Source organism: Aquibacillus kalidii, assembly GCF_014280935.1.
Taxonomy (GTDB): domain Bacteria; phylum Bacillota; class Bacilli; order Bacillales; family Amphibacillaceae; genus Aquibacillus_D; species Aquibacillus_D kalidii.
On the sequence record NZ_JACLZI010000030.1, the window covers coordinates 1 to 57,671 of the forward strand.

At 35.5% G+C, this 57,671-nt stretch carries 62 protein-coding genes and 1 riboswitch (1 of these 63 running past the window's edge); of the genes, 25 read left to right on the top strand and 37 right to left on the bottom strand.

Annotated features, from left to right (window positions below; translation table 11 throughout):
- Positions 1–413 precede the first annotated feature (413 nt).
- Complete coding sequence (locus tag H7K77_RS05350; protein ID WP_186576698.1) at positions 414–1,283, bottom strand: nucleotidyltransferase-like protein; 870 nt, start codon at positions 1,281–1,283, stop codon at positions 414–416.
- Between the two features lie 195 nt (positions 1,284–1,478).
- Between H7K77_RS05350 and H7K77_RS05355 the strand changes: the two genes are divergently transcribed.
- Positions 1,479–1,850, top strand: coding sequence for a YgzB family protein (locus H7K77_RS05355; RefSeq protein WP_186576699.1), 372 nt, complete (start codon positions 1,479–1,481; stop codon positions 1,848–1,850).
- A gap of 149 nt (positions 1,851–1,999) precedes the next feature.
- Here H7K77_RS05355 and perR read toward each other — a convergent pair whose 3' ends face one another.
- The 5 genes from perR to H7K77_RS05380 all read right to left on the bottom strand — a co-directional run bounded on the left by perR (position 2,000) and on the right by H7K77_RS05380 (position 5,700).
- Positions 2,000–2,449, bottom strand: a complete 450-nt coding sequence (gene perR / locus H7K77_RS05360; RefSeq protein ID WP_186576700.1) for a peroxide-responsive transcriptional repressor PerR — start codon at positions 2,447–2,449, stop codon at positions 2,000–2,002.
- Between the two features lie 158 nt (positions 2,450–2,607).
- A complete protein-coding gene (locus H7K77_RS05365; protein ID WP_186576701.1) occupies positions 2,608–3,168 on the bottom strand; it encodes a cob(I)yrinic acid a,c-diamide adenosyltransferase in 561 nt (186 codons plus the stop codon).
- Positions 3,169–3,463: 295 nt separating this feature from the next.
- Positions 3,464–4,573 (bottom strand): aminopeptidase, encoded by a 1,110-nt coding sequence (locus H7K77_RS05370; RefSeq protein ID WP_186576702.1) that lies wholly within the window; start codon positions 4,571–4,573, stop codon positions 3,464–3,466.
- A 167-nt stretch (positions 4,574–4,740) separates the two neighbouring features.
- Positions 4,741–5,211 carry a thioredoxin-dependent thiol peroxidase gene (bcp, locus tag H7K77_RS05375; RefSeq protein ID WP_186576703.1) on the bottom strand — a complete coding sequence of 157 codons (471 nt, stop codon included), beginning with the start codon at positions 5,209–5,211 and terminating at the stop codon, positions 4,741–4,743.
- A 66-nt stretch (positions 5,212–5,277) separates the two neighbouring features.
- Positions 5,278–5,700 carry a potassium channel family protein gene (locus H7K77_RS05380; RefSeq protein WP_186576791.1) on the bottom strand — a complete coding sequence of 141 codons (423 nt, stop codon included), beginning with the start codon at positions 5,698–5,700 and terminating at the stop codon, positions 5,278–5,280.
- A gap of 222 nt (positions 5,701–5,922) precedes the next feature.
- Here H7K77_RS05380 and H7K77_RS05385 point away from each other — a divergent pair, with 222 nt between their 5' ends.
- From H7K77_RS05385 to H7K77_RS05395, 3 genes are all read left to right on the top strand, one after another.
- Positions 5,923–7,218 carry a glutamate-1-semialdehyde 2,1-aminomutase gene (locus H7K77_RS05385; protein WP_222599235.1) on the top strand — a complete coding sequence of 432 codons (1,296 nt, stop codon included), beginning with the start codon at positions 5,923–5,925 and terminating at the stop codon, positions 7,216–7,218.
- 460 nt (positions 7,219–7,678) lie between these two features.
- Positions 7,679–8,761 (top strand): FUSC family protein, encoded by a 1,083-nt coding sequence (locus H7K77_RS05390; RefSeq protein WP_328701042.1) that lies wholly within the window; start codon positions 7,679–7,681, stop codon positions 8,759–8,761.
- A 526-nt stretch (positions 8,762–9,287) separates the two neighbouring features.
- Positions 9,288–9,761, top strand: a complete 474-nt coding sequence (locus H7K77_RS05395; RefSeq protein ID WP_186576705.1) for a DUF4825 domain-containing protein — start codon at positions 9,288–9,290, stop codon at positions 9,759–9,761.
- Between the two features lie 202 nt (positions 9,762–9,963).
- On the opposite strand, the gene H7K77_RS05400 is transcribed toward H7K77_RS05395, so the two are convergent.
- The 3 genes from H7K77_RS05400 to H7K77_RS05410 form a co-directional block, all read right to left on the bottom strand.
- A complete protein-coding gene (locus tag H7K77_RS05400) occupies positions 9,964–11,745 on the bottom strand; it encodes an ABC transporter ATP-binding protein (RefSeq protein ID WP_186576706.1) in 1,782 nt (593 codons plus the stop codon).
- Between the two features lie 102 nt (positions 11,746–11,847).
- The gene (gene ntdP / locus H7K77_RS05405; protein WP_186576707.1) at positions 11,848–12,375 is read right to left on the bottom strand and encodes a nucleoside tri-diphosphate phosphatase; all 528 of its coding nucleotides are present in this window, start codon (positions 12,373–12,375) and stop codon (positions 11,848–11,850) included.
- A 177-nt stretch (positions 12,376–12,552) separates the two neighbouring features.
- Positions 12,553–12,729, bottom strand: coding sequence for a gamma-type small acid-soluble spore protein (locus tag H7K77_RS05410; protein WP_186576708.1), 177 nt, complete (start codon positions 12,727–12,729; stop codon positions 12,553–12,555).
- 163 nt (positions 12,730–12,892) lie between these two features.
- Between H7K77_RS05410 and H7K77_RS05415 the strand changes: the two genes are divergently transcribed.
- Positions 12,893–13,072: a hypothetical protein gene (locus H7K77_RS05415; protein WP_186576709.1), complete on the top strand. Its 180-nt coding sequence runs from the start codon at positions 12,893–12,895 to the stop codon at positions 13,070–13,072.
- Between the two features lie 21 nt (positions 13,073–13,093).
- On the opposite strand, the gene mutY is transcribed toward H7K77_RS05415, so the two are convergent.
- Positions 13,094–14,182, bottom strand: a complete 1,089-nt coding sequence (gene mutY, locus H7K77_RS05420) for an A/G-specific adenine glycosylase (protein WP_186576710.1) — start codon at positions 14,180–14,182, stop codon at positions 13,094–13,096.
- Positions 14,183–14,246: 64 nt separating this feature from the next.
- Between mutY and H7K77_RS05425 the strand changes: the two genes are divergently transcribed.
- Complete coding sequence (locus H7K77_RS05425) at positions 14,247–15,236, top strand: metal-dependent hydrolase (RefSeq protein ID WP_186576711.1); 990 nt, start codon at positions 14,247–14,249, stop codon at positions 15,234–15,236.
- A gap of 193 nt (positions 15,237–15,429) precedes the next feature.
- Here the strand turns inward: H7K77_RS05425 and H7K77_RS05430 are convergent, their stop codons facing one another.
- Entirely contained in the window at positions 15,430–15,696 is a 267-nt protein-coding gene (locus tag H7K77_RS05430; protein ID WP_186576712.1) for a YfhJ family protein, read from the bottom strand.
- 141 nt (positions 15,697–15,837) lie between these two features.
- Here H7K77_RS05430 and sspK point away from each other — a divergent pair, with 141 nt between their 5' ends.
- The gene (sspK, locus tag H7K77_RS05435) at positions 15,838–15,984 is read left to right on the top strand and encodes a small, acid-soluble spore protein K (RefSeq protein ID WP_186576713.1); all 147 of its coding nucleotides are present in this window, start codon (positions 15,838–15,840) and stop codon (positions 15,982–15,984) included.
- Between the two features lie 19 nt (positions 15,985–16,003).
- Entirely contained in the window at positions 16,004–16,162 is a 159-nt protein-coding gene (locus tag H7K77_RS05440; protein WP_186576714.1) for a YpzG family protein, read from the top strand.
- A 40-nt stretch (positions 16,163–16,202) separates the two neighbouring features.
- On the opposite strand, the gene H7K77_RS05445 is transcribed toward H7K77_RS05440, so the two are convergent.
- Positions 16,203–16,532 carry a YfhH family protein gene (locus H7K77_RS05445; RefSeq protein ID WP_186576715.1) on the bottom strand — a complete coding sequence of 110 codons (330 nt, stop codon included), beginning with the start codon at positions 16,530–16,532 and terminating at the stop codon, positions 16,203–16,205.
- A 109-nt stretch (positions 16,533–16,641) separates the two neighbouring features.
- Here H7K77_RS05445 and H7K77_RS05450 point away from each other — a divergent pair, with 109 nt between their 5' ends.
- Positions 16,642–17,448: an HAD family hydrolase gene (locus tag H7K77_RS05450; RefSeq protein WP_186576716.1), complete on the top strand. Its 807-nt coding sequence runs from the start codon at positions 16,642–16,644 to the stop codon at positions 17,446–17,448.
- 28 nt (positions 17,449–17,476) lie between these two features.
- On the opposite strand, the gene recX is transcribed toward H7K77_RS05450, so the two are convergent.
- Entirely contained in the window at positions 17,477–18,292 is an 816-nt protein-coding gene (gene recX / locus H7K77_RS05455) for a recombination regulator RecX (RefSeq protein WP_186576717.1), read from the bottom strand.
- A 77-nt stretch (positions 18,293–18,369) separates the two neighbouring features.
- Between recX and H7K77_RS05460 the strand changes: the two genes are divergently transcribed.
- The 3 genes from H7K77_RS05460 (at position 18,370) to H7K77_RS05470 (ending at position 20,389) form a co-directional block, all read left to right on the top strand.
- Positions 18,370–19,266, top strand: a complete 897-nt coding sequence (locus H7K77_RS05460; RefSeq protein ID WP_186576718.1) for a TIGR01777 family oxidoreductase — start codon at positions 18,370–18,372, stop codon at positions 19,264–19,266.
- 366 nt (positions 19,267–19,632) lie between these two features.
- Positions 19,633–20,187 (top strand): GNAT family N-acetyltransferase, encoded by a 555-nt coding sequence (locus H7K77_RS05465; RefSeq protein WP_186576719.1) that lies wholly within the window; start codon positions 19,633–19,635, stop codon positions 20,185–20,187.
- Positions 20,188–20,263: 76 nt separating this feature from the next.
- Positions 20,264–20,389, top strand: coding sequence for a YfhE family protein (locus tag H7K77_RS05470; RefSeq protein ID WP_186576720.1), 126 nt, complete (start codon positions 20,264–20,266; stop codon positions 20,387–20,389).
- Between the two features lie 367 nt (positions 20,390–20,756).
- Here H7K77_RS05470 and H7K77_RS21475 read toward each other — a convergent pair whose 3' ends face one another.
- Positions 20,757–21,263 carry a spore coat protein gene (locus H7K77_RS21475; protein ID WP_186576721.1) on the bottom strand — a complete coding sequence of 169 codons (507 nt, stop codon included), beginning with the start codon at positions 21,261–21,263 and terminating at the stop codon, positions 20,757–20,759.
- A gap of 910 nt (positions 21,264–22,173) precedes the next feature.
- Positions 22,174–22,824 (bottom strand): helix-turn-helix transcriptional regulator, encoded by a 651-nt coding sequence (locus H7K77_RS05480; RefSeq protein ID WP_186576722.1) that lies wholly within the window; start codon positions 22,822–22,824, stop codon positions 22,174–22,176.
- Positions 22,825–22,999: 175 nt separating this feature from the next.
- On the opposite strand from H7K77_RS05480, the gene H7K77_RS05485 reads away from it, so the two are divergent.
- Positions 23,000–23,245, top strand: a complete 246-nt coding sequence (locus H7K77_RS05485; protein ID WP_186576793.1) for a DUF1450 domain-containing protein — start codon at positions 23,000–23,002, stop codon at positions 23,243–23,245.
- 65 nt (positions 23,246–23,310) lie between these two features.
- On the opposite strand, the gene H7K77_RS05490 is transcribed toward H7K77_RS05485, so the two are convergent.
- Positions 23,311–24,756 carry a sensor histidine kinase gene (locus H7K77_RS05490; protein WP_186576723.1) on the bottom strand — a complete coding sequence of 482 codons (1,446 nt, stop codon included), beginning with the start codon at positions 24,754–24,756 and terminating at the stop codon, positions 23,311–23,313.
- A 402-nt stretch (positions 24,757–25,158) separates the two neighbouring features.
- Positions 25,159–25,240: riboswitch (cyclic di-GMP riboswitch) on the top strand.
- Between the two features lie 171 nt (positions 25,241–25,411).
- Here H7K77_RS05490 and H7K77_RS21685 point away from each other — a divergent pair.
- Positions 25,412–27,184: a methyl-accepting chemotaxis protein gene (locus H7K77_RS21685; RefSeq protein WP_328701043.1), complete on the top strand. Its 1,773-nt coding sequence runs from the start codon at positions 25,412–25,414 to the stop codon at positions 27,182–27,184.
- 134 nt (positions 27,185–27,318) lie between these two features.
- On the top strand, positions 27,319–28,578 hold the full coding sequence (locus H7K77_RS05500; RefSeq protein WP_186576795.1) for a glycosyltransferase family A protein: 1,260 nt from the start codon (positions 27,319–27,321) through the stop codon (positions 28,576–28,578).
- A gap of 147 nt (positions 28,579–28,725) precedes the next feature.
- Here H7K77_RS05500 and H7K77_RS05505 read toward each other — a convergent pair whose 3' ends face one another.
- The 6 genes from H7K77_RS05505 to H7K77_RS05530 all read right to left on the bottom strand — a co-directional run bounded on the left by H7K77_RS05505 (position 28,726) and on the right by H7K77_RS05530 (position 36,023).
- Complete coding sequence (locus H7K77_RS05505) at positions 28,726–29,832, bottom strand: DegT/DnrJ/EryC1/StrS family aminotransferase (protein ID WP_328701047.1); 1,107 nt, start codon at positions 29,830–29,832, stop codon at positions 28,726–28,728.
- A gap of 39 nt (positions 29,833–29,871) precedes the next feature.
- Complete coding sequence (locus tag H7K77_RS05510) at positions 29,872–31,176, bottom strand: nucleotide sugar dehydrogenase (RefSeq protein WP_186576725.1); 1,305 nt, start codon at positions 31,174–31,176, stop codon at positions 29,872–29,874.
- Between the two features lie 123 nt (positions 31,177–31,299).
- Positions 31,300–32,304 carry a glycosyltransferase family 4 protein gene (locus H7K77_RS05515; protein WP_186576726.1) on the bottom strand — a complete coding sequence of 335 codons (1,005 nt, stop codon included), beginning with the start codon at positions 32,302–32,304 and terminating at the stop codon, positions 31,300–31,302.
- 26 nt (positions 32,305–32,330) lie between these two features.
- Positions 32,331–33,536 carry a glycosyltransferase gene (locus H7K77_RS05520; RefSeq protein ID WP_186576727.1) on the bottom strand — a complete coding sequence of 402 codons (1,206 nt, stop codon included), beginning with the start codon at positions 33,534–33,536 and terminating at the stop codon, positions 32,331–32,333.
- Positions 33,537–33,569: 33 nt separating this feature from the next.
- Positions 33,570–34,760: a glycosyltransferase gene (locus H7K77_RS05525; protein WP_186576728.1), complete on the bottom strand. Its 1,191-nt coding sequence runs from the start codon at positions 34,758–34,760 to the stop codon at positions 33,570–33,572.
- A gap of 27 nt (positions 34,761–34,787) precedes the next feature.
- Complete coding sequence (locus H7K77_RS05530; RefSeq protein WP_186576729.1) at positions 34,788–36,023, bottom strand: glycosyltransferase; 1,236 nt, start codon at positions 36,021–36,023, stop codon at positions 34,788–34,790.
- A gap of 173 nt (positions 36,024–36,196) precedes the next feature.
- On the opposite strand from H7K77_RS05530, the gene wecB reads away from it, so the two are divergent.
- A complete protein-coding gene (wecB, locus tag H7K77_RS05535) occupies positions 36,197–37,270 on the top strand; it encodes a non-hydrolyzing UDP-N-acetylglucosamine 2-epimerase (RefSeq protein WP_186576730.1) in 1,074 nt (357 codons plus the stop codon).
- Positions 37,271–37,347: 77 nt separating this feature from the next.
- Here the strand turns inward: wecB and H7K77_RS05540 are convergent, their stop codons facing one another.
- From H7K77_RS05540 to H7K77_RS21690, 3 genes are read right to left on the bottom strand one after another with little or no spacing between them, the layout of a single operon-like run.
- Positions 37,348–38,373 (bottom strand): D-glucuronyl C5-epimerase family protein, encoded by a 1,026-nt coding sequence (locus H7K77_RS05540; protein WP_186576731.1) that lies wholly within the window; start codon positions 38,371–38,373, stop codon positions 37,348–37,350.
- 50 nt (positions 38,374–38,423) lie between these two features.
- Entirely contained in the window at positions 38,424–39,107 is a 684-nt protein-coding gene (locus tag H7K77_RS05545; RefSeq protein WP_186576732.1) for an acyltransferase, read from the bottom strand.
- A 15-nt stretch (positions 39,108–39,122) separates the two neighbouring features.
- Positions 39,123–40,043: a glycosyltransferase gene (locus H7K77_RS21690; protein WP_186576733.1), complete on the bottom strand. Its 921-nt coding sequence runs from the start codon at positions 40,041–40,043 to the stop codon at positions 39,123–39,125.
- 146 nt (positions 40,044–40,189) lie between these two features.
- Here H7K77_RS21690 and H7K77_RS05555 point away from each other — a divergent pair, with 146 nt between their 5' ends.
- A complete protein-coding gene (locus H7K77_RS05555; protein ID WP_186576734.1) occupies positions 40,190–41,104 on the top strand; it encodes a Gfo/Idh/MocA family protein in 915 nt (304 codons plus the stop codon).
- Between the two features lie 374 nt (positions 41,105–41,478).
- Here the strand turns inward: H7K77_RS05555 and H7K77_RS05560 are convergent, their stop codons facing one another.
- Both H7K77_RS05560 and H7K77_RS05565 read right to left on the bottom strand, forming a co-directional pair.
- Positions 41,479–41,691, bottom strand: coding sequence for a hypothetical protein (locus tag H7K77_RS05560; RefSeq protein WP_186576735.1), 213 nt, complete (start codon positions 41,689–41,691; stop codon positions 41,479–41,481).
- A 15-nt stretch (positions 41,692–41,706) separates the two neighbouring features.
- The gene (locus H7K77_RS05565) at positions 41,707–42,078 is read right to left on the bottom strand and encodes a DUF2642 domain-containing protein (RefSeq protein WP_186576736.1); all 372 of its coding nucleotides are present in this window, start codon (positions 42,076–42,078) and stop codon (positions 41,707–41,709) included.
- Positions 42,079–42,410: 332 nt separating this feature from the next.
- On the opposite strand from H7K77_RS05565, the gene H7K77_RS05570 reads away from it, so the two are divergent.
- The 3 genes from H7K77_RS05570 (at position 42,411) to H7K77_RS05580 (ending at position 44,793) form a co-directional block, all read left to right on the top strand.
- On the top strand, positions 42,411–42,596 hold the full coding sequence (locus H7K77_RS05570) for a hypothetical protein (RefSeq protein WP_186576737.1): 186 nt from the start codon (positions 42,411–42,413) through the stop codon (positions 42,594–42,596).
- Between the two features lie 424 nt (positions 42,597–43,020).
- Entirely contained in the window at positions 43,021–43,530 is a 510-nt protein-coding gene (locus tag H7K77_RS05575) for a spore coat protein (protein ID WP_407926417.1), read from the top strand.
- A gap of 978 nt (positions 43,531–44,508) precedes the next feature.
- Positions 44,509–44,793, top strand: a complete 285-nt coding sequence (locus H7K77_RS05580) for a hypothetical protein (RefSeq protein WP_186576738.1) — start codon at positions 44,509–44,511, stop codon at positions 44,791–44,793.
- A 462-nt stretch (positions 44,794–45,255) separates the two neighbouring features.
- Here the strand turns inward: H7K77_RS05580 and H7K77_RS05585 are convergent, their stop codons facing one another.
- Genes H7K77_RS05585 through H7K77_RS05595 form a run of 3 tightly spaced genes read right to left on the bottom strand, consistent with a single transcriptional unit; the run spans position 45,256 to position 46,364 of the window.
- Positions 45,256–45,492: a hypothetical protein gene (locus H7K77_RS05585; protein WP_186576739.1), complete on the bottom strand. Its 237-nt coding sequence runs from the start codon at positions 45,490–45,492 to the stop codon at positions 45,256–45,258.
- Positions 45,485–46,003 carry an RNA polymerase sigma factor gene (locus H7K77_RS05590; protein ID WP_186576740.1) on the bottom strand — a complete coding sequence of 173 codons (519 nt, stop codon included), beginning with the start codon at positions 46,001–46,003 and terminating at the stop codon, positions 45,485–45,487. Before H7K77_RS05590 ends, H7K77_RS05585 begins: the two co-directional genes overlap by 8 nt.
- The gene (locus tag H7K77_RS05595) at positions 45,990–46,364 is read right to left on the bottom strand and encodes a hypothetical protein (RefSeq protein ID WP_186576741.1); all 375 of its coding nucleotides are present in this window, start codon (positions 46,362–46,364) and stop codon (positions 45,990–45,992) included. Before H7K77_RS05595 ends, H7K77_RS05590 begins: the two co-directional genes overlap by 14 nt.
- Positions 46,365–46,532: 168 nt before the next feature.
- On the opposite strand from H7K77_RS05595, the gene H7K77_RS05600 reads away from it, so the two are divergent.
- Positions 46,533–46,673, top strand: a complete 141-nt coding sequence (locus H7K77_RS05600) for a hypothetical protein (RefSeq protein WP_222599241.1) — start codon at positions 46,533–46,535, stop codon at positions 46,671–46,673.
- A 63-nt stretch (positions 46,674–46,736) separates the two neighbouring features.
- Here H7K77_RS05600 and H7K77_RS05605 read toward each other — a convergent pair whose 3' ends face one another.
- Positions 46,737–47,492 (bottom strand): class I SAM-dependent methyltransferase, encoded by a 756-nt coding sequence (locus tag H7K77_RS05605; protein ID WP_186576743.1) that lies wholly within the window; start codon positions 47,490–47,492, stop codon positions 46,737–46,739.
- Positions 47,493–47,652: 160 nt separating this feature from the next.
- Here H7K77_RS05605 and H7K77_RS05610 point away from each other — a divergent pair, with 160 nt between their 5' ends.
- The 3 genes from H7K77_RS05610 to H7K77_RS05620 all read left to right on the top strand — a co-directional run bounded on the left by H7K77_RS05610 (position 47,653) and on the right by H7K77_RS05620 (position 49,125).
- On the top strand, positions 47,653–48,417 hold the full coding sequence (locus tag H7K77_RS05610) for a nucleotidyltransferase domain-containing protein (RefSeq protein WP_186576744.1): 765 nt from the start codon (positions 47,653–47,655) through the stop codon (positions 48,415–48,417).
- 132 nt (positions 48,418–48,549) lie between these two features.
- Positions 48,550–48,720, top strand: coding sequence for a YjfB family protein (locus tag H7K77_RS05615; RefSeq protein WP_186576745.1), 171 nt, complete (start codon positions 48,550–48,552; stop codon positions 48,718–48,720).
- A gap of 24 nt (positions 48,721–48,744) precedes the next feature.
- The gene (locus H7K77_RS05620; RefSeq protein ID WP_186576746.1) at positions 48,745–49,125 is read left to right on the top strand and encodes a phospholipase D family protein; all 381 of its coding nucleotides are present in this window, start codon (positions 48,745–48,747) and stop codon (positions 49,123–49,125) included.
- A 51-nt stretch (positions 49,126–49,176) separates the two neighbouring features.
- Here the strand turns inward: H7K77_RS05620 and H7K77_RS05625 are convergent, their stop codons facing one another.
- The gene (locus H7K77_RS05625; protein ID WP_186576747.1) at positions 49,177–50,274 is read right to left on the bottom strand and encodes a PRK06851 family protein; all 1,098 of its coding nucleotides are present in this window, start codon (positions 50,272–50,274) and stop codon (positions 49,177–49,179) included.
- 175 nt (positions 50,275–50,449) lie between these two features.
- Here H7K77_RS05625 and H7K77_RS05630 point away from each other — a divergent pair, with 175 nt between their 5' ends.
- A complete protein-coding gene (locus H7K77_RS05630; RefSeq protein WP_186576748.1) occupies positions 50,450–51,169 on the top strand; it encodes a DUF6270 domain-containing protein in 720 nt (239 codons plus the stop codon).
- 563 nt (positions 51,170–51,732) lie between these two features.
- Here H7K77_RS05630 and H7K77_RS05635 read toward each other — a convergent pair.
- The 5 genes from H7K77_RS05635 to H7K77_RS05655 form a co-directional block, all read right to left on the bottom strand.
- Positions 51,733–52,443 carry a LutC/YkgG family protein gene (locus H7K77_RS05635; protein WP_186576749.1) on the bottom strand — a complete coding sequence of 237 codons (711 nt, stop codon included), beginning with the start codon at positions 52,441–52,443 and terminating at the stop codon, positions 51,733–51,735.
- Positions 52,415–53,869 (bottom strand): LutB/LldF family L-lactate oxidation iron-sulfur protein, encoded by a 1,455-nt coding sequence (locus H7K77_RS05640; protein ID WP_186576750.1) that lies wholly within the window; start codon positions 53,867–53,869, stop codon positions 52,415–52,417. Before H7K77_RS05640 ends, H7K77_RS05635 begins: the two co-directional genes overlap by 29 nt.
- Positions 53,869–54,594 carry a (Fe-S)-binding protein gene (locus tag H7K77_RS05645; RefSeq protein ID WP_186576751.1) on the bottom strand — a complete coding sequence of 242 codons (726 nt, stop codon included), beginning with the start codon at positions 54,592–54,594 and terminating at the stop codon, positions 53,869–53,871. The genes H7K77_RS05640 and H7K77_RS05645 overlap by 1 nt, the downstream gene beginning before the upstream one ends.
- Before the next feature lie 357 nt (positions 54,595–54,951).
- Positions 54,952–55,713 carry a DeoR/GlpR family DNA-binding transcription regulator gene (locus H7K77_RS05650; RefSeq protein WP_186576752.1) on the bottom strand — a complete coding sequence of 254 codons (762 nt, stop codon included), beginning with the start codon at positions 55,711–55,713 and terminating at the stop codon, positions 54,952–54,954.
- A gap of 156 nt (positions 55,714–55,869) precedes the next feature.
- A protein-coding gene (locus H7K77_RS05655; protein ID WP_235988839.1) for a bifunctional aldolase/short-chain dehydrogenase crosses the window boundary here: on the bottom strand, positions 55,870–57,671 show its 3' portion. It continues 262 nt past the right edge of the window; only the last 1,802 of its 2,064 coding nucleotides appear in the window; the start codon falls outside the window, past its right edge; the stop codon is at positions 55,870–55,872.

Here is a 57,671-nt window from a genome sequence, read left to right on the forward strand (position 1 = left end):
AAACTCTCCATAAAGTGTTTGCTTGCTCTAAAACTTGACTAGCTTGTTTCTTACTTGACATACTGATTGTTTTGTTCAGTTTTCAAAGATCAATAATTTCTTAGGCTGTTTTTCGACAGCTTCCAAATTATATCAAGTTGTTATGTTAAAGTCAACAACTTTTTGTTTATCTATGGTTGTTAGCGCTTAAAAGCGACCAACTCAATATACCATACAATCAATTTTCCTGTCAACAAGTTTTTAACTGTTGTTTAAAATGACTGTTGTCGTTTTTGCGACGTTAATTAATATATCACGGTGGTAAATCATAGTCAACTCTTTTTTCGAAAAACCTTACTAGCCTTCTAAACTCACCTTTCTTATATAGAAGACTAGTCAGTAATGCTCACTAATAATTACACTTACACAGCATCTTATTCCTTTACTTTATACTTACGATGATAAATACTTCTCCCTTTTGTTTCTTCTAATACTACTTCAAGAATATGCTTTTCCGTTAAGTATTCTACCATTGTGCTTAAGTCCAGTGCATAAGAACTTACTTCAGGGTGTACTTTCAAATCCCCAAAACCCCACGGTTCACTATTTTGATTCATTATATCTATTAGATGCTCCGCACAAGCTTTTGCACGAGTACTTAAGGCAAATTCAACTGCAAGTAACATTAACTCCACACGTTTACTCGTTTCTTCATCACTTTTAATTAACTCTTCATATAACTTATATACTTCAGGATCTATTCGTTTAACTTGGCTCCATACTAAAACTTCAGGATGGTAACCTTTCTCAATAATAGCCAATCTTCCTAAATAGTGTAAGGAACGCAAAACACGGCTATAAGCATCCAAAGCATGACCAGAATCTAATAAATCTTTAGATTCACTATAGCTTCTAGTTAATTTCGCAAATTCAATTGCCATTTTCAATTTTCTTTTTTCATGAGGAAAGACCCTTAGTTCTTCTTTTAAATTCTCAACATACTCATTACGGTCAAAAATAGCCTTACCATTTATAATCCATTCAACTGCTCGACGATATGTGCTTGTATCAATCCAATTTTTAAGTAAATTCTCATGAACAATGTGCATTGCTGCTGATTTCCCATTAAACTCGTAATGCTTTACAAGCCAATTTTGTTCAGCTTTCGAGACAATAATCAAAAGAATCACATCAAAGTCATCTGTTTCAGGGCTAATTGGTTTTGTCTTCTCAATTAACAAAATCCCCAAAGTATGAGGGTTACTAGCTCTCTCTTGGTAGATGGGCCTTAACAAGTCTTCCATTTGCTTTCCTCCAATAAATAGGTTAAACACTTATTTCGATAAACAACAATAAAATCCTTTTTATAAAGAACATTTCAAGTAAATTCAAATTTTCCATTATTCTAAGAGTAGCTACTCAAGTCCGATTTTCGCATATCTAAGAGTAACGCCTTTTTATCCAAATATGCTATACTACCTGGTGTGGAGGGATATAAATTGGCTTCTTTAAATTATTCAAATAAAATCAATAAAATTCGTACTTTCGCTCTTAGTTTAATTTTCATTGGTTTCGGAGTTATGTATGTTGGAATTCTAGTTAAACAAATTGGCTGGTTAATGGCAACACTTTTTTTACTAGGTCTTTTATGTATTGTATTTAGTACTGTTGTGTACTTTTGGATTGGTCTGTTATCTACACGTGCCGTACAAATAATATGTCCTTCTTGTGAAAAACCAACAAAAATGCTTGGACGAGTTGACGCATGCATGCACTGCAGACAACCACTTACGATGGACAGGTCTTTAGAAGGAAAAGAATTTGATGAAAAGTATAACTCAAAGAAACAAAGTAAAAGAGAAAACAACTAAAGAGATAAAAATAAATCCGCCCAATCAAGGCGGATTTTTCATCTCTTTAGACAATTACGGATGTTAAAGTCCAAGTATTCTCTGCAGAAATAACAAACTCATTTCCTAACTAAAAAATCCCTTTTTATTCAAAAAGGGATTTGCTGTATTTAAACTAATGCTTTCTTTTGTTCCTTACATTTGTTACAAGTACCATAGATCTCCATACGGTGGTGACTAACGTCAAAACCTGTTACTTGTTCGGCTAATGATTCCACTTCATCGAGACTTGGATAATGAAAATCAACGATCTTTCCACAGCTTTCACAAATAATGTGATAATGTTTCGAAGTATTACAGTCAAAACGACTGGATGAGTCCCCGTACGTGAGTTCCCTAACTAGACCAATCTCGCGAAAAACCCTTAAATTGTTATAAACGGTCGCCACACTCATGTTAGGAAATTTTCCTTCTAAAGCTTTGTAAATATCATCAGCGGTAGGGTGGATTTCAGCATTCAACAAAAATTCAAGTACCGCATGACGTTGTGGTGTGATTCTAACCCCAGATTCTTTCAACCTATGAACAGCTTCTTGAAGTCTTACTTCAGACACCGCCATGCACCTCACTTTCAATGATAATATAAAAATCCCCTATAGTAATAGACTACAATTTTTAGTGTATAATTACAATTATTATTTTATAATTCTTATAATTAGTGTAACTGCATTATAAACATTCTGTCAATAAAAGTATATTAATTAAACCAAAAATTATACTAATGATTGATATTCAACGTACGCTCCTCACCATTGGACTTCAAATTAATAAACCGCGCTGCCACAAATAAAAAGTCCGATAAACGATTTAAATAAGAAAATACTAATGTATCAGGTAACTCCTCTTTCAATCCTACTATCATCCGCTCTGCACGCCTGACAATAGTTCTTGCACTATGAAGCGCAGCAGATGCCGAACTTCCAGAAGGTAAGATGAAGTTCCTTAATTCAGGTAAATGAGTTTGCCAGTTATCTATCTGTTCTTCCAACTCATCAATGTGGACTTGCTTTAACTTCCAAACAACCTCTTTGTCTTCGGGTGTAGCCAATTCTGATCCGACATGAAATAAGACTGTTTGGACACGATGCATCATTTCGATAAATGTTTGTTTCTCATCCCAATCCACTTCCTTTTCAACGAAACTCAAAGCTAGTCCTATCATCGAATTTGCTTCATCACAAGTTCCATAGGCCTCTACTCGTAAATGATTCTTCGGAACTCTTTGGCCATATATTAAAGAAGTTGTCCCTTTGTCTCCGGACCTTGTATAAATGCGCAAAAGTAATACCTCCTATTTCTATTTTTTATTGTAACCAAACATAGATCATTTTACTTTTTACTAATTTTATATTTTGATTATGTACATTTTTAGAAGAGCAATCCACACCTTTCAATAGACAACCACATCAGGTTACTATGGAGTAGTCCGCTTCCTAGTAGCGGTATAAATAAAAAAAAGCACAAGGAAGTTATACCTTGTGCCGACATAAAATATATCTTAAAAAAGGGGAGGTTTCAGGGTTCTAGATACTATATGTACCTTGAGATGCACTTGTATAGATGCTTTACCTAATTTACAACAAGTTTTCAGGATTTAGGCCCTTTAACTCCTCTAAAACAAACAAACCATCTTTCCTAACTAGAACATCATCAAAATATATATCACCACCACCATACTCTGGTCGCTGAATTAACACCATATCCCAGTGAACCGCTGACTCATTACCATTAGGAGCTTCATCATACGCTTCTCCTGGTGTAAAGTGTAGACTTCCTGTTATCTTTTCATCAAACAAAATATCTCCCATCGGCTCTTTTATCATCGGGTTTACTCCAATCGCAAACTCTCCGATATAACGTGCACCATCATCTGTATCAAGTATTTTGTTAATTTCCTCTGTTTTATCAGCCGTAGCTTTGACAATTTTCCCATTTTCAAATGTTAAAGAGACATTATTAAAGGTAATGCCTTGATAAGGACAAGGCGTATTATAAGTAATGGTCCCATTAACACTATCTTTAACCGGTGCTGTAAAAACTTCACCATCTGGAACATTATTATCGCCATAGCACATTACACTTGGAATGTCCTTGATTGAAAAGGTTAAATCGGTCCCCTCAGCAGTAATTCTAACTTTATCAGTACGATCCATTAGTTCTTTTAACGGCTTTTGTGCTTCTTCCATCTTCTTATAGTCAACAGTGGAAACGTCCAATACATAATCATAAAAACTATCAAAGCTCATCGATGCTTTTTGTGCCGCTCCAAGCGTTGGATAATTCAATAGTACCCATTTTTTGTTATCAATTAAGTAATCATTGGATGGCTTCATAATCCTGCCTGCTTGTTGGAATTTCTCAGCTGGCACTTCCCCAAATTCTGCATCGTTTTCTTCACCGATAATTTGAACGAATGCATCAATATCTTTATATCTTTCCATATTCCATTTGTTGGCCAATTCATACTTTTCATCGGGAGCACCTAATATTTCAAGACGTTTTAATTCATCATCCATTAAATCAACATAAGGAATAGCCTTGTAGCTATATGCCTTTTTAATTAATTCCTTTAATAGTGGTTTAGAATTAGTTGTTCCGGATAGTAAAACCTTCTCGTTTTCTTTTATTTTTAATGAGTGTGTTAAGAGTAAATCTGCTAATTGCTCTAATCTAGGATCTTTCATCTAACCCCTCCTTTTTTTCGTTTATAAGTTAATTCTCTCTATTTGCCGGATTTCCTCCAGCCATTTTAAAAATCAAGCGTGAGATGGACCGACTCTCCACCTTAAGACCTAGTTGTTTAATTGAACATAAAAAGCCGTCGCTCTTATTAGAACAACGGCCCTTATTCTTAGCTTAAATTTTCACGAATAAAATTTAACGCATCTTCCACGTGTCCATCTACTTTCACACTTCTGAATTCCTTTTGAAGTATGCCTTCTTTGTCAATAATGAAAGTAGATCGTTCAATCCCCATATATTCTTTTCCAAACTTTTTCTTTAGCTTCCAAACGCCGTATTCTTCAGCAAGTTTGTGGTCCTCATCAACTAAAAGTTGAAATGGCAATTCATGTTTATCTACGAACTTCTTATGACTTTCCTCTGAATCAGGGCTAACTCCTAGAATAACCGCATCTAAATCAGCAAAACTTTCATGGTTGTCACGAAAATCGCAGGCTTCTGTTGTACAACCAGGCGTATTATCTTTCGGGTAGAAATAAAGCACGACGTTTTTTCCTTTTAAATCATCTAGACGTATCGTTTCACCACTATTATTCTTCAAAGAAAAATCTGGTGCTTTTTTACCTATTTCTATGCTCATTCCATAATACCTCCATTTACATCATTCATAAGTTTCTATTACAAGAGTATCTAATCTAAGGCTGAGTTACAAATAATTGATATCCCGTTCCTTGTCCTTTTCTTCTTGATCCTCTTCTTCTATATTATCTTCTGTGGAAGCCTGCCAAATTTTCAGAAAGAAAGTTGCAGGTAGTATATATCCGATTAAGGCTTCAATCAAAGCAATTAATCGTCCCCAACCGACAGGAGTAATATCCCCATAACCAACCGTCATCAGTGTAACCCCACTAAAATAAAAGGAATGGGCTAATGATTCAAGTCTGTCCACTTCACCTAGCTTGCCATCCTCTACCAAAAGAACGCCACTAAAAGACAACAAAAAGTACAGAAGGCCAAATCCAACTAGTACAACAAAATAAATAATTAATAAGGTATAAAAAATTTCATAGGAAAAATAACTTTTTTTATAAGCTTTATCAAAAATAAAGGAATATAGACTTCCGCACATCAGTACTAAGATTAAAATTATTGAGACGATAGCAACCACACAATCAACCCTTCTACCAAAGCTTGTATTATTCTAAGTTTACGTAGAAGGAAAAAAGTAATGACTAAATTTCGATTATTTCCTTTATAGATAAAGGAATGACTAGCATAATAGTCAACGAAGTATCTTAGCTACTAATTCTGTTATAATAAATTACGAAATACATACTCTGGAGGTATACAAATGAAGTTCACTAATTCTGAAAGCTTACATAAAGAAGCACAAGAACATATCGTAGGTGGTGTTAACTCACCATCACGTGCATATAAAGGGGTTGGTGGTGGCACACCAGTCTATATGGAAAAAGGAGAAGGTGCTTATTTCTGGGATGTGGATGGCAATAAATATATTGATTACCTTGCTGCCTATGGTCCAATTATTACAGGACATGCCCACCCACATATCACAGAAGCCATTACGAAAGCAGCTCATAACGGGGTTCTTTTCGGGACTCCAACCGCCCTGGAAAATCAATTTGCAAAAATGTTAAAAGAAGCTATTCCTTCATTAGAAAAGGTTCGTTTCGTAAACTCAGGAACAGAAGCTGTAATGACCACAATCCGAGTAGCTCGTGCGTACACAAATCGAGATAAGATCATTAAGTTTGCTGGTTGTTACCATGGACATTCGGACATCGTTCTTGTACAAGCAGGGTCTGGACCTTCCACTCTAGGTAACCCTGATTCTGCTGGTGTGACAAAATCAACTGCTCAAGAGGTTATCACTGTACCATTCAATGATATTGATGCATATAAAGAAGCTCTGGATCGTTGGGGCGATCAGGTTGCAGCAGTTTTAGTTGAACCGATCGTTGGTAACTTTGGTATTGTGGAGCCTAAACCAGGTTATTTAGAGCAAATAAACCAACTGACACATGATGCAGGGGCACTCGTTATCTATGATGAAGTCATTACTGCTTTCCGTTTCACTTATGGAAGTGCCCAACAACTAGTTGGAGTGGAACCAGATATGACTGCCTTAGGAAAAGTTATAGGTGGCGGACTCCCAATTGGAGCATACGGTGGCAAGAAAGAAATCATGGAACAAGTAGCACCACTCGGTCCTGCTTATCAAGCAGGTACGATGGCAGGAAATCCAGCATCCATGTCGGCAGGAATTGCTTGCTTAGAAGTACTACAAGAACCCGGAACATATGAAAAGCTAGATAATCTTGGGAAAATGTTAGAAGAAGGTATTTTGAAAGCAGCTTCTGATCATGAAATAACGATTACGATTAATCGTTTAAAGGGAGCTTTAACTGTTTATTTCACAGATGAAAAAGTACAAAATTACGCTCAAGCTGAGAACAGTAGTAGTGAACAATTTGGACAGTTCTTTAAGCTAATGCTAAACCAAGGAATTAACCTTGCACCTTCTAAGTATGAAGCATTGTTCCTAACAATTGCCCATACAGAAAAAGATATGGAAGAAACAATTTCTGCTGTGAGGCATGCCTTTAATAAGATGTCCTCTAAATAAAACTAATGTAGATAACAGTAATGGAATTAGAACCGACTACTTCCATTACTGTTTTTATTTTACTTTCGATTGGTTTACTAAGTCGAATTCTTATATTATTGTAACCTATGAGAAGTAGCTATTATTAATTTTTATAAGTAGAGAACGTTTTCAAAGCCGACGATTTAAGGGTTTACATTATTTTTATGGTTTTTTATACATTATGTTGAATAATTATTAATTGATTATTTTGACAAATTATGCTATGATAAGTCTGAAAATTTTAATAATTTTCACTCATGCTTTTTGTCAATTTGTATGACTTCCCTTCAAAGCATGAAGACTTGGCCTTCGCGTAATCGCAGGAGGTCTTTTTTTCGTCCATAATCCTGACACTTTTACCTTCTATTATGTTTGTTATAATAAAGATGAGTTCTATTCATAATAGAGATACTATATACTTAATTAGTTATATAGATTAGTGAAGGATGATGTTATGAAACTTGGCGCGAGGATGTTGAAAACAGGACTAGCTGTTGCAATTGCACTTTATGCAGCAACCTTTATAGGATTTCCTTCTCCAGTATTTGCTGGAATTGCTGCTGTGTTCGCTATTCAGCCGTCCATATATCGATCATTCCAAACCATATTAGAACAACTGCAAGCCAATATCATTGGGGTTAGTATAGCTACGATTATTGTATTCACTCTGGGAAATGACCCATTTGTCATTGGATTTACTACGATACTCGTAATCGGCATTTGTATGTACATTAAACTGTCAGAAGGGACTATTTCACTAGCAATTGTGGCCGTCATAGCTGTAATGGAATCTACAGATATGGAAGTTATTCAGTTCGCACTTATGCGTTTTTCATCATTAACCTTGGGTATTTTCTCTGCATTTTTGGTGAATCTATTATTTTTGCCACCTAAATATGAAACGAAATTGTTTCACAAAATAGACCGAACAACCTCTGATGTATTGCAATGGCTACGGATAACAACACGACATTTATCTGATGATCCTGCACTAAAAGGAGAAATAACTAGGATTCAAAACGAAATAAGTTATATTGATCAAACGTACCTATTGTTTACTGAGGAAAGAACCTATTTAAAGAAAAATCGATTATCTAAAGCTCGAAAACTAATTGTATTTCGTCAAATGATAGCGACGACAAAGAAATCATTTGATGTCTTAAAAGCCTTTCATCAACTCGATGAAAGAATAGAATCAATACCAACGATGTTCCAAACAGCATTAATTCAGGAATTAGATAAGGTGATTCACTCTCACGAACGATTACTATTAAGCTCGATGGGTAGAATTAGAAAGCATCATAAAGAAACTTTACAAGATATAACAGAGCCTGATATTCCGCATCTGGTGGAAACTCTTATCCAAGTCTATCAGGAGGGAGAAAAGGATCGCTTAATTTTCCTTCCATTAGCATCCCGATTAATGGAATATCAACATCATTTAGATCACTTACAAACCCTATTAAAGAGCTACCAGCAATACCATCAGGACGAACAACTTTCTTTTTCACAGAAGGATTAACAATAAGGTTATAGAAAAAGCATGTGGTTAGTTGCCTAATCACATGCTTTTTTTTATAACAACATTTTTCTTGTAACTTCAAACCATACATTTTCAAGTAAAATAACAACAAATATCGAAATAGTGAATGAAAGAATAGTCAGCAAGATTTTGGTTCTTAGGGAAATGCTAGAATATCTTTTCAAAAGTTTTGTTATGAGCAAAATTGTGGTGGCAAAGATAGCGATGGAAAGTATAGTAGCTATAACATCTATATAAGAAAATGGAGGTTCGAGGTAAATATCACTGTATGTATTAAGTATAAGTGCCACACTGAACAGAACAGTTAGGTAACTTGTAAATTTAAGATGCTTCACTGAGATTCTCCCTTAGGTTTATATTAAAAATTTGATTATGGTAGTGTCTTCGCTTCTAGCCTTATGGTGAGCTTATATAGAAAGTGGACCAAAAAAGTTACTATCTGATCCATACATAATTATACTCGTTCATTTATAATAGTAAATAGAAGCTTTCTAGGAGGTTAATGATGAAACATATAGTCCGATTACTTTTGCTTTTAGTGGTATTTCTGCTAGTTACTGGGTGTAACTCTAGTGAAGAACAAGACGAATTATTTCAGTTAAAAGGTTCTAATGTAGGAGATAACAGTGCTGTAGCTAATATCGTAAATCAATTAAAGCAAAGTGATCATTTTGAAGAAATGGAACTGAAAACAAAGGATGAGCCGTACGGTATAATTTTACAGTACAACTGGCAAAATTCAGAGCAAAAATTTAAGGAAACGGTTATATATAATGCCTCCTTTCTATTTACATTAGTTGAAAATGTAGACTGGATCATCTTTCATATTGACACTCAAGAATATAAGCTGACAAAAGAAGGTTTATACGATTGGTACGGGACAGATCTAAGTGAATTTACAACTAAACAAGACCTAGTAAAACTCATAGAAGAAAAAATAGAAGATGAAAAAAGCGTTAATCAGCTGTTAAGTAATTAAATGCTTCAAAGGCTATATTGACGGATATAAATTGGGAATGAAGTGATTTATTTGGCAGGTGGGCGGATATATTCAGGAAACGGGCGGATATATGCTGAAGTTGGACGGATATGTTTGAATTTTCGACGGATATGTTTGCTAACCAGTATTTATCCATAAAAAAAGGAGCTTGGAAACCCATGCTCCTTTTTTTGAATTATTATTAATGCTGTTCCACATAGTCATTCATCGTTGGTTCGTCATCTAATTGTTGGACTTGATACAATCGGTGGTAGCCACCTTGTAATTCCATTAATTCCTTGTGGGTTCCTTGTTCAATAACCTCACCATTTTCTATTAAGACAATCCGATCAGCATGTGTAATTGTCGACAACCGGTGTGCCACAATAAATGTAGTTCTATCTGAAGCAAGTTTTTCTAACGCTTCTTGGATTAGATGTTCACTTTCTAAATCAAGCGCAGATGTTGCTTCATCTAAGATAAGGATTGGTGGATTCTTTAAAAAGATACGGGCAATGGCAATTCGCTGTTTCTGCCCACCAGATAACTTAACGCCACGTTCACCGACTAATGTATCATAATCATTCGTAAGTTCAGATATAAAGTCATGGGCATTAGCTGCTTTAGCCGCTTTGATTACTTCTTCATCAGAAGCATTGGGATTTCCCATTCGGATATTCATTGCAATGGATTCACTAAACAAAATGTTATCTTGTAAAACCATTCCAATTTTATCCCTTAATGATCTTGCTTTCACGTCTCGTATGTCGGTTCCATCAATTTTAATACTACCACTAGACACATCGTAGAACCGTGGTATCAAACTAATAATCGTAGATTTACCGCCACCACTCATTCCCACAAATGCAATGGTTTCCCCTTGCTTTACATTTAGTGATATGTCTTTTAATACTAACGATTCCTCGTCTTCATATCTGAATGTAACCTTATCAAACTCTACCTCGCCCTTAATTTCTTCTAATTTCTTTGCGTTCGGCTTATCGGTAATATCGTACTCTTCATCTAAAAATTCATACATACGATCCATTGATGCGATTGATTGAACAAGTGTAGTAGAAGAACTGATTAATCTTCTTAATGGACTATAAACCCTATCCATATACCCTACAAATGCAGCAATCGTACCAACCGTTAAATCACCCGTAATCGCAAAGTACCCTGCAAATGCTATAACTAATAATGGAGCAAGGTCTGTAATAGTGTTCATCACAGCAAACGTCTTGGCGTTCCACGACGTATGCTCAATCGCTTTATCAAGAAAGTTACTGTTTTGACGATTAAACTGATCTTGCTCATATTCTTCTAAAGCAAAACTACGCGTCACAGGTATCCCTTGAACACGTTCGTGTAAGTGGCCTTGCACCTCAGCTAATGCTTGGGATCTATTCTTTGTAAGATTCCGCAGTCTTCCGTAAAAGAGTTTTACTGCAAATCCATACAGTGGGAAGAGTGCTATTGCAACAATTGTTAACCAAAAATTCATCGACATCATAATTCCAACTGCAATAAGAATGGTAACCATATCGAGCCATACATTCATAAGACCTGTCATAACGAAGTTTTTCGTTTGTTCAACGTCGTGAATGACTCTCGAAATTATTTCACCTGTTTTTGTTTGTGAATAATACTTTAGGCTTAATTTTTGAATATGATCAAATAGCTTTTCACGAATATCATATAAAATTTTATTACCTGTCCATTGCGCTAAGTATTGTCGGTAATATTCAATTGGCGGTCTAAGCACTAGAAACACCAAGAATGCTCCACCTACCAACCAATATAGTTCTGAAAGTTTCTCTGCATTAGTCATCTGCTCTGCACCGATTATATCGTCAATCACATACTTAACGATAAGTGGCATTAATAATGGAATACCGAACTTAAATATACCAATTAAAACAGTTAATAAAATTTTCCACTTATACGGTTTTACAAATGACAAATATCTCTTTATACTATCCAAATCAGAAATCACCCCTCTAATAAAAACACATCAACCTCTAATATAAAAACCTTGTCACCATTTTAAAGAGACAAGGAATTAATTAAACTTATTAATAATATTTTACCGATAAGTCAAGTAACGTTCGTACCATTGGTCAACAAACTCTGGTGAAAAAGGACCTTTTCTTTGTCTAATCCATCTAATTAAGTATTCTATGTTGTTTTTAAGAATGCTATCTAATACCTTAGGATAATTCATCTGTCGACTATGCAACTCATACTCATCTTCGTCTAATAAAGTAAACGTCATATCAGGAAATACTTTGATATCAAGGTCATAATCAATGTACTTCACTGCCGCTTCTTCAAAAACAAACGGGGAGCTAATATTACAATAATAGTAAATACCATCGTTACGTAACATTCCTATGATATTAAACCAGTGTTTAGAATGAAAATAACAAATTGCTGGCTCTCTTGTTGTCCATGTACGACCGTCGCTTTCTGTCACCAACGTTTTATCGTTAGCTCCAATTACCATATTACTTGTCCCTTTTAACACCATACTTGTATCCCAAACGCGATGGAGTTGCCCATTGTGTTTATAGCTTTGAATTTGTATGGTGGAACCTGGTTCTAGGCCGTCCATCCTATCTTCCTTTCTAATATAATGTCGAATTAGGTTAATAAATTTATTATAACTTTTATGCATAAAGAATGGAAACAAAAGACTAAAATAGTTGGAGGTAGGTTTTCCCACATTTTATATAAAGAAAAAGGAGCTCTCCTCGTTTGGGAGAGCTCCTGATCATTCAGGGATTAACCATTACTTCTTGTTAGCTTTAGACTGTTGGTTTTGTCTTCTAACTTCTTGTGCGTTAGTTTCAGAAGCAAATTCAGTACCAAATTGTCCTTGACCTTTAGAAGCTTGGTTTTGCTTTCTTACTTCCTCGATGTTAGTACCTGCAACAGTTTCATTTGGCTGCTTTTGTTTTTTAGCCATGTCTATCACCTCCGCAAGAATTAATTTACCCATATCAGGAGTTTATATTCTTAAATAAAAGAATTCATTTTTTACCAATTCATTAGCTTTATCACCTAATTATGAATGATTTTAATCAACGAAGTCTAAAATATAACTATCTTAAGAAAAAGGGTGAATATGTATGTACACAAGACGAGATATGAGTGCATTAATCATGGAGGAGAAATCCTCTTGGAGTAAGGGAGAACTGCAGTATTACCATAATGCACTATCACAAATAGCTCCGTACTTAAATGAAGAGGGCACTACAATTCTAAGGGAGATAAATAAGGAAATTATCGAACGAGGCGGTATACATTAAAAAGGCCCTTAACAAGGACCTTTACTTCAAAATGATCTGCTCTCTTATCTTTTGATGTGATACAGGGAAAGGATAGTCTGTTAATTGATTTAATGGAATGAACTGAGCTCTGGCACCCGTCAAACTTCCACTTTCACATGTGGCTTCGAACACCTGGATATCCCAGGTCAAATGGGAAAATACATGCTTGATGCTTTTAAGCTTAGTTCCCACTGAAATTTCAATACCATACACTTGACTAATCCATTGTGTAGCATGTTCGACATCTACCTCCGCAGAAGGAACCATTGGAAACTGCCATAGGTTAGCTAATAGTCCAGAATCAGGTCTTTGTTCAACTAGGTAATTATCATATTTATCCTTAATAATATAGGAGAAATATTGAACATGTTTTTGTTTTTTAGCTTTTGACTTAACAGGGAGTTGTTCCTGGATTCCATTTTCGAAGGCTTTACAATGTTCTTGGACTGGACATAATAAACAGGATGGTGATTTAGGCGTACAAATTAAGGCACCTAATTCCATTAAGCCTTGATTAAAGGAAGAAGGATTAGCTTTAGAGATAATCTGTCTTACACACGCTTCAAATATTTTACGAGTACTCTGCTTTGCAATATCCTTTTCAATCTGTAAAATTCTAGATAAAACGCGCATAACATTTCCATCTACAGCAGGTTCCGGCACTCCATAAGCAATGCTTAGAATAGCACCGGTAGTATAAGGTCCAACACCTTTTAATCCAGACACTTCTTCAGGCACGTCCGGTACTTTACTGTCATAGGATGATACTACTTCGCGAACAGCGGTTTGAAGATTTCGTGCACGGGAATAGTAACCTAGACCTTCCCATGCCTTTAAGACGTCTTGTTCATCCGCTTCAGCAAGGTCGGCTAATGTTGGAAACTTTTCAATAAAATTATTGAAGTATGGGATCACCGTATCTACCTTTGTTTGCTGAAGCATGATTTCGGATACCCAGACTTTATAAGGATCTTGATCTTGTCTCCAAGGTAGATCACGCTTTTCTTTTTCAAACCAGTTTATAAGATCTGCTTGAAAACTTGTACGATCAAATTCTTGTAACAAACTCTCTATATCGTTATTTTTCATAAATTACATCCTTCATGTTACACTTAAATTAGTTGTATCTATACGACAAAGGAGGACCTAATGGATGGATACAGGAACACATATAGTAATGGGTGTTGCTTTAGGTGGATTGGCCACCCTTGATCCTGCTGTACAAAACGATCCAGCATTATTTAGTGCAGTAATGGTGGGTACGATACTAGGTTCACAGGCACCTGACTTCGATACAATATTAAAATTAAAAAATAATGCAGTATATATTAGACATCACCGTGGCCTTACACATTCCATGCCTGCAGTCCTTTTTTGGGGACTTGCAGTATCAGGCATTATCTATGCGTTTACCCCTGATGTACCATATCTCAATCTATGGTTATGGACCTTTCTAGCCGTCATTTTACACGTGCTTGTCGATGTGTTCAACGCTTATGGTACACAAGCCTACCGCCCATTTACAAACAGGTGGGTCGCTTATGGCTTTATTAACACGTTCGATTCGTACATTTTCACCTTTCACATTATCGGGATAATCGCCTGGTCATTAGGAGCAAACCCAGCCTTTACCTGGCTAATCATTTATTTTGTGATCCTATTATATTATATAAAAAGATATTTAGAAAAACGAGAACTGGTTCGGAAAATTAATGAGTATTATCCCGATGTCGAAAAAGTTGCTACCTCTCCAACAATGAAACAAAACATCTGGAGACTGGCCATTACTACAAAGGATAAATTCTACGTCGGTATAGCACGTAATGGTCATATTGATATTATAGATGAATTCAATAAAATACCATTGCCTGATAACAAACTTATGGCTAGAGCAAAAGAGGACAAAAATGTCTCTGCTTTTCTTTCCTTTTCTCCCGTATACCGTTGGGAAATGAACAAATATGACGACTATACTGAAGTTAGATTTATTGACTTAAGGTATCGTTCAAAAGGGCATTATCCATTTGTTGCAGTTGTTCAAATAAATGAAGATCTTAAGATTCTAAGCTCCTATACAGGCTGGATCTTCTCCGAACAGAAGCTACAACGTAAGCTAATGCTTGGTGAAAACCCGACTACTTAATATTTTAAGGCTATGCAGTGACTGCACAGCCTTTTTACTTTTGTTCCTATTTGATGACGTAACTTTTCCTCGGATATGAATTTGGTTACTTTTCACTACATAGCTCTATCGATTCACTCATTCAAATACGAATTTTTCACACTGAAGAAAAATCATGATCCATTGATCCTATTGTTAATTATGACTAGTCCTATTACTGTAAATACTGCTTCTTTTCAAAAAGCCTCTTATACTTTTGGTTATTTTCCACAAACTCGTGCAATCTTGGACCATAATTTTCGATCCATCTTGTAACGATATCCTCAGTAACTTTTTGCCCTTCGTATCCTCTACCAGCTTTGGCACGAGTTGCTTCAAAATCTTCCCATAGTAATTCAACCCATGTTCGGGCATCATCAATCGTTAAGGTCTTGTTTTTATCATATAATCGCTCTGCTAAGCGTTGAATACTCTCTTGCAAAAACGTTCACCCCATATCTTTTTTCTTTGCACATACTTACCAACGAGATAATCGTTATTGTACCACATAACATTGCAATTTAAGCACACATTAAATAGTGCAACACCTTAACTAGTTGCTATTTAATGGGAGGTTTGACGAATGCGAAATAAAAAGTATGGATTCCCAGTTGACAGACCTCATATGGATGGTCTACCTCGTGCAAAAGCAAAGTTTAGCCCAAAACGTGCGGATGGGTCAACCAACACTCGTCCACAAGAACGTATGAAGCAGTCTAATCAACGATAACTCTTAGGAGGAATCAAGCATGTCCAAACACAAACCATTCTTTTCAAACCGATATCAAGACCCATTTCAAAACCCACGTGCAAGTCGTAAGCACGCGAGTCACCAAATTAATGGTGAAACTAGAAAAAGTCAAGGTGAAATTATTACTGCCGTGCAAGCTGGAAAACGTGGTATTTAATTAAATTCAACTAGGGTGCAGCTCATTATGAGCTGTACCTTTATTTTTTGTTTCCTAAAACTGAAATTGGCAAAGCTTCTTGTTTGTCATATTTCTGACCAAGTAAGTTAATACGATGACCCCACGCAAATACGCCATTTATATAATCAATCTGAAAAGTTTGACCAGGGTCTCCTTGTAGTTCATACGTTTCCTCTTTTTTATAGTCCTTAGGATTTAACGTATATGCTAAGGCCATTTGCATTTTTCTTTCGATAATAGCATACTCACTAATATTTCCAACCTGCTCTGCCTTAAGCAATTTTTCCTTAAGTTTGGACACTTCGTCACGTAATTCTTCTACTGTGAATTCACTATATCTTTTCTCCATGGATGCTTCCTCCTGAGCTTTCCCACTTTAATGGGAAAGTACTTCTCTTTTTTATTTGCATTATTAAAGGGTATAATCAATATAAAGACTATAACAAAGGGGAATAACTATGCTCAAATTATTTGCCACAGACCTTGACGGAACATTATTAGGAAAAGGAAACCATATAATAGACGAAGACAAACACGCAATCCATCGGTTAATCAGCCAAGGCATCGAATTCGCTGTTGCGACAGGTCGAATGGACCGCGATATTGTGAAAATATTGACCGACATAGAAGCCAAAGGGCATCGGATTAGTCAAAATGGTGCTTTTGTTTTTGATAAAGAAAACAGACGACTTTACAAGCAAACATTTAATAAAGAGGTTAGTACATTGGTTCACAAGGCTGTTGCTGAGCATCATGATGTCTTTTGTATTACAACCGCAGATGAAATTTATATTTCCAAGAAAACAGCTCAAATCCGTGAGTTCGAACCATTGCTTTTGTTTCCTCTTTTAGAGGGTGTTGATTTCATCCATGAATACGGACAGAGAATTCATCCTAGCAAGTATATGCTAATTGGAGAAACCGATGAAATTATAGCAGCTCAAGACAAACTTAACGCATCTTTTTCTGATGTAACAGAAAGCTACCTATCCGATAACCACTGTGTCGATATCGTCCCAAAGGGTACAAGTAAGGCAGTCGGACTAGAGCAACTAGTAAAAAACATGTCAATCAAACCAGAAGAAATAGCTGTTATTGGTGATTCTTTTAATGATATTCCAATGTTTGAGATGACTCCATATAGCTATGCAATGGAGAGTGCTCATCCAGATGTAAAAAAGAAAGCAAGTAAAGTTGTGAAACATGTCCATGAAGCAATAGACGATATACTTATCCATACCAGGGGTGAAGTTGGTTCTTTTTAAATAAATACAAATCGAGGACAATTAACTTTTAACCTTCGTTTGATTGCTCCTCAATAAACTCATCAATCAGTGATATATCGAATCCTTTACGATATAATCCACCCTTAACTTTTTGTTTTAACTCAGCACCCTGTGCTTTGGTGGAGTATTTTCTCCAAAGCTTTTCACCTTGAAATGCTACAGCCATTTTTTCAGTATCTGTACTTTTCTCTTCTTGTGCTTCAGCCAATACATCACGAATTACATCGTTCGTAAACCCCTTTTGGATAAGCGTTTGTTGAAGGTTTTGTATTTGTTGCTTAAATGATTTTTTACTAGTTACTGAAAGCTTTTTTGTTACCCATTTAGCCGCTTTTTCATATTGCATTTCGTATGTAAAAGTAGCTAATGCTTCATCGATAACAGCTGGAGAGATTCCTTTTTCAATCAGTTCCTTTTTTAACAGCATCGGGCCTTTACTTGACGTATGCATTCTTGTATTGACAAGGGCGATGGCAAATTCCTTATCATTTAACAATTTTTCTTGAACTAGCCTGTCGATTATATGTTGAATTTGTTCTGAATCCACTTCCTTTTTCATTAAATAGTCCACAATTTCTTTCTTTGAGCGCATTCTATAACTTAAATAGTTTAATGCTAATGAATAAGCTTTCTGTAGATTATCTTTTTGTATTAGGAGAGCAATCGTTGAAGAATCTAGCTCCATTCCTTTTTTAAGACCTGTTTCAATCAGTACGTCTTCATCGACACTAAAGCCATATGTTTCACCTTGTCCATCATCGATAAAGACGTTAAAACGATGTTTATTTTTTTGTTGAATAATTATCCGTGTAACCTTAGTCAATTCGATCACCTCATTACTTTTATTTTACCACATACAAACGTATGTTTGTAATCATATTTCATAGAGGAGGACTAAACTTGAATATATTATTATCAGGTGGAACTGGTTTTATTGGTCAAAAACTGACAGAAGCTTTGGTTAGCCACGGCCATAAAGTCTACATCTTAACACGTTCACCTCAAAAGCATGCACCAACTGAATCGATTACGTATATTGGATGGTTATCCCCTAGCTATAAGCCCGATGCCGAACTACCTAACATCGATGCAATTGTAAATTTAGCTGGAGATTCTTTGTTTGGTTATTGGACTGAAGAAAAAAAAGAAAATCTAATGGATAGCCGAATGAAAGCAACAGAAAGTATCATAAACCTTATTTCCAATATGGAGAACAAACCGGCGGTATTAATAAATGCTTCAGCTGTTGGCTTTTATGGTACATCTACTACCGAAACTTTCACAGAGCATACAACTACACCTGGAAAAGATTTCTTAAGTGAAATAACCTTTCAGTGGGAACAAACGGCACTACAGGCAGAAAGTTTAGGCGTAAGGACCGTATTAGCTCGATTAGGTGTAGTCCTAGGGCATGGTGGGGCACTTCCGCTTATGGCCTTACCTTTTAAATTATTTGTTGGAGGAAGAATTGGCTCTGGAGAACAATGGGTTTCTTGGGTACACATTGATGATGTAATAGGAATGATTGAATTTGCCATCAATAATAGCGATATTAAAGGCGCCATGAATGTCACAGCTCCTTTTCCGTTAAGAAATAAAGAGTTTAGTAAGGTCTTAGCGAAAGCATTAAATAGACCTTATTGGTTGCCAGTCCCTTCATTTTTTATAAAAAATATACTCGGTGAGATGAGTACATTAATAATTGAAGGTCAGTGCGTTATTCCAGAGAAAGCACATGATCATCGTTATACATTTATATTCCCAAGAATAGACAAAGCTTTTGGTGATATTTTCTAACAATTCAGTATCATTAATGGAATTCTTTGCATATAATTTGGTTAATAGAAATATTTAGTATTTCCTACAGATAATGTCGATATTTTTACAAAAAATTATGTTTCCATTTTGGTGTTTTTTGTGTAATATAGTCATGGGTATTTTATATTAATATGACAGAATCAATTTATATCTTAGTAACAAATAGTCCATATTTTTACATGTTAGGGAAGGCAAATGGTGCGCCACCAGTTTTCTGGTCCTAGTGGGTTCGATTCCCACCCCGAATTTTTGTTGGTATTTGATAAAAATTCGAGGGTGAATCAAACCACACTATTGCTTTTCCAGAATAGTGTTTATTCACCCTCCAAATTGGAGGGTTTTATTATGTTGAAAAAACGTGAACTACAGGATGCACCAGTATTATACGATTTAATGAAACATCCTGAAGTATTCCCATATGTAAGACATAAAGCTTATTCTACAGATGAATTTTATTTCTTAACAAAACAAACAATCGAAGCAGAAGAAAATGGAGAACTTATTTCTCGTACAATAATAGATGAGTACAATCAGCCGATCGGTACTATCAATTTATTTGATATTCAAGATAATAAAGGCTTTCTTGCCACTTGGATCGGTCAACCTTATTTTGGTCAAGGGTACAACAAGCTAGCTAAAGACGCTTTCTTCGATGAACTGTTTTTCTCTGAGAATATGGAAGCTATTTTTATTAAAATCAGAAAAACAAATACAAGATCATTAAAAGCTATTTTAAAATTACCTTTTGTTTCTTTGGGCAATGTACTTTATCCACAGGTTTACGAAAACATTAACAGTGTTTCAACAGATGAACCAATCTATGAGTTATTCGTAATTACTAAGGAACAATATGAAATTCACCGTAACCTTGAAATAAATGAGGATGAAGCAGTGGTATAAAGCTCACTTTATTGGTAATTATAGTATCAACCGAAGTTTCCAAACTTTGGAATACTAATACAAGTGAGGTAATCCTATGCGAGGCAAATCAAAGGAAGCTAGAACTAAACGTAACTCACTCTCCAAAACACAAGCAGTTTTATACCAGAAGGAATTCAGAACAGCTGATCGGATGTATAACACAACAAAAAACCAAGTCTAAGTCACTGTTATCACTTTTAAATTCTCTTCTGTGTATAAAACTTATCCACACGCTTGTGCACAATGTTGATAAGTGTAGAAAAAAGCCCCTATCCCAGCGTAAAGGGATGTGTATAAGTTAATGTGAATAACTTTAAAGTATTCTGTGGAAAGTGTGGATACTTTTATCAATTCCTGTGTATAAAAGCATTCAGATGTGGATAGAATTGTGGGTAAGTGATTGTCTTGATCCATTTTCATGTAGAACCCGATTCCTCCCCTTTTCGGTTATATAATCATGACAATCGTTTAAAAAGGCTGCACAGTTATTGTGCAGCCTTTTTACTTCCTGTGTATAATTTTTTGAAAAAAGATACTTTTCTTGAAACTTATCCAATATATTTTTCGATCGTCTTTAACTGTACCTCTGCAGAGCTTTTTGGTGCAAATGCCCACCCTTTATGCTTCATGAAATGTGCATAGTGGTTTTGGAATGACGCTTCTTGCATAGCCATTTGAAAATGAACATGTTTTACATTTGGATTAGCCATTTCTAGAGCAGAACCATAATTACTTTTAGCCATATGCTTAGACGTACTCATAAGATCTGTTACCAATGCTTTTACATTTGTATCACCAGCATGTTGGTCTGATATTAAACCTGGATCTACATCAGGGTTTCCAGTGGCTAACGCAACCCACCCAGTTTGATCTGGTTCTAATAGTTCTAACATCACTCTCACATGATCCTGAAGGACAATAATATGTTCCGCTAGTACTTTTTGCAGAAAAGGATCTTTTACTAACTTCTCATAATTCCTAAATCTATAAATAATCCCTTGATGCGCAGTTAAGTGTTCATTCATTAACCCAACGTCAATAATAGGTAGAACCACAATCATACCTCCCCATTCTAATCTAGAATAAGATATGATCAACAAATAGGTAATGTGACTAAGGGATAGTTTAAATTATCAGCGGTTTTTCTAAGAATCCTAACATCAATGGGACCTTTTTTACTGCTTTTAATTAAGATGGTTCACAAGCACGGCTTCTTTGTAAATGGGGATATTAAATACAGCCCAATGATGCTAATCATGTGGAACAGTAGTAGTTCGCGACATATGAGGGATACCAGTCGCGTTTAACTTTAAAGAATAGCTCTGTAAGTAACTAGTGCTGGCTTTTGTTACAATATCTATAGACTCTGCAGTAATAAGCAGGATAGGCGCTCTAACATAGCGAACTCTTTTGATCTTTCTAATTTCACGACGTAAGCAGCCCTTTAACGTAGCGAGTTCTTGATATTTTTCTAATTTCGCGACGTAAGCAGCCCTTTAACGTAGCGAATTATTGATATTTTTCTAATTTCGCGACGTAAGCAGCCCTTTAACGTAGCGAATTATTGATATTTTTCTAATTTCGCGACGTAAGCAGCCCTTTAACGTAGCGAGTTCTTGATATTTTTCTAATTTCGCGACGTAAGCAGCCCTTTAACGTAGCGAGTTCTTTTGGATTCTCTATTTTCGCGACGCAAGCAGCCCTTTAACGTAGCGAATTATTGATATTTTTCTAATTTCGCGACGTTAGAATTCCTTTTACGCTAAAATCTACAGCGCCGCACTTAAAACTCATTTAATTAAATCTTGATAAGTTACTGCAGATTTTATCTCTACTATGCGATTAAAAACAACAAAGTTTACGTAAGAGCCTAAGAAACAAATTAAAAAGCCTGAGGACCATGCCTTAAGCTTTTTAATAGGAGTGTATGGGAATGTTCGTTTTATCTATTGTGGAGCCCAAGTGTTAACTTTCAACCTTTTCAAGTTGATCCTGCTTGATAACATACTTACAACTGCTTTCGCCCTTCGCAATACACGCTACTCTCTCGACATTATCCGTACCTAACACACTTTTGAAGAGTGACAGCTCACAATCGCACGGTTTACTGTATTTATTAGCAATAGATGCAATTGGACAGTTATATTGCGAGAAAGACAATTCCCCTTCACTTTCTTCGTGGTATTCTGACATATACCCACTTTCATTTTGAACGCTAACAAGTTCTTTCACCTTGTCCTCTAATGAATCATCTGAGTAAATTCTTCTTACGTATTTCTTACGCATCCGCTTTTCCCTGTTTTCAAAAAGCTTGTCAATAGCATCCGTACCCATACTTTCCTCTATATCAAACAGAAACTCCATTGCGATGGCATCATAGTTGGTAGGAAATATGTTTTCTCCTGTTTTCGTTAACGAATAATAAATTACAGGACGACCCATCGGCTGCCTTACTGTTCGAGAGGTAATTAGATTCTCTCCTTCAAGCTTTACTAAGTGTTTTCTTACTGCCATTTCGGTAATGTCTAAGTCTTGCTTTAATCCACTTACTGATAAACTACCTTGTTTCTTTAACAATTCAAGAATAGCTTGCCTTGTTGACAATTGTTTCGCCATTTATCTTCACCTACCTCACTATTATTTTAATCCAAAAAGTTTGTGAAGTAAATAACAAACTTTGTGTTTTACTACTTAAATGTTGACAAAGTTGTGTATAAAAGTTAAGTTTAGGAACGATTATAATCTATAGATATTACCAATCGGTAATTTCCATATAAAGAAGGTGATTCTTATCGGGATCGTAGTTGTTGAAATTTGTGATAGTAACCTTATGAATACGCTCGATATCGAGGGGATTATTGAATCAGAATACCCTGACGTGGCAGTTCTAGTAAGTGACTGTTTAAGCTTTTGTGGATTATGTAGGCTTAAGCCTTATGCTATGGTTAATGGTAAAAGGATTCATGGGAAAGATCCTGAAGAATGTTTAGCGAAAATTAGGGAAGTTATTGAAGAGGAACTATCCTTTTATTTATAAATTGGCGACTTGCCAATAAAAAAAGTTCAAAGCTAATTATAGCTTTGAACTTTTTTCAGGTTAGGTTACGCCTCATTTTGTTGATCTAAATGTGACTGTGGTAATAGGACTTGAAAGTGTGTTCCATTACAATCACTAGCTACGATCTTTAGATCTCCGCGATGTTCAAACAACACTTTTTTACTAAATGGTAGACCGACACCCATACCTGTAGATTTGCTCGTTACAAAAGGGTTAAAGATATCTTCCCATTTTTCTTGCTCAATTCCCTTCCCTGTATCTTTTACGTTCACAATAAACGAATCTTCTGTACTATTGGTACTAATTGATATTTTTCGTTCCTGTCTGTCACCTGGTATAGCTTCCGAACTATTTTTAATTAAATTAACAAATACCTGTGTCATGTATGATTTATGAGCAAGGACGTATAAAGCATTATAATTCCTTTCAAATACAACCTCTACATTATTTTCCCGTATATTTTCCTGTGTTAATACAATAGCGTTATCAATTATTTTATTTAAGTCTTCTAGGTGGAATTCAATCTCGCTTGTTTTTATATAGTCCCGAAAACTATTCACAATATCATCTAACTGTTTCGTTGCCAATTTGATCTGATCAACTATCCCTTCCCCTTTGTTTGTTAAGGGTTGTACCTCAGTTAAGTAATCACTATAGGAATGGATAATATGAATCGGGTTCTTTATTTCATGAATCAGACTAACTGCCAAATTACCAGAGTAATCTAATTTCTTCTGTCGCTCTAATATATTATTATAGTTTCTCATTTGTGTTAGATGCATTTTAATGAAAGAAAAGATAATGACAATGGAGAACGCTATAACACCTAAACTACTTATAAGTACACCTGTTGACGGTACAAAATTCAAAAAACCACCTACAAAAAGAAGAAACGAACAGGCAATAAAAGTACGCATAAATCTTCTTAGTGATTTATTTTGTATCCTCGAAAAGGCAAAGAAACTAAATAGCATAAATAGGAATGAAGTACCCATGTAGACTACATAGATTTTATTAGCAATACCATAAACAGGGAAGTAAAAACTAAGTTCAGATTGAACTACTTGCTCAACATATAAACCTGAAACCCCATAAGGCGTCCAGTTTAATAAATAAACCACAACACTTAGAGCAACAGAAACCCACAATCCCCGCTTACTATATATAAGGACAATCGCTTTATTAAACCACCCTTTACTATTTTTTATCATAACAGAGTGCTCTGAAATTGCTTTATAGCTTAAATAAAAGATAATTGGAATCGCAAATACGGTAATCCTAAATAGCTTGAACATAAACAATGCTGTCGGATACGGTAAGATTTCAACTAGATATAGAATACCTAGGTCTATTTGCCATAAACAAATCAATAGCATATAAAGAAACAGAGGCATAGACAGATTAGTACCTTTGTATATTCGGAATACACTCATCCCTAAAACTAGTGGTATAAACCCTATTATTAGGATTAATAAAGCAATAATCATCATATAATCACATCCACATCCTGAAATTCCCTTCGATAAACTACATATTTTTTACTCAAACAATTTCATCAGTAGTGTACTTGCAGGATTTATAGTAGTTAATCTAATTTCAAGAACCATCCTTCTGTATGCTGTTTTTTCCAAAACATAGTATAGAAACATATATTCTTATCATACCATTTAATAATCTACCAACCTATATACTTTCATTTATATAGACAAATTCTTTCATGTTAAATAAGAAGTATGTAGATTGTGGACCATTACTATAGACATACCCACTCTATAATTAGTTAGTCCTACTTTTTGGTATATTTTTCAAATGATAGAATTGTTGTATTTTAAAGAATATTGTTGAAATTTAACAAAAATGTGTCTAATATATAAACATAGAATATATAAATTATTTGATAAAGGCAAACTATTCGTAAGGGTAGGACGCAAAGCAAAGGGTCTAAGAGACAACTGAGATCGCCTGGCTACCATTCATTTTACTATTAAAGATCACATATTTTTATTAGTTTAAAAGATTTGTAATTTGGGCTGTTTCTTGTTATAAGAAACAGCTTTTTTAGGGGGATAGCGCTTATATAGGAGGTGGTAGTTCCAGAGTCCTAGATTGTCATCTAACCGTATTAACACTGAAGGGGTGTTTCCTGTGAAAAAGCTTTTCAATTTAAAACATATAAAACCAAAGAAAAGAACTAAATCAACCAAGAAAACAAATAGCAAATTAAATATTAGTTTAAATTTAAAATCAATTAAATCAAAAATTATAGTAGGGTTTTCAATCATTATTACTCTAACGATCTTATTAGGATTATCTAATGTCATTACTTCACTCCAATCTAATAAGGATGCTTCTCATATTGTGAATTCTCAACTCCCTTTATTACTTGCAGACGAAAAACTCCAATTTAATATTTCAGAAAGAATCGCTGCTGCTCGAGCCTATATTATTACGGGGGACCAAAAATACAAAGACAAGTTCAATACCCTTACAGAAGAAAGCAATAAAGTGGAAGAAAACGCGTTGAAATTATCAGATTCACAACAGTTTAAAGATCTTGTTGCTAAATCTAGCGAGTGGGAAAAGGCTGTACAGGAAGATGTCTTTGCTCTTTATGACACGAGTAATATCCTAAGAGCCAAACAGAACCTTCAGAACGATGTATCACCACTAGGTGAAGAAATCATTTCGGGCTTTACAACATTAGTATCTGATAGAGAAGCTAAAATAGTAGATAGTGGTAATGAACTTACAAGAGGAAACACCGCTTCCTTGATCACAGGCATAGTCGTATCACTATTGGTTACTGTATTAGGGTTAGTAATAGCAGTTTTTACAGCTAATATTATCGCAAAACCAATTATTAAAGTTAGTGAACGCATGAAGACTCTATCAAATGGTGATTTAAGTGATGAACCACTGAAAATAAACTCAAAGGATGAAGTTGGAGCACTAACTTTAGCAACGAATGAAATGGCAAAAAACTTCAAGGAGCTATTAACAGAGGTTAGTAAAGTATCTGAATCAGTTTCTTCTCAAAGCGAAGAACTTACTCAATCTGCTAATGAAGTAAAAGAAGGTAGCATTCAGGTAGCTTCTACAATGCAGGAACTATCTTCAGGTGCTGAAACACAGGCTAATACAACAAGTGAATTAGCCTCCACGATGACCGGTTTTGCTTCGATCATAAAAGAAGCGAATACAAGTGGGGAAACAGTTTATGAGTCCTCCCAGCATGTACTAGGCTTAACAAAAGAAGGTAGCAAGTTGATGCATTCTTCCATTGATCAAATGGCAAGTATTGACCGCATCGTGCAAGACGCAGTAGAAAAAGTTAAAGGTTTAGACAACCAATCACAAGAAATTTCCAAATTAGTTGGCGTCATTAAAGATATAGCTGATCAGACGAACCTTTTAGCATTGAATGCTGCAATTGAAGCAGCCCGTGCTGGTGAACACGGTAAAGGGTTTGCTGTGGTAGCGGATGAAGTAAGAAAGCTTGCCGAACAGGTTGCAGTTTCTGTTAAAGATATAACACAAATTGTCGCAGGTATTCAAAAGGAATCAAGCAATGTAACGGATTCTCTACAGGGTGGCTATAAAGAAGTAGAGAACGGAACAAACCAGATAAAATTGACGGGTCAAACGTTTGAACAAATTAATGATGCCTTGACTGACATGGCTAAAGGTGTACAACTAATTTCAACAAACCTTGTTAACATATCTGATAGCAGTATGACGATGAATACATCTATTGAAGAAATTGCTGCGGTTTCGGAGGAGTCTGCTGCTGGTGTTGAACAAACAGCAGCTTCTGTTCAACAAACGACTAGCTCTATGGAAGAAGTTGCAAGCAGTGCAAATGATCTATCCAATATGGCAGAGAAATTAAATAGCTTAATTGCAAGGTTTAAATTGTAAAAATAACAGGCATTACTGGTTTTATAACAGTAGTGCCTGTTATTATATGGATCGTTATACGTAATCAAAGGTTTATAAATTGCATAAGTATTGTTAGAGAGGATGATTTTTTAGATAGAACGGAGGAAGAAATGTTGAAAGATATAACTGTTATTCTTGTCGATTATTCCGAACAATCTGCGCTCTTAAAAGCAATTGAATCTCTCAATAATATAAGTTCCCGGATTGAGTCTGTTCTCGTTTTCACAAAAAACAAAATGAATATTGATAAAAGCTTTAAAAACATTAAATTTGTTACTACAAGTAATAAAGACAAAGGACAAATGATAAACGAAGTAATTCCTTCCATCCCTACTTCTTATGTATTATTTCTTGAAGAACGGGATTACCTAGACTTCTCTCTAACCAGTGACACATTAGAAATTCCATACTCAAAAAATGTTCTAACTACACACAACACTAATAATAATGTATATATCCACCGCCCACTCCTAATACATACATCTTTTCTTAAACGAAATATATTCCCTACAGGTAATCAATTGCCATTCAAAGAAGCACTCTTTCCAATCTGGCTTACAAATGTGGAACCATCCCAACAAATACATAAAGAGGGTTTACTAAGGCAATCAAGACAAACCAGATCTGCTACCATCCTCGAAAAAGAAAAACAAATTCAAAAATATCAAGTGGAAAAGAAACTTTCAGAAGGCCCCTCACTCACTGTTATAATTTCTAATTACAACATGGGAAAGTATGTGGAAGCGGCAGTAGCTTCATGCCAGTTACAAATGGAACCGTTTGAACAGATCCTTATTATTGATGATGGCTCAACCGATAACTCCTATCACCAACTCCTCCAATTAAATAAAGGTAAAAATATTAAGGTTTTTCATAAGTCAAATGGTGGAAAAGCAAGGGCTTTAAATTACCTCTTACCATTTGTTGACTCTGAATTTATTTTAGAACTAGATGCTGATGATTGGTTGGATGCTGATGCCGTGACAGTTATTAAAGGCTTCCTAAACACACTCCCTAAGGAGAGCTCCGTATTATATGGCAACCTTAGAAAATGGAAACAGTTGCCTGAAGACGTTCTCTTTAAAAGAATAGCCAAGGGTGTACCTGTAAATGGTAAATCTGATTTACTTTCTTACCGATTTCCACTAGGTCCAAGAATATATAGAACCTCTACGTTAAAAGAAATTGGTGGGTTTCCTGTTATTGAATTTGCTGACGGAAGATTATACGAAGATGTAAGTGTGCTAAACAAATTAATAACAAGGTCCTCTTTCCAATACCATGATTTCACTGTATATAACGTACGTGAACACGAAGAAAGCATTACAAAGAATAACAATGTGGAATGGGATGAGTTTCTGAGGAATTTATAAAATAAACAAGTTTTCTAAAATAACTAGGCATTCGTAAAAAAGAAAGAGCGAATGCCTAGTTATTTAACAATTCGTTAGGTTTTTCACATAGACTGTTTTAAACTACCTATTATCTCTTCATTTGAAGCATTACTTTCTATTACTGGTTTATTTATTATCATTTATAAAGCTAGTCACCGATGATATGACATGATTCTGTTGTTTTTCTGTCAGCATTGGATGAATCGGTAATGCTAATATTCGTTTAGCCACTTGTTCTGCAACAGGGAAATCACCTTCTTTATAACCAAGGTATTGGAATACTGGTTGTAAATGCAATGGAATAGGGTAATAAATTGCGGTTGCTATCCCTTTCCTTTTTAGTTGATCGGCAAGTTCCTCTCTATGTTCCACCTCGATACAATATTGGTGAAAAGTATGCTCTCTTCCTTCAACAATAGGTGGACACTTGACTATATTTTGAAAATGTTCCGTATAATTACTGGCGATTTTTTTTCTATTTGCAAGAAAAGTATCTAAATAAGCTAATTTAACAAGTAGAATTGCAGCCTGTAATTCATCTAGTCTACTGTTCATGCCAGTCATGGAATGATGATATTTTACTTCACTACCATGATTTCTTAGAATCCTTATCTTTTCGGACATAGCCTTATTGTTTGTTACGACAAGGCCTGCATCACCAAAAGCTCCTAGATTTTTTGTAGGAAAGAATGAGAAGCAACCCAGATCACCAATTGCTCCGACCCTTTCCCCTTCATATTCTGAACCAATTGCCTGACAAGCATCTTCTATTACTCTTAGATTGTATTTATTTGCAATTGTCATAATATCTTTCATATTGGCAGTCTGACCATATAAATGGACGACAATAATAGCTTTTGTTTTTTCTGTGATTGCTTCTTCTATTTTAGAGGGATCTAGATTGTACGTGTCCGCTTCAATATCTACAAAGACAGGCTTTGCCCCTTCCTGTGCAATTACTTCACCAGTAGCAAAGAAAGTAAACGGAGTAGTAATAACTTCATCACCTGGTCCAATATCTAGTGCTTTTAAAGATAGCTGTAATGCATCCGTCCCACTCCCTACTCCGAGACCATAGGATGCATGAAGGTATTCCGCTACTTGCTTTTCAAACTGTTCTCCTTTTTCTCCTAAAATATATGCCCCGCTATGAACTACTTCAGCTATATTATTAACTATCGGTTCCTTAAATAGCTCTAATTCTCCCTTTAAATCTAGCATAGGTACCTGGATAACAGTACTCTCTGACATTAAAAAGAACCCTCCTTATATCTATATTTCATTACCAATACTTTCATATACGATTCCTAGGTTAGTTATCTCATCCTGATTCAATTTATTTCTACCGTCTAAAATAAGCTTGCAGTTACTAAAATCCTCAAAGTCTAGTGACATGTATTCCTTATGAAAAGCCTGTAGAATAACGACATCAATATTTGAAACAAACTTATCCTTCATGGACAGAGGTAACGCACCGTAATCTATTATTTCACTACTTGTAAAATGTGGATCGTTAACTAATACATTCGCTTGTTTTTCTTTTAACAGATCCATTAGTAGTAACGCCGTTGATTTAGTAGGTTCCTTTACATTTTCACGATACGATAATCCTAGAATAAGAATATTCTTGTTTTCTAGTGAACCTAGCCTATTCTCTATTTTGCTAATAGCATGATTTGCCATACTATCATTAATTTCTCTAGCCATTGGTGTTAACCCTTGGACTAACCCTTTATTAATGAAAAAATAAGGATAAATGGGGATACAATGTCCCCCTACACCAATGCCCGGGGAGTGGAGATGTGAAAATGGTTGACTGTTACTTGCATTGATAACTTCGGTTATACTTACACCCTTTTCTTCAGCAAATTTTGCCAGCTCATTAGATAAAGCAATATTTACATCCCGATAAACACACTCTGCAACTTTAGAGAACTCCGCTGTTTCCAATGAACTAACTTTAATTAATTCACAGTTTAAAGCCTTTTTATAAAAATCAGTTGCCAATTCCAGGCTTTGTTGATTAAATCCACCTACCACCTTTGGGTAGTTTTTTAAGTCTTCTATAATCCGGTTAGAATAGACTCTTTCCGGACTATAAGCAAGGTAGAAATCTTCTCCCATCCTTAGCCCAGATATTTCTTCTATCTTTTTTCCAAAACGATTCTGAGTATCTCCTGGTGGAAGGGTTGTTTCAAAAATAATGAGCGATCCTTTTTGTAATCCTTCTGCTATGTCTTCAACAGCTGCATCAATAAATTGATAATCTATCTTGTTATCATCTGTAACTAAAACCGGTACAATTACAACCACAATGTCCGCTTCCGAAACAGCTTCTACGTTAGAAGTGGTTGCAGAAAGAGTTTTGTTTTCGTGTGCATCGTAAACTAACTTTTGTAAACCAGGTTCATTTTTCACATGCGCTTCCCCATTGTTAATAGAATTAACAACATCCTCATTTTTATCGGATCCGGAAACTTTATAGCCATTATTAGCAAAAACAGCAGCTAACGTAAGCCCAATTTTACCAAGACCAACAACAGCTACATTTGAAAATAACTGGTCTCTTTCTATCATTATTTCTCACCTCATTTTTCAATTTATTTGGAAATTTATGTTATTGTATGACAATAACTTTTCTCTGTTTGGACGAATTGCTTCATTATTTGACAAACGTTACTAGAGTCTAAGTGGGATTTTCTATAGCTGTCGATAAATATCTATATACCTATCAGCAACTACATTAGCATCGTGATATTTTTCAACATACCTCCTCCCCTGCTTCCCAAGGTTATCCCACATTTGTTCGTTTTCAAGTAGATTTCTTAATACACCAGTGATATTGGATGGATTAGCATTAACTATTGGAAGCTCACTTGGGTATTTAGAGACTAGATCTTTTCTTATATAACATATAACTGGTTTACCATATGCCATTGCCTCTGTACTTATAAATCCACTTGCTCCGATTCTTAGTTGATCTATGACAATATCTGCTTCTGCCATAAGCTGCATTGTTTCGTTATAGGACATCCCTTCAATTAATTTAAATTGAAAGGCCATCCCTGAACGCTTTAATTCAGATACCGCGTTTAAGATGAATTCAGTTCCTTTGAGGTCTCTCATAGTTGGAGCGTGGACAACTAGTGGTATGCCCTTCTCCACTTTCGGGTAGGATGGTTTGAATTTTGTAACATCAACAGCATGAGGAATAACGTGGACGTTCTTATATACACCCGAAATATACGTTTCCAATTCGTGGTCTTGAACAATAGCATGATCGATATAGTTTGAAAGGATAGCTAAATTTTCATTTATCTTTTCCTCTGTCCATTCTGGCTTTACGCGTATATAAGGATTGTTTTGTTTCGCAACAGATAGCAAACGGATATCTGAGCCATGATGATGAACAACTAATTTCTTGCTTGCACGTTTCAGCATGGCTAGATCTCGTTTGTCAGGAAAGAACGTCTCCCCAAAATGAAAGTGAAAAATATCGTACTTTTCAATCGATTCTTGCAGATATCCTTTGAGAAACTTTTCTCTTTCCTTACCTGACTTTTCGTTAAGCGCTAAGCAAATGTCGGGTCTAAAATCAAATTTATTATTATCAAAATGACAGGCAGTTGCTTCGACACCATTGGATCGTAGTGCCTGACATAATTCAATCATAGGTGGTCCATACGGGATGTGTAGTACTCTCAATGTGTAATCCTTCCTTTCTTATTTAGTTAGTTAATATTTGAGTAAATCCTCCACAACTTTCTCTCCATGTGTTCCCAACTATACTCTGCTTCCATCGCCTTTCGAGCATTCTTTCCCATCTGCTCAAGTAAGTTTCTGTTGTCATTCAACACGCTTAAGGCTTGAAGATAGTCCTCAGCTAAAGCCTGACGCTTATTAATTACTTGCCCACATTGATAATGTCTGATAAATTGAGCCATATCCTCGCTCAGATTAGACAAAACTGGGACACCATTATTTAAATAACTAAAGAATTTATTTGGCATTGCATATCGGTTATTTAGGGAGTTATTTGTATCTAAATCAATCCATCCTATATTGCCATCTTTCATTGCTTCCGGAATCGAGGAAAAAGGGACCCATCCTGTAAAAGTGACCCTATCCTCTAGATGATGGGGGATCGAAGGTTTCTTTCCCTCCTTCCATCCTCCAATAATCTTTGCTTTTATAATCATTTGTTGTTGTTTTGCTAATTCCAATACATCAACTAATTTTTGAAAGTTACCTCGATTAGGTCCCAGGACACCTTCATATACAAGTACTAGATCTGACTTTGCCAAATTTGTTTGTTTAGGTTCAGGAGCTAATGGTGGGGAATTATAGAGAACTTCTACTGGGAGTTTTGGATGGATTGAGTTGTACCACGTTTTGATTGATTCAGAAACCGTTATTACTTGGTCTACTTCCTTCAACATCGCTTCGAGGATTTGCAGCTTTACTCTTTGTGTATTTCGAGAATGATTGCTTAAAGGATCAGGCTCGAGTTCATGGCTATCATAAATTAATTTGCATTGCTTCCCTTTGGTTGCTAAAGCCCTCTTAATTCCAACACCAGAATACGCCGAAAAGAACTCATGGGCATGGTAAATATCTGCTTCCTGCTGTATTCCTAACTGGGTTAATCTGTCTGTGAAACGATGATGATTACCTGATATAAGATTATAAAGGGAATTTTTTAGATTTTTCTCTGGATAAAACTGTTCATAAGTTATAACGTTTATTCCTTGATAGTTAAATGTCGGGGACAGAAAGCTATTTTTAAAATGGCTCCCATCAACATCAAAGAGATAGCCATCCTTCCTTGGTACGATCATCGTTACTTTATAACCATTTCGAGCTAAACTTTTAGCTTCTTTTTTAAAAATACGTGCATCCTTAAAAGGGTGTTCGGTCACTAAAAAACAAACCTCCATTCCTATTCACCACCTCCTTTAATAGGATTTCACTTATGATAGTAGATAGGACGTTTGCTTAGACTCCAAGGACTGAAAAATAGAAATAAGTCGTTTCTCCATGTTGTCCCAATTATAAAATTCCTCCACTGCCCTACGAGCATTCATACTCATTTGCTCTAACATGGACCTATTTTGGTTAAGAAATAGTAACCCTTCAGCATAATCCTTTGGTGTTGGGTTTAATTTATTTAGAACCAAACCACATTGATAAGTGTTAATAATTTTTTCGACTTCACTACATTTATTAGTGATGACCGGTACACCATTGTTCAAATAACTAAATAGTTTACTAGGCATCGCAAACGAATTATTTAATGAGTTGGTAGGGTCTATATCAATCAACCCAATATCAACATCAGATAGTAAGGTTGGGAGAGAGTGATAATGAACCCATCCTGTTCGGATAATCTGATTCTTTACTTGTTCGGGTACTACAACGTTCTCGCCAAATCTAGGACCGCCAATAATTTTAAAGTGGAAATCAACCTCCTTCTGAACCAAGTCGGTAATCGAATAGAATTTCTGAAGAACTGCACCTGATGCATTCCCCTCATGTGCAGCCACAAATTTACCATCTTGTTGCCCCTTTATTTGATAATTAGAAGCAAGTGGTGGACAATTATAAATGACTTCAACAGGGAACATTGGATCCATTGCTAAATACCATGCTTTTATCGAATCAGATACAGCAATCGTATAATCCGCTTCTTTGAGGCTATCAAGAAGCATTTCCCTCCACTTTTGCTTATCTTCCTCCCTTAACGTCACGGAAAATGGATCGGGAGCTAGTTGCCTACTGTCGTAAATTAACTTTGCACCCTTCCCATTCTTCTTTAGAGCAAGTTTAATTTCCTTACCAAAATAAAAAGAGTTTAATTCATGTGCATGATAATAATCTGCGCCTTCTTCCAACCCTAACCTAAATAGTGGATCCGTTAGTGCATTTTCTGTTCTGTTCTCCATATCATATGTGACTACTTTTATTCCTTCAAAAAAAAACGTTTGTTCAGAAAACTGTTTGATAAATGGCTTGCCATCGATGTCATATAAAAATCCATTTTTACGCGGTGCGATAATGGTAACGTCATATCCATACTTCACTAGACTCTTTGCTTCGCATTCAAATAACCTTGCGTCTAGAAAAGGAAGATAGCTTAGTAACATACAAACCTTTTGTTTCATTTTCAGACCTCCTTTGATTGTCGAATATTAACGAATCATAAGTAACTCTGGTCCAGTTAACTGTTTATAGACATTCCTTAACCTCCTCTCCATTTTCTCCCAACAATATGTGGTTTCCATAACGTTTCGTGCATTCCTACTCATTTTTTGTAGAAGATATTTATTTTTGGATAAATAAATAATTGCCTCAGAGTAATCTTTAGCAGTAACATTTTTCTTATCAATAATCAAACCACATTGATGATTACGAATAAATGATTCCATCTCATGACATCGATTCACTAATACTGGAACCCCATTATTTAAATAACTAAAGAATTTGTTTGGCATCGCATAGGACCGATTTAAGGAATCATGTAGATCTTCGTAATCAATCCATCCAATATCCACATCATTATAATGTTTCGATATAGAGTCGTAGTCTACCCATCCTGTTCTTTCAATCTTATCGCTCAAATCACTTGATAACTCGAATGAATCGCCATACCTTGTTCCACCAATTATTTTAAAGCGAAAATCCATTTCCTTTGAACATAACTCAGTGATTTTCATAATCTTATCTTTACTTCCTCTTTTGTAATCCATATTCCCTTCATAGCTTACAACCATTTGGTTATGATTAAAGTCCTTAGGTGAATAATCTCGTGCTAAAGGCGGCGAGTTATAGATTACTTCTACTGGTAATGTCGGGTCTTGAGATAAAAACCAAGATTTTATAGAAGGGGAAATAGTAATAACGTAATCAACCTCATCCAGCATAAGCAAAAGCTTTTCTTTGAGGTTATTTCTTGTGGATTCTGGGTTTCTAGTATCAAAAGGATCCGGTGTTAATTCGTGACTATCATAAACTAGTTTAACTGCCTTATTCTTCTCTTGTAGCTGTCGCTTGACACCAACTCCTGCAAATAAAGATAGGTATTCATGAACATGGTAGATATCCGCTTCCTGCTCTATCCCAAGTTTAGTTAACGGGTTGTCAAAACCTTCTTGCCACTGTGAAGCAGGTGATAACACTTTACTCAGCGGACCTCTACTTTCATCAAAATCGTACGTTACCACTTTAATCCCTTCATGTGTAAACTTTGGTTCTAGAAATTTATCTTTAATAGGCGTACCATCTATATCGAAAAGATATCCACCTTTTCTAGGAACAACCATCGTTACATCGTATCCTAACTTCTTCAAGCTTTTCGCTTCCCTCTTAAAGATCCTCGAATCTAAAAAAGGGTGTTCTGCCACTAACATACATACCTTTTGGACCATTTTTTTACTCCTTTCACCTATTAAACTGGCATTTCTACTAATGGTTTTCTAGTAACATTTTCTTATTGACTAGTAGTGTTCCAATAACGAACTATTCAGTACTGAATAAAATAATTAGTGTTGGAAATATAGTATGCCAAATCTTGAAAATCGTATAAGAAAGGAGTTTAATTTTGAAAATTTTAACTGTTATTGGGGCAAGACCACAATTTATAAAGTCTTGTATGCTATCTAAGGCTATTAAAATAAGGCAAGACATGGATGAAGTGATCGTGCACACTGGTCAACACTACGATGATAATATGTCTAAGGTATTTTTTAATCAGTTACACCTCCCACAGCCAGACTATTATTTAGGAGTTGGATCCGGCTCTCATGGGAAACAGACTGCCCAGATGTTAGAAGAACTAGAACAGATTATGTTATCCATTAACCCAGATATTGTTTTAGTTTACGGGGATACTAATTCTACTCTCGCTGGTAGTCTAGCAGCAGCGAAACTCCATATCCCAATTGCTCATGTAGAAGCAGGGCTAAGGAGCTTTAATAAAAAAATGCCTGAAGAGATAAATCGTTTATTAACAGACCACCTATCTAAATGGCTACTTTGTCCGTCTTCATCTGCAGTCGACAATTTAAATAAAGAGGGTATTACAAAAGGTGTACATTTAACAGGGGATATCATGTATGACTCTGTGTTATATTTTAAGGAAAAAGCAAGACAGCACTCTCCAATCTTAAAGAAGTTATCTCTATCAAGCGATAACTTCTACCTTGCTACCGTTCATCGGGCGGAAAATACTGATCAACCAGAGCGATTAAAATCTATTCTTGAAGCCTTTCAGCAACTAGATAGACAAGTAATTATCCCTTTACACCCACGAACAAAAAATAAAATCGATCAATTTAACTTAACTGACTTAATTGATTCTTCAGCCATTAAAATTGTTGATCCAATGGATTACTTTGACATGCTAACAATTTCATCAAATGCTAACCTTATCCTTACTGACTCTGGTGGGTTACAAAAAGAAGCTTATATGCTGAAAGTTCCCTGTATCACACTTAGAGATGAAACAGAATGGATTGAGACCGTAGACACAGGCTGGAACCAACTAGTTGGTGCTAATAGCCAACAAATAGTTGATAGTGTAGGATCTATCCAAATCCCTTCAGCACATCCCGATCTATTTGGAAATGGTGACACCGCAAATCAAATAATCAACCTGTTGCAAAAGGAAGGTTAAATACTAAAAAAACCTTATAAAATACAAAAACACCAGAAGTAGTGAGACTTACTCACCTCTTCTGGTGTTTTTGTACTTTAACCATTAACTTTATATCCGTTTACATAGTCCCTCCATCTTTGTAACGTCTCTCCTAACTTAGAATCATTTTCTATTGTATTGAGAGCCGCTAGCAAATGGATATGGGTTATATGGTAACCCCATTTTGCAACATTAGGATACCCACCATCCGTTGTATAGTGGGTTAGATCGTACGAGGAGCGATTTCCCAAATCATATAATGGTAGCATTCTCTTTAATGCAATAATTCCATTATCGTACAGCTGTTTACTCAGATCATCCCCAGAGGCTTTGTATAAGTCATAAAGTCCAATTAACGAAAACATAAAACCATTTAATATATAGCTTGGTGGATCCGTTGGACATTCCTCATAGAACCAATATTTATTTTCAAACTTAGCTAGAATACCTTTAGGGGATGGTGTTTTAAAAATAGTGGTAGCTCTCCTCGCTCTTTCACTATATTTACGATTGTTTGTCAGGTAAGCAGCTCTTGCTAGGACGGACAGAGCCATCCCTAAACCGATAGACGAATACCACGGTGCTTTGACATCATCTAGTCGTTTCGGAAAATATGGGAGATCAAAGTGATAGGCCCATCCTCCTTGCGTGTCTTGGTTATTAATGAACCAATCCGCTACCTTTAAAAATATACTTTTACTTCTTTCATTCTTATCTTTTAAGAATATACTGTAATGTTGGAGTCCATAATGGGCGATAGTTGAAGGATTATAATGTTTTCCAAAGGGGTAAATAGTTATTGGAATGCCCGAATCATCCAATTCAACATTCCAATTTTCCACTTCATTTTTGTCAAAGTGCAAGTAATTTCCATTGTATTTATAAGGCTTTATTTCTAATGGCCTTGCATTCGTCACCTGAAGTTTTAATGTCTTATCCTTTTCGATCCACACCTTTTCTGTGCCATATCCTTTTTCAAGTAAAGACAATGGCACATAATAGTCATTCCCAATTTGTTTTCCAACTGCCTCAAATTTACCATGCATCAACATATTCACATCTTTAATCTTAGTATGATCCAAACCGTTCACCTCTCTTGTTACTTTGCCATCTTTCGAGAAACAAAAGTTAACTATTTATGGTTAATTTGTTCTGCGGGAACTCCTACTACAATCAAATCGTCCCCTATATCTTTCGTAACAACTGAACCAGCACCTATGATTGTGTTTTTTCCGATCGAAACACCTGGTAATAATGATGCATTATTTCCAATCTTGGCACCTTCTTTTACATAAGGACCATTCAGGGAGAAATCCTTTGCTCCCATATACTTGTCATTTGACATCGAAACACAAGGACCAATAAACACATTATCTTCCAACGTTGTATCACCCGTAACGTACGCTAGCGTTTGGATTGTACATGATTTTCCTATCGTTGTATTTAATTCAACAATAGCAGCCCTCCCAACAATCGATCCTTCGCCAATGGAAACATTTTCCCTAACACTTGCCTGGTCTCCAATGAAAACTCCTTTTCCAATTTGGGTGCCAGAATAAATCGATACCAACTGTCCAATACGAGTGCCTGACTCAATTATTAAGCTATTGTTCGTATCAGAAATCTTACGCATTTTCTTATTTACACTCGGTTTGACTCCAAGTACACAGTTACTTCCTATTACTACGTCGTCACCAATTCTAGTTCCTTGTAAAAGTACTGTATTATGTCCGATTACTACATTTTCTCCAATAACTACACCATCCTCTATTACTGTATTAGTACCTAATTGTGTACTTTCCGGAATAAAAGACATAAACAAAATCCCTCCTTATTTTCTAATAAGACTACTTATTTTTTCAACTAGCTGTTTTGTACGGCCTTCAACAGTATGATTCTGTCTAATAAAGTGATAGCCTTGTTCAGCAATTCTTTCCCTCTCTTTTTCATTCTCCAAATAATATGCTGCTTTCTCCTTAACGTTCACTTCATCTACCGGAATAAAATGAAAATTGGGTATAAAACCAAGATCTTCAAGCTCTTTAAAAGTTGGTGCTAGGAGCAGTGTTTTGCATGCTAGGGCTTCAAAATACTTCAGTACGGGATAATTTAGTTTTGATGGACAAGTAAACATTATTTTAGCTCGGTTAATTTCCCTAGCGTATTGCTCCCCAATGTAGAGCTGCTCCTCCTCTTCTTTACTAAAGTTCCGGTATCCCGGATGACCGTGATAGGTAAAATTAGAGTCCCCTTCATACGCCTTCAGAAGTTTTTGTCTAAAAGGATAGTAGTCGTTAATAGCACCCATCATTAACAGATTTATATCCTTTGCCATTCCGTAATCTTTAAAAATGTTTGTATGAACAAAGTGTGGAAACCATTCTATTCTTTCTTTATATTCTGGATAAATCTCTATAAATTGATCCCGTGTGACAGAAAATAGAAAGTTAATCTTATTTTTTTCGATATAATTTTTTCTTAGTTTAACAAATCGATGAACATCATTAACAAACAATCCAGTTGGAATGTCTATATTACCTAGACCTTTTATCATCGGTGTCATGTTCCTATCCATATCATTCAATAAGAGAATAAAGTCTGGCTTTTTGTCTATCTGCTTCAAAATGTATTGAATATGACCAGACTTCCGCCATACTGTTAAATCAATATTTTTAGATAGTTCTTTTTCTAAATAATAATAGTTCTTACTAATAAATCCCGATGTATCCTCAGCAATAAATAATATATGCACCTTTTTTCTCTCCTTTTCTTACTTATCTAGTAATTTGTAATAGGACTTATGCCAAATTTGTTTTTTCGTTACGGTAGTCCATCTCACTTCCAAGCTCCTGCATAAGATATCAAATGAGTCATCATACAAGTGAGGAGAATTAATTTATGAAAGTCGGTGTAATTGGAACAGGTAAAATGGGGGAAAATCATGTCAGAACATATTTAAATATGATGGAACATTGTCAACTCGTTGGTGTATTTGATAACAATGAAGAAAAAAGTCGTCAGATTTCAGAAAAATATAAAGTAAAACAATTTCATTCATTAATTAGCCTTCTTCAATCAGTAGACGCTGTTAGTATAGCTGTTCCGACTGAATTCCATTATGATATCGCACTACTTTGTATCAAGCACAAGGTAAATATGTTAATAGAGAAACCTATTACAGATACAATCCCACAGGCACAAGAATTAATCCGCAAGGCCTCTGCGGGTGAAGTAAAACTTCAAGTCGGACACATTGAACTTTTTAATCCACTAATAAAAGCTCTTACAAAGGAATTAGAAAATGAAAAGATCATCGGAATTGATTTTCAACGAATGAGTCCATATAGTGAAAGAATTAAAAATGTGGATGTCGTGAAAGATTTAATGATTCATGACCTTTATATTCTGCAGGAAATACTCAAAGACGACAGTCTAATAGAGTTTTATACACTAGGCAAAATGATAGAAAATACACCAAAGCACGCACTTGTTATTGCTCGATCATCAGAAGGTGTAATAGCTAAGTTTACTGCCAGTTTTAAATCAAAAAGAAAAGTAAGAACAATCCAAGTTTTAACTGAGAATGCTATTTTTGAGGTTGACATCTTAAATAACGAACTGAATATAACTCGAGATAATATGACTCAAAGTATAAAAGTAAACAGTTATGTTCAACCGTTAGAAATTCAGCTAACAGATTTTATTAATTGTATTAACTCAGATAGAACTCCATCCGTAACTGGTGAAGACGGAATGGAAGCACTTAGGATTACCAATTTAATAAGTGAAGCCATAATGGATGATCAAAAGTAATGACATTTTAGATCTTTTCTAATTTATCTGTATGTTTCTAGCAAAAATTTATTTCTAAAAACGGAATATATTGAACACGTTCTGAACAAAAATATGCTTTTCTCCCAGAAGAAGCTTTTAACCCCCTTTGGATTTAACCTAATTATCCAAAGGGGGTTATTTCGCTTAGATGACATCCTGCATTCTGTTCAAATTAGACATCTTTTGGATCTATGCTAATTCTTTGATACAGAAATATCCTTGCATCCACCTTAGCATTTTATGGTCTCCTACTACTCACCAAGACACTCTCTTATGGAAAGGATAAAAAAGCGACTCAAACAGATGTTTGAGTCGCAAAATTTAATATTCCAACCATTTTCTATTAAAACTAACTATGCTGCTCCTAGAAAACGGACATAGTTAATAGCACTTAAAGAGACATATAACTTGTTATTCTGTCCATATCCACTACTAATATCAATAACTAAAACCAATTCATCTGTAACTGTGGCAAGAATCCCTTCAAGTAAATTATTATCTGTCGCAACTTCAACTCTAGAACCAATTCGACTAGCTAATTCTGCAGCAAATGTTTGTTCAAACATCCGTATCCCCTCCTTTTATAATTCACTAACAAATTCAATTTTTTCAATACGAACTAGCACAGTGTTACCAGTACTATCAATAATTGCAATATAGTTTTCTCTTACTGCAAGCAATGTCCCAGTAACTGTACCAAAAGGTGTTGTAACTTCGACTTGTTCATTAACTAAGTCCAATAGTACATCCCTTAATGTTGTTGGGTTAGTTGGTGTAGGAGTTGTAGGTGTGTCAGTTCCTCCATCTCCCTTATCGATATCAATATCGACATCGACATCTAATCCCGGTAAATCAATAGAGAAATCCAGATCCTGACCGTTATTATTCACTAGATTTTGCGTCATTTGATTAAGCATTTCCAATAGGCTTCTTTGTCTACTATTTAATGCCAACTTTATCATCCTTTCTATAATAGATTTCTATTCACTATATGCGAATCGCAATTTGCTGTAAGGGCATTTGTTTGAAATACAAATAATTCCACTAATATGCTAGATAGAAAGGTACCTTGCCTTCACTTAAATGATTCAAAATACCTAAGAAATAACAATATCTTTCCTTATAACTTCCTTCTTTTTATAAAGAACAATTCCTTTTCGTGTAAGCCAATTATCAGCACTAGGCCAATATATTACTTTTTAATACTTAAATAGACTACTATCTATAGCACGCATAAAAGCGATTAGAATAAGATATAGAAAACGATACTTAGGAGGTGAACAAATTGAGTAAGGATATAAGTTTTAAAAGTGTTGATGCTTTGGTGGCATCAACATTAAAGAAACACGGAGCAAAGTTGGATAAAGATAAATTAGAACCTAAGGATAAAGAAACAATATTAGATGTAGTAAAGAATATGCAAAAAAGCGTAGATGAAATAACAAAGAAGACTACTGACAAGGAAAAATAAAAATATACCTTTAATATTAGAGCATGAAGATGATTCCAAAGTGCAAGTGTGGAATCATCTTTTTTTACGTTATTGTACCTATACTTTCTATACTAAAACGGTTTGATTAAACCTTATAATCTCTATAATTTCCTTTATCACTTATAACTAACTCTGTTTAATAGGTAATAGTTTAATTAACGCTTCTATCAATAAATAGGTGTTTTATATTGGATAAGTACCCTTACCATTTATTGTTACTGACATACAATATCGTAAATCACAAGAAAGGAGAGTTATTATGTCAAAAAGATCTAAAAGAAAGGAAAGACGCAACAACCGTAATCGAACAGTTATGATTTCGAGAAAAAGAAAACCTAAACATGATGAATGTTGTTATGAACAAGAGCCAGTTGAGGAAACATGTTGTTATGAACAAGAACCGGTGGAGGAAGCATGCTGTTATGAACAAGAACCAGTAGAGGATGCATGCTGCTATGAAGCAGAGCCAGTACAAGAAGCATGTAACAAATCACCTAGAAAGTGGAACGCACTTGATCCAACAGATAGCCACCCCTTTGACGACACTGTTGTACAGGAGGAGGATGCAGAAGTGAGAAGTAAACAAGAATCCATTGAATCAATCGTAATCAAAGATTCATGTGAAGTAGATGTAACTACTACGGATAACCAAGCAGCACTGAATGTTCAAGCAGCACTTCAAGCAGCCATCGCTTTAGTAGTCAGCGTTTCTATTGCGGATAGTTCTAGAGCAGATGCTGTAACACAAGATCTACTTGCAAAAGTTAAATCTACCCAAACAAATAAACAGCAGGTTTATATTGAAAATTCACGTGGAGTTACTGTATCTACAACTGACAATGATATTGCAATTAACATTCAAATTCTATTACAGATCTTAATTGCGTTAATCGTTAGACTAGACATTCTATAATTTCAATCATGATGAAGATGACCTTTAAACGGGTCATCTTCTTTTTTATTAAAAACTCTTTTCTCATACATTCTTACTTTCAGAATGACGCAGTTGAGAGAAAAACTGCAGTAACTGAATTCTTTAATTTATTGAGTGCAAATGCGACGCTGTGGAAAAATACTCGCTTTCCGTGGGGAACGCTTCAGCCTCCTCGCTCGCAAAGAACACTCGCTGTGGGGTCTTCAGACTGTTCCTTTCCCACAGGAGCCTCGCATTTTTCCACAGCTTAGCATGATCCTTCTCTCTAGTCAGCAGGGTCTAAGAAGTGTTAATTACATGGGTTTTAACAACTCACAAAATGAGAAAAATTTATATAGCGTAGGCAGAATACGGAGACTCCTCGAAAATACAACCCGATTTTCTTCGTGCGATGTAACGCTTCCGTAGCATTCCTTGTCCTGTGGGAACAGCACGAGTCCGAAGATCCCGGAAGAGCGGTCTTTGCGTCACGGGAAGGCTTGAGGCCGTGCCCACGGAAAGCGGAGTATTCTGCCGGAGCGAGTGATCGCAACCATCAAATAAGTAGTTATTACTGGTGATTCTATAGATATCGTGACAAGAGTAACAAAGTCTATGAAAAGAACCTAATTAAAAACAAGTATACTTCTACTTTCTACCTTATTATAGTGATTGATTCCCTTATTCCTAACGTCTAAAAAAATGATCCTGAATCTATTTAATACATAGGTGGCTATAGTCTATTAGACAAGTGCCTTTTTAGTTGATATCTCCTCCAAACACCGCCATTACTCGATACTGACCTCCATATACTACTAATAAGGAGGTGTAAATTAATTCCAAAGGGAGTAACCATATCAGAGATTAATAAATAAGCTCTTGCCATTCCAGTAGCCAGCTATATATTTTTATGTCTGGAGGAAAATCATATTTATTGTTTTATCTATAAAAACATTGAGACGTGAGGATGCAAGTATTATGGAAGAACGAAAATATTGGAAAGTGGTTTGTAGCTACGGCCATGTTGGTAGAAAAAAGGAAATCAGTATTTCTCGTTACTTGGAAACTGAGCATGACTACAATCTAATAGACGTATTAAATATCGTTTCCAACATGCCTGGTGTAAAAAAGAAAAGTATTTATTCGATTATAAGTGGACAATTAATAACCAAAGAAGAATATGAGCGAGGCAAAGAAGAGGAAAAGAGAAATTTTTATTTACAAAAGTTAAAAAAGTATGAATTCAATGATACCCATGAATAATTAGTAGGGGGGAGCGTTCTTAGGGAACGCTCCCCCTTATATCTTTTCTGCAGATACTTTATCTCAGTAACATTTCTTCCTTTCTATAATTAACAACCAACAGAAAACCCTTAATAATGTCATATATTTATCAGTATCCATGGATTCGTCTATTTCCCCAAGTTGGACTAGCATAGGTAGAAACGTCTTCATCGTGTCAGGTTGAATAGTTTCACTTCCTTTCAGCTAAGACAAGATCTTATAAAACTATTCGTACTGTGATAATGTTTTATTACTGTAAGCTATGAAAATAGCATATGTATGTATAGACTAGTTGTTTAGTTATAAATAAAATGTGTTTTTATTATACTGTTGTAGACACAAAACCCTAAAAAAATTTTAGTGAAAGAGGGACTCTCATGTCAGTATGTAGTTAATTTCAGCTTGTGTTAGAACTACAGTATTTTTGAAAATATCAATATTTTAAATAAGAAACAACGGTAAGAAAGATACAATAAAAACAATAAGTAATGGGTAGATAATAACTTTATTAAAGGATTCAAACCGTATTCGAAGCTTTTCTAACGGGCTTTTAACTGGATACATCAACCAATCAGCATAACGTTCCAACCTGCTCTTTTTCATCGAAAAGGCTGGAACATCAACTTGAAATAATTGTAATTGATTCCTCAATTTATTCGGCATTTCTTTTTTACTCACCTTCCTCCACCTCCATTAACTGTCTTAATTTTAGTAAGCCGTGATGCACTCTTGATTTTACCGTTCCTAGGGGTATTTCTAAAATGTCAGAGATATTTTGTTGTGTTAGGTCATGATAATACATTAGGATAATTACCACTCTTTGTTCTTTTGACAGCATCTTTAAAGCCCATTGAATTGTAAGACGATCTTCTGTAGTCACCTCTGAATTAAATAACTGTTGATTCAAAAAAGGTAGTATTTTTTTCATTCGCTCTCGTCGTTTAATGCGATTAACCATTAGTTGATAAGCTATACGAAACAAATAGGTTTTAATATTGGACTGCTTTTCATCGTAATTAGATTGGTACTTGTTAAACTTAATAAATGTGTCCTGTACAATATCAACGCTCAGTTGTTCGTCCTGTGTGAAACGGTAAACAAAACGATAGATAGGCTTCCTGTATTCTAAAAAGAGAATTTCTAAATTTCTTTGATTCTTATCCAACTCTTGACCACTACTTAAACTCATCTGACCACCGCTCTTTAATCCCTTTTAGAATATAGGAAGTTCTGGTAATCGACCAACAAAATGTTAATAATGAAAAAACAAAAGTTTGATGAATAAAGAATTGAACCCAAATACTGTTGATGGTATCACCGCGAAGTAGAAAAACTAACAATCCGGTTATACATAAAAAAGTATAAATGGAGATGATGACAATTACATGATCCCATCTAGTCCATTTAAAATAGATATCCGTTTTCTTAAAATTAATCTTCCCATAACGATCTTTAACTACTTGTTTATTTAAGGACCCAATTGACATCCCAAATACTGTGCCTAAAATTGCAACAACTATTGAACTAATGACCCAACCCCATGGTGACATTCTATCCACTCCTTTTTTTATATTCATGTAGTTATACAATTAATACTTTTAAAAGGTTCATACAAATCATGGATTTTCCATAATTCTTTTTCCAAATCATACATTGGATTTTTTTTTGCAATTTTGCCAATTATAACGGTAGATATTAGATGGAAGGAGCAAATTATGATGGATATATGCTTCTATTGTGATGAATCCATCACAGATGAAAAGATGCATCACATTAGTTTTTTTCACAACGAAGAAGATCGTAATGAGATACTATGTCGCGAATGTTATAATGAGTGGTTACAAGGTATTAAGGAATAATTGGGAAGGGGGGGAAGGGCCTATTTTCCGAATTTAATGCGAAAGAAAGTCCTTCCCTTATCTCTATTTTCTTAGTTTAAACACAATGAAATCTGGACATCTAAGATCTTCCTCAAATGATGGATACTTCTCGAGCATCTCCTTAGATGGTTTTGGCTCTTCCACTCTTTCTAAACTAAACCCTGTTTCCATTAAGCTGTTTATGTAATTAGTTAAAGTCCTGTGGAACAATACTATTTTTTCCTCATTACCAAGTGGTTGTTCGAATGCTCCTTCATAGAAATAATTGTCAACATTCCAGTGAAGCTTATTTCCATCTGCTGTTTTCTCCCAACCACTATTTGGGGTAACAAAGCATGGATGTAAAATAGAAAAAATAAAAATTCCGCCATCAATCAATAGTCGATACATTTCTTGAAATGCTTGCTTATAGTTGGCAAGATCTTGAATGACCATATTTGATACAATTAAATCAAAGTTGTTTTCTTCTATAAAGTTTAAATCCTCACAATTCCCTTGCCTGTACTCTATAGGAAGCTCCATACTCTTTCGATCTCGTGCAATTTCAATCATTCTTAACGAATAATCAACCGCTGTGACCGTTGCACCTAGATTCGCTAACTTCCGACTCAAATACCCTTCTCCACAACCTGCATCCAAGACCCTCTTATTATGTAACTGGCCAGCTAAAGAAAAAATCGTAGGATTTAAAAATACCTCCTTGTGAATATCCCCATGTTCACCATGCGTTGATGCGTATGTATCAGCAAACCTATCCCATCTTTTAATCGCTTCAGCAGTACTCAAATTACGGTTCATCTTTTTATCCTCCTCTTGTTAAAAGACTGATCTTGTCCCTTTTCTGTCCTTAATTTATCACAATTTACAAGTCAGGGGGGATTTATCTTTTTGTTGAACACCTTACCGAAACTATTATATAATGGCGTAATATTTACTTTTATATAAAGGGGGAATATCTATGATACAAGAAGAAGCTTTAGATCAAATAACAGCTAGCCTGAAAAAAGACAATCTCGTAAAAGCTATCTTTGTGAAAGGATCAATGGGACGAGGAGAATACGATGAGAGCTCTGATATAGATCTCTATTGTCTAGTAGAAAAGGAGGATAAAGAAGACTTTCTTACTAATAGAATCGATCACCTTCGATCATATAGAGAAATACTTTTTTATGATGATATTTTCATCATCGCACCACAAATCATCGCTATATTTGATAATATGCTACATGTTGATTTATTTACTGTCACGGAAGAAACATTGAAAGAGAAAGATTTTATTCACGTTTTACATGATCCAGAACACAAGCTAGATCGATTCATTGAAAAACAGAATCTTTTTCTTTCACCAGATGATTTCTATTCAGATGCAATAGATTCTGTGTGGTTTCTATTTCAATATAAAAAATCAGCAGTTAGAGGGAATGGCCTTTGGTCGGCAGCAATGCTAAATCAAGCACTAACCCATTTCTCAAAAGTACTTTTACATCATTATGTTCCAGATAGAGCGCAGCTTGGTCTTAAAACATTAGAGTCTTCCCTACCGCCAAATCTATTAAAAGAGATAAAGGAAATATCGAATAACATCACACCAACTACTCATAAAAAAGCAGCACTACTACTACAGAATATTTTAATTCAGGAGAAAGAGTGGGTTCTCTCTATGCTTAAGGAGGATGAACGGAACAAGCTGAAACCTTTTTACGAAAGAATGATGAAAAAATAAACACACAAGGGATAGATAAGAAATCATTATCTATCTTTTTTTAGCAATAATAAAACACTTATTACTGAAATTTCTTATTTATATTAACATCCTCTTATTGACCCCCGATAAACTAAGAAAGGAGGTGTAATTATGGAGGTATCCTTTTCTTTAGGTAAATATCAAGCATCCATTCTACAAAAGGTTGATTTAGCTATGACTAAAAAAGTTATGGATACGACTGAGCAAAAAGGAAATCAGATGGTTGAAATGCTTAAAGCTTCTCAACCTAATTTAGGGAATTCAATCGACATTAAGGGTTAACTATGATCAACATGCATTCAACGAATGTATGTTGACTTTTTCAAAAAACAAACCAAGAACGACCTTTGCGTTGCCATCTACACTTTTGACAACGAGGATAGCAAAGAAATTTTCCAGAAACTTCAGAATGAAAATATTCAAATTAAAGTGAATCAGTCACAAAAAATGCACTTAAAGTTAACTATCTCGGACAGTCAAACTGTTGTGACTGGTTCCTATAACTTTACTGAAAAATCAGCTGAGGATAATCAAGCACATCTTATTACAATCCAAAATGAAAATTTTGCAGATATTATGAATCAAACGTTTGAGAAGTTATGGGAAAGAACTTTGAGGTGTTATTATAATTACAATTACTCAACTAACTTAGAGCCTAACCCTGTCAGCTATTGGGTTAGGCTCTAAACAGTTAGCACAATGAAATATAGTACTTTAGTAAGTTAGGAACCTAAACAATTATTTTCCTACCAGTCCCTCGATATCATTATTGATTTCATCACATATTTCATCAATTTTTTTGAAATCGACTGCTTTCATATAAATTTTCTCTAATTCATCATGTAAACCTTTAGCTTCTTGCAGATAAGTGATTCCTTCTTTCATTCGTTGTTTGTAACGTTTATTAACATCATCGATTTCCGCCTCATATTTTTCATCAGTTCCAGGCGTTACTGCTGTTTCATATAAGTCCACAATCTCATCTCCATGTCGATCCGGGAAATATTCATGAGGATCTGTACTGTCAAACACACAGATTCCTAACTCACGAACAACAACCATATCCATACTCTCCGGATCAAAACCACAGTGATACATCTCCACGTCAAAACCTCGTTCCTTAGCTGCATTGGCCACTTTTTTTAGTAAAGTTGACTTACCAGTGCCGGCACGCCCCTTAATAAAGTAACGTTTTGATAAGTCTTCTGTAATATTTGGAATGAAATCTACTACACCATTAGGCGTTGAAGCACCAAAGAATCGGTGAAAGGTTGTTGGTTCTTCTGATTGACTATGCTTTCCTAGAAATATCTTTTCAATTAGTTCATTCGTAACCTCGTTCGCTTTTTTAAAATTCATTTCGTTAATATATATTTCTTCTAAATCATCGTGAATACTTAAACCTTCCGCAAATAAACGATAGGCAGTACCGAATGCCATCGCTATATCTTCCTGAAATTTAACAATTTCTTGTTGGTTTTCCTTTAATAAGTTTCTATCCCAAGCTACTCCTAAGTTCACATATTGTTCAACAGCCCCTGGAGCTTTCGGTTCGAGTACATGCGGGGCAGTACCATCAAACACACCAAATTTCAAAGCACGAATAATCAAACCGTCTAACGAATTATTGTCAGATGAGCAGTGAATTAATTCCACATCATACCCTTTGTTCACCCATATATCTGCTAGCTTTTTCATCATGCTTGATTTTCCAGTACCAGGTCCACCTTTTAAAATATATATATTCTCAAGACCCTGTAAGTTTGAGTCAAATAAATCATAAAATCCTTTTGCCGTGTTCCCACCAGCATAATAATTTAAGATGTTACCCTTCATCAAAAAACACCCCTTCTGTAAGAACATCTAACACATCTTATGCAAAGTATGTTAAATAGGTGAATACCTATAGGGTTATATTATTTAGTATAAAAAAACACACGGCTTTCCTTTAATTACATAAACTTATACTAAAAGATTCTAGAGTAATTCGTTATAGAAAGGAATATTTTTCATGCCAACAATAGACATATTTGGAAGCTGCGTAACTAGAGATGCCTTTTCATTTATACAAAATGAATATAAAATAAATAACTATTTTGCACGATGTTCGTTAATTAGTCTTTACTCTATGCCATTCCATATAAATATCGAGGAAATCAAGTTAAAATCTAAGTTTCAACAACGCATCCTTTACTATGATTTATCAAACTATTTTCGGAGTTATTTGCAAGAAACTAACAGTGATTACCTTATTATTGATTTGATTGATGAAAGACTAGGGGTACAAAAATATGAAGATAAATATATAACTAATTCAACCGAATTAAACCGGTCAAATTTGCTGGAACTGTATAATACGGAGATTTGTAAAATAGACAGTAACTATATAAAATGTTGGGAAAATAGTGCACGACATTTTATTGATGATCTTAAAAAAAGCCCCTACAAGAAAATTTTTCTTCATAAATCACTCTATGTTAATACCTATTTAAATAAAGATAACATTAAGGTGGCCTTTGATAATAAAAATCAAGAATCTGCTGTTAAAAATAATGGAATGCTTCGTCATATGTATAACTTTTTGGAAAATAACTATCCTAATCTAATTAAAATTGAACCTACAGGATTTTCAGCAGATGCAAACCATAAATGGGGCTTATCCCCTTTTCACTACGAAGTTGATTATTATAAAACCTTTATGGATAAATTAAATCAATTCATAACAGGATAATCTACCCGTTTATTCCATATTATTGAATTTATTTATCAACCTCCTTTATTTCCAATGGAATTCAACCTGCTCTTTCTTACTAAGAATGGTAGATTATGCTAAAATGTTCCAAGAACCATATAACGAGTGTAAAAAGGGAGAGGAACAATATTAATAAGACAAACTGGAAGGAGATAGTTGGGATTACCTTCTTATGCATTGTTGGGATTCTAATTATTGGGTTAGCCTTACTCAAGACGATAGGGATAACTACTTCATTCGGAGTAATTATTTATACATTTTTTATAATGATTTTAGACCATGATTATAAAAATGCATCTTATCTGTTTCTGTTCGTAGCCTTTGCTTACACTTTCCTCATCTTGATCACACCAAAAGAAAATACAAATATAAAGAAGAAGAGAAAAAGAAGACGAAATAGAAAATAAAACTAGATACTTTAAAAGCTTACCTCTGCTCTTTCTATTTAAAAATGGTAGTCTGGTTAGTTCTCCCAGATATAACATACAATAAATGCTCAGGGGTACATTCCCTGAGCATACTTTTAATTCCATATTGGGATTTCATTTATCTTCCACTAAAATATAAGCTGCCTTGATCGGACCATGCACACCGACAACTAGATTCATCTCGATATCCGCACTATTACTTGGGCCGGTAATAAAGTTAACACAGGTTGCAATCTGTTCACCCTTCTGGACTCGTTGATGAATTTCTCTAGTTGCTTGTGACATTCTCGGTACGAGGGTACTCTTAGGTACGATCGCAATATAGGTAGAAGGAAGCAAGCTAACTGATCTTCCTTTACCATTATCACTAAATAATACGACTGTTCCGGACTCTGCTAAAGTAATATCACTAAATGTAATGCCAATATCTGCTTGTTCGGCAACCCGGATGCTTTGTTCAGCATTTGATACATCCCATTTGCTTACATCTAAATCTTCTCGTTTGGCAAAACTTCCAAGACCAAATTGATCAAATCGAGGGTCATCCCAAGTAATCACAGATTTACCACCGTAATTTAGAATAACCTTGAGTAGCGCTTGTTCCAAGTTACTTTCAGTCGTACGAATAAAGTCTGTATGGATCGACTGGCATTGCTTTTCTATTACATCTACTAATTCGTCTTGTGAATGATTAGCTAATACTTTCCACTGTACTTGGTGTTTCCATTCGGGACGCGATACATCTTGGGTCCTCTGTTCTCTCCCAAGTTTATTAGCAATGTTTGCAAGAAAATTGTCACGATTTTGAATGATCCCTTTTGGCATGCTCCCTTCCTCCTTCCCCTCTATTTTTAAACCAATCTCTAAATCTTTCTTTTTGAGGGACAGGGAACTCCCGAATATCTGTCCATGATTTTACAGGACCTGGTCCATTAGAAATCGAACCATTTTTCTCAAATGGTGTAACAAGAAATGGAGCAGATTTAGTGGCCATGTTAAATAATTTGGAGGAACCGGCAACTGCTTCAAACCCTCTCATAGCAGCCCGTTCACCAAATCCTGATTTCTTTTCCTCTTCCACAATGTTCCTCCGATGCTGGATCAAGTGTTCATGTAATGGAATTTTAACTGGACAAACCTCCGTACATGCACCACATAAAGAAGAAGCATAAGGCAGTTCTTTATAGTCATCATAGCCACCTAATAATGGCGTTAGCACAGCACCAATTGGTCCAGGATAAATAGAACCGTAAGCATGACCACCTACATGACGATAAACTGGGCAGACATTAATACATGCCGCACATCTAATACAGTGAAGTGCTTCTTGAAATTCTGTACCTAAAATTTTGGAGCGGCCATTATCGACAATTACTAGATGGAATTCTTCTGGTCCATCGATCTCACCAATTGCTCTTGGACCAGTCAAAGCCGTAACATAGCTTGTTAGTTTTTGACCTACTGCTGCTCTTGTTAATAGACTTACCAATACATCTAGCTCTTCCCATGTTGGAACAATACGCTCCATCCCCATCACCGTAATTTGTGTTTTAGGTAATGTGGTTACCATTCGAGCATTACCTTCATTTGTTACAAGTGCGAAAGAGCCAGATTCTGCAATTGCAAAATTACAACCTGTAATACCCACATCGGCTGCAAGAAATTCTTTACGCAACTGTTCTCTGGCAAATAAAGTGAGCTCTTCTGGTTTTTCAGTGTTCGTATAGCCTAGTTTTTCCTTGAAAACATCTCGGATTTGTTCCTTATTTTTGTGAAGCGCAGGAGCAACAATATGGGATGGTGGATCATGATCATCGATTTGAAGGATATATTCTCCTAAGTCTGTCTCGACTACTTCACAACCCTTTTCCTCCAAAATATCGTTTAAGGCAATCTCTTCCGTCACCATTGATTTTGACTTCGCTATCTTTTTCGCACCTTTTTTGGCAATCACTTCACTGACATAATAATTTGCGTCTTCAGCAGTTTTCGCAAAGTAAACATGCCCACCTAGTTCGGCAACCTTTTCACTTAACTGATGGAGGTAATAATCAAGATTTTCCATTGTGTGATTCCGAATTTCTTGCCCTAGGCTACGCCACTCTTCCCAGTCTCCTAACTCCTCTGCAGCATTGGCGCGGTTTGTCTGTAATCTCCCTTGGGCTGACCTTACCGCTCCACGCATAAAACCATCGTTCAGTCCCTTATCAACACGATTCTCAAACTGTTTTTCCCCGATGTGCATTGGCATTAAGCTTCACCTCGACTGTTTAAAATTTCAGCTATATGCATCACCTTAACAGGTTTATTTTTCCGACTGATTCTTCCACCTATATTCATCAAGCAACCACCATCTGCCCCAATCAAAATATCAGCTTCTGTCTCTTCTATATGCTCTACCTTCTCATCAACCATTTGTTCCGATATTTTCGGCATTTTTATAGAAAATGTTCCACCAAATCCGCAACAATCATGTCGATTTGGTAACTCTACCATCTCTAATCCTTTGACATGGCTTAATAGTTTGAGAGGCGCTTCCTTTACTCCCAATAATCTAGTCATATGACAAGATGTATGATAAGTCGCTTTAGCATGGAACTCAGCGCCTGTATCTTCTATATTTAAAACTTCCGTTAAAAACTGTGTTAATTCATACGTCTTTTCTTTTAATGCTTTTGCTTTCACTTGCCACTCTGGTTCATCTCCAAACAATGCTTCATATTCATGAAACATGTAAGCACAAGAACCGGATGGACTAACAACATACTCTGAATGTTCAAACGTTTGAATCATGTTCCGTGCTGCTGCTTTTGTATTTTTATGGTAACCACTATTGTAGGTTGGTTGTCCGCAACATGTTTGTGTTTCCGGGAAATCAACCTCACACCCAAACCGCTCTAATAGTTCGACGGTTGCTTTCCCTGCATTAACATAAAAAACATCCCCAAGGCATGTAATAAACAAGGATACCTTCATTATTTCTCCTCCCCAAATCATGCTCCATTAGTTTTGTGTAAGGCTCTATTTTGAAACTTTTAATTGCTACCGATATACTATCATTTTGAAAATACATCAAACCGGATTGTATATATAAACCAATCCGCACGTTTCTAATACTCTCTTTTTCACTTTGTTAGATTGTTCTTCTCATCCAGATTCACAGCGTCGGGTTGTACTAATCAAATTAAATAGTGCAAAATACGTGTTATTGTTAAGACGAATTAGGCTCAATTATGACAGCCCGCAAACAACAAATATGCAAGAAGAGCATTGTAAAAAGAAAAACCGCTATTATACGGTTCTATTTATCTGTATAACAACGGCTTCGTCTTGTTAGACCTTCATTAAGTTAAGAGACTTTTCCACTATTTGTTGAACTGTATTTGTATCAATACCGCTATCGGTAATGATATGATCAATCAGATCAATGCCACCCAATCGAGAGAAGGCTTGGGCACCAAATTTACTATGGTCAATCATGATGTAGACACTATCCGCAATATCCATCATCTTTCTTTTTATCCTCGCTTGCTGCTCATCGGATTCACTTATCCCACGTTCTAAATGTAATCCTTTGCAAGAAATAAAAGCTTTATTAACATGGTAAGAATCTAATGCAGATTCTGCCAACGGTCCAACATATGATAAAGATCCAGCTAGTAAACTTCCACCAGTTGAGATCACAGCTATGTTTTTCTTTGTGCTTAATTCCATTGCAACTTTAATTGAATTAGTCAGTACTGTTATCGGCATATTCGGTAAGGCTTTTGCCATATACCATGCTGTAGTACTTGCATCCAAAATAATTTTGTCGTTTTCTACAACTTGCTTAACTGCCTCAAGTGCTATTTCTTTCTTTTCATTTACATTTGTTATTTCCCGTTCGGTATAAGGCAGTTCTATATCATTACTTGGCGTTATACTAACCGCTCCACCATGACTTCTGGCTAGTTTCTTTTCTTTTTCTAGTTTTTCCAAGTCTCGGCGTATCGTTTCCTCTGTGACAGAGAATCTTTTACTTAATTCCGTTACCCGTACACTTTTTCGGTCATTCACTAGTTCAACAATTTTTTGTTGTCTCTCTGCAACAAGCACTTCGTCCCCTACTTTCGTTGTTTACTATCTTTGAAGTTTACTCAAACTGATAATTTAAAAATAGAAATATAAAGTTCAAGTACCGATTCAATTTGACTATATTTTAATACTGGATAAGAAGTTTAGCAACTTCTCACCCAGTACTAGTTAGTCAATTTATCTAGTAAACGCGGCTGCTACCCCTCCATCAACTGTGACCATACATCCAGTTGTCTTAGCAGATTTGGATGAAGCTAAGAAGGCAATAGATTCTGCGATGTCTTGAGGCAGAATATTTACATTTAAAATTGTTCTCTTACGGTAGTGCGCTTCTAAATCTTCTGTACCAATTCCATAAGAAGAAGCTCTTTCTTCTTTCCATTCAGAATCCCATATCTTCGAACCACGAATAACAGCATCTGGTAAGACAGAGTTAACACGGATTCCATATTGACCACCATCAGCGGCAATCGTACGAGCAAGGTGTACTTCAGCTGCCTTCGCTGTGCTATATGCTGCTGCATTCTTGCCTGCATAGATAGAATTTTTAGATCCAACAAACACCATATTCCCACCAGCTTCTTGCTCTTTCATCAATTTGAATGCTTCTCGAGCAACAAGGAAATAACCAGTAACTAATACCCCAATATTTAAATTCCACTTATCAAGTGTTGTTTCTTCAAAAGGGCTTGAACTAGCTAAACCAGCGTTGTTAACCACAATATCTAATCCACCGTATGTTAACACTGTCTTTTGGATTGCTTGGATTACTTCTTCCTCTTTCGTTACGTCCATTTTTAATGCAACAGCACGATTGTCACCAAAACGCTCATTAATTTCTTTAGCAAGCTCTTCGGCACCTTCTAGATTGATATCCGCAACTACGACATGTGCCCCATCTTGAACGAGACGAATACAAGTAGCACTACCAATACCACCTGCACCACCCGTAACGAATGCTACTTGACGAGAGAAATCAGCCTCAGGTGGAGCAAGGCTTAACTTATAAAGCTCTAAAGGCCAATATTCCACATGATAGGATTCATTTTCATTAAGAGATACAAAGTTACCTAGAACAGTAGAACCGCTCATTACTGATATAGCTCGATGATACAAGGATTCACTAACGTTTGCAGCTGTCCAGTTTTTCCCCGTATTGATCATGCCTAGTCCTGGTATTAACACAACACGTGGCGCAGTTTCAGAAATGCTATCTCCTTCCGTTTTATTACGTTCAAAATAAGCTACATACTCCTCTTTAAAAGCAGCTATACCTTCTTTAACACTTTCCATTAAGCTGTCCACATCTTTACTGTTAGGATCCCAATCAATAAAAAGCGGAACACGTTTTGTGTGTACTAGGTGATCTGGACAAGCAGCACCGATCTGAGATAGTTCTTTTGCATCTTGGCTGTTTACAAAATTCAAAACAGTTTCACTATCATCATAAGTGACTATCATTTTCTTTTCTTTACTCACTTGACCACGAACGATAGGTAATACTTTTGCAAAAATCTCTTTTCTATCTTCTGAGGAAAGAGCTTGATACTTTTCTCCACCAAATAATGTTTCTCCTTCAGCTTTTGCGTTTATATAATCTTCTGCTTCTTGAATAATAGAGATCGTTTTGTTGTAGCTTTCTTCTGAAGTTTCTCCCCAAGTAACTAAACCATGTTTCTCCATAATAACAAGCTCAGCATTTGGATTTTGTTGTACACCTTCTGCTATCATCTTAGAAAGCTTGAACCCTGGACGAATGTATGGAACCCAGACAAAACGATCACCATAGATTTCCTTTGCAATCTCTTTGCCGTTATCTGCACATGCAATGCTGATAATTGCGTCTGGATGTGTATGATCTACCTGTTTAAATGGTAAAAATGCATGTAGCAAAGTTTCAATTGACGAACGAGGATGTTTCGCATCAATCATGCAATGAGCTAAGTATGCTACCATTTCTTCATCAGACATATCTTCCC

Excerpts from the sequence above, each read along its gene's own strand:
- H7K77_RS05590 (WP_186576740.1), bottom strand. The coding sequence starts at position 46,003 with ATGAGTTTAAGTAGTGGTCAAGAGTTGGATAAGAATCAAAGAAATTTA.
- H7K77_RS05530 (WP_186576729.1), bottom strand. The coding sequence starts at position 36,023 with ATGGTCCAAAAGGTATGTATGTTAGTGGCAGAACACCCTTTTTTAGAT.
- H7K77_RS05600 (WP_222599241.1), top strand. The coding sequence starts at position 46,533 with ATGGATATATGCTTCTATTGTGATGAATCCATCACAGATGAAAAGATG.
- H7K77_RS05470 (WP_186576720.1), top strand. The coding sequence starts at position 20,264 with ATGCGAGGCAAATCAAAGGAAGCTAGAACTAAACGTAACTCACTCTCC.
- H7K77_RS05595 (WP_186576741.1), bottom strand. The coding sequence starts at position 46,364 with ATGTCACCATGGGGTTGGGTCATTAGTTCAATAGTTGTTGCAATTTTA.
- H7K77_RS05545 (WP_186576732.1), bottom strand. The coding sequence starts at position 39,107 with ATGTCTTTTATTCCGGAAAGTACACAATTAGGTACTAATACAGTAATA.
- H7K77_RS05525 (WP_186576728.1), bottom strand. The coding sequence starts at position 34,760 with ATGAAACAAAAGGTTTGTATGTTACTAAGCTATCTTCCTTTTCTAGAC.
- ntdP (WP_186576707.1), bottom strand. The coding sequence starts at position 12,375 with ATGGACGGCCTAGAACCAGGTTCCACCATACAAATTCAAAGCTATAAA.
- H7K77_RS05450 (WP_186576716.1), top strand. The coding sequence starts at position 16,642 with ATGCTCAAATTATTTGCCACAGACCTTGACGGAACATTATTAGGAAAA.
- H7K77_RS05380 (WP_186576791.1), bottom strand. The coding sequence starts at position 5,700 with ATGTGCGGAAGTCTATATTCCTTTATTTTTGATAAAGCTTATAAAAAA.
- H7K77_RS05410 (WP_186576708.1), bottom strand. The coding sequence starts at position 12,729 with ATGGCTAAAAAACAAAAGCAGCCAAATGAAACTGTTGCAGGTACTAAC.
- bcp (WP_186576703.1), bottom strand. The coding sequence starts at position 5,211 with ATGAGCATAGAAATAGGTAAAAAAGCACCAGATTTTTCTTTGAAGAAT.
- H7K77_RS05580 (WP_186576738.1), top strand. The coding sequence starts at position 44,509 with ATGGAAGAACGAAAATATTGGAAAGTGGTTTGTAGCTACGGCCATGTT.
- H7K77_RS05610 (WP_186576744.1), top strand. The coding sequence starts at position 47,653 with ATGATACAAGAAGAAGCTTTAGATCAAATAACAGCTAGCCTGAAAAAA.
- H7K77_RS05620 (WP_186576746.1), top strand. The coding sequence starts at position 48,745 with ATGTATGTTGACTTTTTCAAAAAACAAACCAAGAACGACCTTTGCGTT.
- H7K77_RS05385 (WP_222599235.1), top strand. The coding sequence starts at position 5,923 with ATGAAGTTCACTAATTCTGAAAGCTTACATAAAGAAGCACAAGAACAT.
- H7K77_RS05395 (WP_186576705.1), top strand. The coding sequence starts at position 9,288 with ATGAAACATATAGTCCGATTACTTTTGCTTTTAGTGGTATTTCTGCTA.
- H7K77_RS05350 (WP_186576698.1), bottom strand. The coding sequence starts at position 1,283 with ATGGAAGACTTGTTAAGGCCCATCTACCAAGAGAGAGCTAGTAACCCT.
- H7K77_RS05480 (WP_186576722.1), bottom strand. The coding sequence starts at position 22,824 with ATGGCGAAACAATTGTCAACAAGGCAAGCTATTCTTGAATTGTTAAAG.
- H7K77_RS05605 (WP_186576743.1), bottom strand. The coding sequence starts at position 47,492 with ATGAACCGTAATTTGAGTACTGCTGAAGCGATTAAAAGATGGGATAGG.
- H7K77_RS05425 (WP_186576711.1), top strand. The coding sequence starts at position 14,247 with ATGGATACAGGAACACATATAGTAATGGGTGTTGCTTTAGGTGGATTG.
- H7K77_RS05510 (WP_186576725.1), bottom strand. The coding sequence starts at position 31,176 with ATGATAGAAAGAGACCAGTTATTTTCAAATGTAGCTGTTGTTGGTCTT.
- H7K77_RS05445 (WP_186576715.1), bottom strand. The coding sequence starts at position 16,532 with ATGGAGAAAAGATATAGTGAATTCACAGTAGAAGAATTACGTGACGAA.
- H7K77_RS05520 (WP_186576727.1), bottom strand. The coding sequence starts at position 33,536 with ATGGAGGTTTGTTTTTTAGTGACCGAACACCCTTTTAAGGATGCACGT.
- H7K77_RS05555 (WP_186576734.1), top strand. The coding sequence starts at position 40,190 with ATGAAAGTCGGTGTAATTGGAACAGGTAAAATGGGGGAAAATCATGTC.
- H7K77_RS05465 (WP_186576719.1), top strand. The coding sequence starts at position 19,633 with ATGTTGAAAAAACGTGAACTACAGGATGCACCAGTATTATACGATTTA.
- H7K77_RS05645 (WP_186576751.1), bottom strand. The coding sequence starts at position 54,594 with ATGAAGGTATCCTTGTTTATTACATGCCTTGGGGATGTTTTTTATGTT.
- mutY (WP_186576710.1), bottom strand. The coding sequence starts at position 14,182 with ATGAAAAATAACGATATAGAGAGTTTGTTACAAGAATTTGATCGTACA.
- H7K77_RS05640 (WP_186576750.1), bottom strand. The coding sequence starts at position 53,869 with ATGCCAATGCACATCGGGGAAAAACAGTTTGAGAATCGTGTTGATAAG.
- H7K77_RS05440 (WP_186576714.1), top strand. The coding sequence starts at position 16,004 with ATGTCCAAACACAAACCATTCTTTTCAAACCGATATCAAGACCCATTT.
- H7K77_RS05630 (WP_186576748.1), top strand. The coding sequence starts at position 50,450 with ATGCCAACAATAGACATATTTGGAAGCTGCGTAACTAGAGATGCCTTT.
- perR (WP_186576700.1), bottom strand. The coding sequence starts at position 2,449 with ATGGCGGTGTCTGAAGTAAGACTTCAAGAAGCTGTTCATAGGTTGAAA.
- H7K77_RS05370 (WP_186576702.1), bottom strand. The coding sequence starts at position 4,573 with ATGAAAGATCCTAGATTAGAGCAATTAGCAGATTTACTCTTAACACAC.
- H7K77_RS05625 (WP_186576747.1), bottom strand. The coding sequence starts at position 50,274 with ATGAAGGGTAACATCTTAAATTATTATGCTGGTGGGAACACGGCAAAA.
- H7K77_RS05635 (WP_186576749.1), bottom strand. The coding sequence starts at position 52,443 with ATGCCAAAAGGGATCATTCAAAATCGTGACAATTTTCTTGCAAACATT.
- H7K77_RS05615 (WP_186576745.1), top strand. The coding sequence starts at position 48,550 with ATGGAGGTATCCTTTTCTTTAGGTAAATATCAAGCATCCATTCTACAA.
- sspK (WP_186576713.1), top strand. The coding sequence starts at position 15,838 with ATGCGAAATAAAAAGTATGGATTCCCAGTTGACAGACCTCATATGGAT.
- H7K77_RS05490 (WP_186576723.1), bottom strand. The coding sequence starts at position 24,756 with ATGATGATTATTGCTTTATTAATCCTAATAATAGGGTTTATACCACTA.
- H7K77_RS05560 (WP_186576735.1), bottom strand. The coding sequence starts at position 41,691 with ATGTTTGAACAAACATTTGCTGCAGAATTAGCTAGTCGAATTGGTTCT.
- H7K77_RS05415 (WP_186576709.1), top strand. The coding sequence starts at position 12,893 with ATGTACACAAGACGAGATATGAGTGCATTAATCATGGAGGAGAAATCC.